Source organism: Akkermansia sp. 54_46, from assembly GCF_001917295.1.
Taxonomy (GTDB): domain Bacteria; phylum Verrucomicrobiota; class Verrucomicrobiia; order Verrucomicrobiales; family Akkermansiaceae; genus Akkermansia; species Akkermansia muciniphila.
Genome location: NZ_MNUD01000022.1, coordinates 1 through 57,671, shown reverse-complemented (window position 1 = coordinate 57,671; position 57,671 = coordinate 1). Strand labels below are relative to the sequence as shown.

At 55.3% G+C, this 57,671-nt stretch carries 51 protein-coding genes (1 of these 51 running past the window's edge); 32 read left to right on the top strand and 19 right to left on the bottom strand.

Translation table 11 applies throughout. The features are described 5' to 3' along the window. Positions 1-959, bottom strand: the 5' portion of a protein-coding gene (locus tag BHW66_RS03505; RefSeq protein ID WP_215833449.1) for an aminotransferase class I/II-fold pyridoxal phosphate-dependent enzyme. Its footprint begins 211 nt before the window's first position; only the first 959 of its 1,170 coding nucleotides appear in the window; its start codon is at positions 957-959; its stop codon lies beyond the left edge, outside the window. A gap of 27 nt (positions 960-986) precedes the next feature. Further along, the gene (locus BHW66_RS03500; RefSeq protein WP_046435560.1) at positions 987-1,472 is read right to left on the bottom strand and encodes an Lrp/AsnC family transcriptional regulator; all 486 of its coding nucleotides are present in this window, start codon (positions 1,470-1,472) and stop codon (positions 987-989) included. Between the two features lie 302 nt (positions 1,473-1,774). On the opposite strand from BHW66_RS03500, the gene BHW66_RS03495 reads away from it, so the two are divergent. After that, positions 1,775-5,290, top strand: a complete 3,516-nt coding sequence (locus tag BHW66_RS03495) for a DEAD/DEAH box helicase (RefSeq protein WP_215439998.1) — start codon at positions 1,775-1,777, stop codon at positions 5,288-5,290. Between the two features lie 404 nt (positions 5,291-5,694). On the opposite strand, the gene BHW66_RS03490 is transcribed toward BHW66_RS03495, so the two are convergent. The 4 genes from BHW66_RS03490 to BHW66_RS03475 form a co-directional block, all read right to left on the bottom strand. Beyond that, entirely contained in the window at positions 5,695-6,993 is a 1,299-nt protein-coding gene (locus BHW66_RS03490; RefSeq protein WP_046435562.1) for an McrC family protein, read from the bottom strand. 1 nt (position 6,994) lies between these two features. Beyond that, on the bottom strand, positions 6,995-10,003 hold the full coding sequence (locus BHW66_RS03485; RefSeq protein ID WP_202976311.1) for an AAA family ATPase: 3,009 nt from the start codon (positions 10,001-10,003) through the stop codon (positions 6,995-6,997). Between the two features lie 588 nt (positions 10,004-10,591). After that, a complete protein-coding gene (locus tag BHW66_RS03480) occupies positions 10,592-10,969 on the bottom strand; it encodes an ApaG domain (RefSeq protein ID WP_161994053.1) in 378 nt (125 codons plus the stop codon). Positions 10,970-10,993: 24 nt separating this feature from the next. Then, on the bottom strand, positions 10,994-11,884 hold the full coding sequence (locus BHW66_RS03475; RefSeq protein ID WP_128157630.1) for a hypothetical protein: 891 nt from the start codon (positions 11,882-11,884) through the stop codon (positions 10,994-10,996). A 134-nt stretch (positions 11,885-12,018) separates the two neighbouring features. Here BHW66_RS03475 and BHW66_RS03470 point away from each other — a divergent pair, with 134 nt between their 5' ends. The 5 genes from BHW66_RS03470 to BHW66_RS03450 all read left to right on the top strand — a co-directional run bounded on the left by BHW66_RS03470 (position 12,019) and on the right by BHW66_RS03450 (position 17,536). After that, on the top strand, positions 12,019-13,536 hold the full coding sequence (locus BHW66_RS03470) for a cellulose synthase family protein (protein ID WP_046435568.1): 1,518 nt from the start codon (positions 12,019-12,021) through the stop codon (positions 13,534-13,536). Positions 13,537-13,546: 10 nt separating this feature from the next. Beyond that, positions 13,547-14,404: a L,D-transpeptidase gene (locus tag BHW66_RS03465; RefSeq protein WP_102758601.1), complete on the top strand. Its 858-nt coding sequence runs from the start codon at positions 13,547-13,549 to the stop codon at positions 14,402-14,404. A 114-nt stretch (positions 14,405-14,518) separates the two neighbouring features. Further along, the gene (locus BHW66_RS03460; RefSeq protein ID WP_157738278.1) at positions 14,519-15,076 is read left to right on the top strand and encodes a YqgE/AlgH family protein; all 558 of its coding nucleotides are present in this window, start codon (positions 14,519-14,521) and stop codon (positions 15,074-15,076) included. 10 nt (positions 15,077-15,086) lie between these two features. Then, complete coding sequence (locus BHW66_RS03455; protein WP_046435571.1) at positions 15,087-15,782, top strand: YggS family pyridoxal phosphate-dependent enzyme; 696 nt, start codon at positions 15,087-15,089, stop codon at positions 15,780-15,782. Positions 15,783-15,868: 86 nt separating this feature from the next. Continuing rightward, positions 15,869-17,536 carry a GTPase domain-containing protein gene (locus BHW66_RS03450; protein WP_102734576.1) on the top strand — a complete coding sequence of 556 codons (1,668 nt, stop codon included), beginning with the start codon at positions 15,869-15,871 and terminating at the stop codon, positions 17,534-17,536. Between the two features lie 24 nt (positions 17,537-17,560). Here the strand turns inward: BHW66_RS03450 and BHW66_RS03445 are convergent, their stop codons facing one another. The 3 genes from BHW66_RS03445 to BHW66_RS03435 are packed head-to-tail and all read right to left on the bottom strand — an operon-like array spanning position 17,561 to position 20,402. Further along, the gene (locus tag BHW66_RS03445; protein WP_102739492.1) at positions 17,561-18,151 is read right to left on the bottom strand and encodes a 5-formyltetrahydrofolate cyclo-ligase; all 591 of its coding nucleotides are present in this window, start codon (positions 18,149-18,151) and stop codon (positions 17,561-17,563) included. Beyond that, the gene (locus BHW66_RS03440) at positions 18,118-18,996 is read right to left on the bottom strand and encodes an ABC transporter ATP-binding protein (RefSeq protein ID WP_046435813.1); all 879 of its coding nucleotides are present in this window, start codon (positions 18,994-18,996) and stop codon (positions 18,118-18,120) included. The genes BHW66_RS03445 and BHW66_RS03440 overlap by 34 nt, the downstream gene beginning before the upstream one ends. Positions 18,997-19,004: 8 nt before the next feature. Then, positions 19,005-20,402 (bottom strand): dipeptidase, encoded by a 1,398-nt coding sequence (locus tag BHW66_RS03435; protein WP_084042710.1) that lies wholly within the window; start codon positions 20,400-20,402, stop codon positions 19,005-19,007. 98 nt (positions 20,403-20,500) lie between these two features. On the opposite strand from BHW66_RS03435, the gene hprK reads away from it, so the two are divergent. The 7 genes from hprK (at position 20,501) to BHW66_RS03400 (ending at position 27,324) form a co-directional block, all read left to right on the top strand. Then, entirely contained in the window at positions 20,501-21,463 is a 963-nt protein-coding gene (hprK, locus tag BHW66_RS03430) for an HPr(Ser) kinase/phosphatase (RefSeq protein ID WP_012420790.1), read from the top strand. Positions 21,464-21,547: 84 nt separating this feature from the next. After that, complete coding sequence (locus tag BHW66_RS03425; RefSeq protein ID WP_022197994.1) at positions 21,548-21,814, top strand: HPr family phosphocarrier protein; 267 nt, start codon at positions 21,548-21,550, stop codon at positions 21,812-21,814. Positions 21,815-21,860: 46 nt separating this feature from the next. Beyond that, positions 21,861-23,639 (top strand): phosphoenolpyruvate--protein phosphotransferase, encoded by a 1,779-nt coding sequence (gene ptsP, locus BHW66_RS03420; protein WP_046435575.1) that lies wholly within the window; start codon positions 21,861-21,863, stop codon positions 23,637-23,639. 96 nt (positions 23,640-23,735) lie between these two features. Next, a complete protein-coding gene (locus BHW66_RS03415) occupies positions 23,736-25,457 on the top strand; it encodes a sulfatase (protein WP_237970385.1) in 1,722 nt (573 codons plus the stop codon). 102 nt (positions 25,458-25,559) lie between these two features. After that, a complete protein-coding gene (argF, locus tag BHW66_RS03410) occupies positions 25,560-26,477 on the top strand; it encodes an ornithine carbamoyltransferase (protein WP_012420786.1) in 918 nt (305 codons plus the stop codon). 33 nt (positions 26,478-26,510) lie between these two features. Beyond that, complete coding sequence (locus BHW66_RS03405; protein ID WP_094139119.1) at positions 26,511-26,930, top strand: SufE family protein; 420 nt, start codon at positions 26,511-26,513, stop codon at positions 26,928-26,930. 13 nt (positions 26,931-26,943) lie between these two features. Continuing rightward, positions 26,944-27,324 carry a PEGA domain-containing protein gene (locus BHW66_RS03400; protein WP_102735523.1) on the top strand — a complete coding sequence of 127 codons (381 nt, stop codon included), beginning with the start codon at positions 26,944-26,946 and terminating at the stop codon, positions 27,322-27,324. A gap of 127 nt (positions 27,325-27,451) precedes the next feature. Here BHW66_RS03400 and BHW66_RS03395 read toward each other — a convergent pair whose 3' ends face one another. Both BHW66_RS03395 and BHW66_RS03390 read right to left on the bottom strand, forming a co-directional pair. Beyond that, positions 27,452-29,488 carry an alpha amylase C-terminal domain-containing protein gene (locus BHW66_RS03395; protein ID WP_286688905.1) on the bottom strand — a complete coding sequence of 679 codons (2,037 nt, stop codon included), beginning with the start codon at positions 29,486-29,488 and terminating at the stop codon, positions 27,452-27,454. 86 nt (positions 29,489-29,574) lie between these two features. Next, the gene (locus BHW66_RS03390; RefSeq protein WP_286012128.1) at positions 29,575-30,594 is read right to left on the bottom strand and encodes a LicD family protein; all 1,020 of its coding nucleotides are present in this window, start codon (positions 30,592-30,594) and stop codon (positions 29,575-29,577) included. A gap of 8 nt (positions 30,595-30,602) precedes the next feature. Between BHW66_RS03390 and BHW66_RS03385 the strand changes: the two genes are divergently transcribed. The 3 genes from BHW66_RS03385 to BHW66_RS03375 all read left to right on the top strand — a co-directional run bounded on the left by BHW66_RS03385 (position 30,603) and on the right by BHW66_RS03375 (position 33,503). Continuing rightward, positions 30,603-30,899 carry a hypothetical protein gene (locus BHW66_RS03385; RefSeq protein WP_215444521.1) on the top strand — a complete coding sequence of 99 codons (297 nt, stop codon included), beginning with the start codon at positions 30,603-30,605 and terminating at the stop codon, positions 30,897-30,899. A gap of 73 nt (positions 30,900-30,972) precedes the next feature. After that, complete coding sequence (locus BHW66_RS03380; RefSeq protein ID WP_253822383.1) at positions 30,973-32,451, top strand: aminotransferase class I/II-fold pyridoxal phosphate-dependent enzyme; 1,479 nt, start codon at positions 30,973-30,975, stop codon at positions 32,449-32,451. Then, positions 32,451-33,503 (top strand): NAD/NADP-dependent octopine/nopaline dehydrogenase family protein, encoded by a 1,053-nt coding sequence (locus BHW66_RS03375; RefSeq protein ID WP_253822382.1) that lies wholly within the window; start codon positions 32,451-32,453, stop codon positions 33,501-33,503. Before BHW66_RS03380 ends, BHW66_RS03375 begins: the two co-directional genes overlap by 1 nt. 95 nt (positions 33,504-33,598) lie before the next feature. Here BHW66_RS03375 and BHW66_RS03370 read toward each other — a convergent pair whose 3' ends face one another. Together BHW66_RS03370 and BHW66_RS03360 are read right to left on the bottom strand one after the other, a co-directional pair. Beyond that, on the bottom strand, positions 33,599-34,954 hold the full coding sequence (locus tag BHW66_RS03370) for a Gfo/Idh/MocA family oxidoreductase (RefSeq protein WP_343124355.1): 1,356 nt from the start codon (positions 34,952-34,954) through the stop codon (positions 33,599-33,601). Then, positions 34,951-35,892 (bottom strand): LicD family protein, encoded by a 942-nt coding sequence (locus tag BHW66_RS03360; protein WP_286688904.1) that lies wholly within the window; start codon positions 35,890-35,892, stop codon positions 34,951-34,953. The genes BHW66_RS03370 and BHW66_RS03360 overlap by 4 nt, the downstream gene beginning before the upstream one ends. 281 nt (positions 35,893-36,173) lie before the next feature. Here BHW66_RS03360 and BHW66_RS03355 point away from each other — a divergent pair, with 281 nt between their 5' ends. Genes BHW66_RS03355 through BHW66_RS03345 form a run of 3 tightly spaced genes read left to right on the top strand, consistent with a single transcriptional unit; the run spans position 36,174 to position 38,261 of the window. Continuing rightward, the gene (locus BHW66_RS03355) at positions 36,174-36,959 is read left to right on the top strand and encodes a glycosyltransferase (RefSeq protein WP_253822380.1); all 786 of its coding nucleotides are present in this window, start codon (positions 36,174-36,176) and stop codon (positions 36,957-36,959) included. A gap of 46 nt (positions 36,960-37,005) precedes the next feature. After that, positions 37,006-37,395, top strand: coding sequence for a glycerol-3-phosphate cytidylyltransferase (tagD, locus tag BHW66_RS03350; protein WP_046435594.1), 390 nt, complete (start codon positions 37,006-37,008; stop codon positions 37,393-37,395). Then, positions 37,392-38,261 carry a LicD family protein gene (locus tag BHW66_RS03345; protein ID WP_253822379.1) on the top strand — a complete coding sequence of 290 codons (870 nt, stop codon included), beginning with the start codon at positions 37,392-37,394 and terminating at the stop codon, positions 38,259-38,261. Before tagD ends, BHW66_RS03345 begins: the two co-directional genes overlap by 4 nt. On the opposite strand, the gene BHW66_RS03340 is transcribed toward BHW66_RS03345, so the two are convergent. Beyond that, a complete protein-coding gene (locus BHW66_RS03340) occupies positions 38,231-38,821 on the bottom strand; it encodes a tetratricopeptide repeat protein (protein ID WP_253822378.1) in 591 nt (196 codons plus the stop codon). The genes BHW66_RS03345 and BHW66_RS03340 overlap by 31 nt on opposite strands. A 99-nt stretch (positions 38,822-38,920) precedes the next feature. Beyond that, positions 38,921-39,769 (bottom strand): hypothetical protein, encoded by an 849-nt coding sequence (locus tag BHW66_RS03335; RefSeq protein WP_102732453.1) that lies wholly within the window; start codon positions 39,767-39,769, stop codon positions 38,921-38,923. Positions 39,770-39,925: 156 nt separating this feature from the next. Here BHW66_RS03335 and BHW66_RS03330 point away from each other — a divergent pair, with 156 nt between their 5' ends. The 4 genes from BHW66_RS03330 (at position 39,926) to BHW66_RS03315 (ending at position 43,043) form a co-directional block, all read left to right on the top strand. Further along, a complete protein-coding gene (locus BHW66_RS03330) occupies positions 39,926-40,669 on the top strand; it encodes a class I SAM-dependent methyltransferase (RefSeq protein WP_253821760.1) in 744 nt (247 codons plus the stop codon). Between the two features lie 98 nt (positions 40,670-40,767). Continuing rightward, positions 40,768-42,153 (top strand): UTP--glucose-1-phosphate uridylyltransferase, encoded by a 1,386-nt coding sequence (locus tag BHW66_RS03325; RefSeq protein ID WP_253822377.1) that lies wholly within the window; start codon positions 40,768-40,770, stop codon positions 42,151-42,153. Beyond that, positions 42,140-42,694 carry a hypothetical protein gene (locus tag BHW66_RS03320; protein WP_253821762.1) on the top strand — a complete coding sequence of 185 codons (555 nt, stop codon included), beginning with the start codon at positions 42,140-42,142 and terminating at the stop codon, positions 42,692-42,694. Before BHW66_RS03325 ends, BHW66_RS03320 begins: the two co-directional genes overlap by 14 nt. Next, a complete protein-coding gene (locus BHW66_RS03315; protein ID WP_253821763.1) occupies positions 42,681-43,043 on the top strand; it encodes a peptide chain release factor-like protein in 363 nt (120 codons plus the stop codon). Before BHW66_RS03320 ends, BHW66_RS03315 begins: the two co-directional genes overlap by 14 nt. Before the next feature lie 24 nt (positions 43,044-43,067). Here the strand turns inward: BHW66_RS03315 and coaD are convergent, their stop codons facing one another. After that, the gene (gene coaD / locus BHW66_RS03310; protein WP_022197972.1) at positions 43,068-43,577 is read right to left on the bottom strand and encodes a pantetheine-phosphate adenylyltransferase; all 510 of its coding nucleotides are present in this window, start codon (positions 43,575-43,577) and stop codon (positions 43,068-43,070) included. A gap of 288 nt (positions 43,578-43,865) precedes the next feature. On the opposite strand from coaD, the gene BHW66_RS03305 reads away from it, so the two are divergent. Together BHW66_RS03305 and BHW66_RS03300 are read left to right on the top strand one after the other, a co-directional pair. Then, positions 43,866-45,041 (top strand): 1-deoxy-D-xylulose-5-phosphate reductoisomerase, encoded by a 1,176-nt coding sequence (locus BHW66_RS03305; protein ID WP_102739501.1) that lies wholly within the window; start codon positions 43,866-43,868, stop codon positions 45,039-45,041. Positions 45,042-45,045: 4 nt separating this feature from the next. Next, entirely contained in the window at positions 45,046-46,278 is a 1,233-nt protein-coding gene (locus BHW66_RS03300; protein WP_046435617.1) for a DUF418 domain-containing protein, read from the top strand. Between the two features lie 125 nt (positions 46,279-46,403). On the opposite strand, the gene BHW66_RS03295 is transcribed toward BHW66_RS03300, so the two are convergent. From BHW66_RS03295 to thrS, 3 genes are all read right to left on the bottom strand, one after another. Next, entirely contained in the window at positions 46,404-46,622 is a 219-nt protein-coding gene (locus BHW66_RS03295) for a GNAT family N-acetyltransferase (protein WP_233465481.1), read from the bottom strand. A 113-nt stretch (positions 46,623-46,735) separates the two neighbouring features. Further along, entirely contained in the window at positions 46,736-47,374 is a 639-nt protein-coding gene (gene infC / locus BHW66_RS03290; RefSeq protein WP_012420765.1) for a translation initiation factor IF-3, read from the bottom strand. A gap of 39 nt (positions 47,375-47,413) precedes the next feature. Further along, on the bottom strand, positions 47,414-49,306 hold the full coding sequence (gene thrS, locus BHW66_RS03285) for a threonine--tRNA ligase (RefSeq protein WP_102732460.1): 1,893 nt from the start codon (positions 49,304-49,306) through the stop codon (positions 47,414-47,416). A gap of 259 nt (positions 49,307-49,565) precedes the next feature. Here thrS and BHW66_RS03280 point away from each other — a divergent pair, with 259 nt between their 5' ends. From BHW66_RS03280 to BHW66_RS03250, 7 genes are all read left to right on the top strand, one after another. After that, complete coding sequence (locus BHW66_RS03280) at positions 49,566-51,188, top strand: hypothetical protein (RefSeq protein WP_102739502.1); 1,623 nt, start codon at positions 49,566-49,568, stop codon at positions 51,186-51,188. A gap of 57 nt (positions 51,189-51,245) precedes the next feature. Further along, on the top strand, positions 51,246-52,238 hold the full coding sequence (gene hemB, locus BHW66_RS03275; RefSeq protein WP_031931218.1) for a porphobilinogen synthase: 993 nt from the start codon (positions 51,246-51,248) through the stop codon (positions 52,236-52,238). Beyond that, complete coding sequence (locus BHW66_RS03270) at positions 52,220-52,666, top strand: hypothetical protein (RefSeq protein WP_128252726.1); 447 nt, start codon at positions 52,220-52,222, stop codon at positions 52,664-52,666. The genes hemB and BHW66_RS03270 overlap by 19 nt, the downstream gene beginning before the upstream one ends. A gap of 99 nt (positions 52,667-52,765) precedes the next feature. After that, a complete protein-coding gene (locus BHW66_RS03265; RefSeq protein WP_102737560.1) occupies positions 52,766-53,470 on the top strand; it encodes a response regulator transcription factor in 705 nt (234 codons plus the stop codon). 3 nt (positions 53,471-53,473) lie between these two features. Beyond that, complete coding sequence (locus tag BHW66_RS03260; RefSeq protein WP_102737561.1) at positions 53,474-55,111, top strand: HAMP domain-containing sensor histidine kinase; 1,638 nt, start codon at positions 53,474-53,476, stop codon at positions 55,109-55,111. Positions 55,112-55,351: 240 nt separating this feature from the next. Continuing rightward, the gene (locus BHW66_RS03255) at positions 55,352-56,284 is read left to right on the top strand and encodes a UDP-glucuronic acid decarboxylase family protein (RefSeq protein WP_046435825.1); all 933 of its coding nucleotides are present in this window, start codon (positions 55,352-55,354) and stop codon (positions 56,282-56,284) included. A 179-nt stretch (positions 56,285-56,463) separates the two neighbouring features. Further along, positions 56,464-57,213, top strand: a complete 750-nt coding sequence (locus BHW66_RS03250) for an acyl-ACP thioesterase domain-containing protein (protein ID WP_046435629.1) — start codon at positions 56,464-56,466, stop codon at positions 57,211-57,213. The last annotated feature ends 458 nt before the right edge of the window (positions 57,214-57,671 follow it).

Below are 57,671 nucleotides of genomic sequence, written 5' to 3'. Positions count from 1 at the left end.
GCACCGCCGGGCAGGTGGCAGTCCATGCCGATTTCATTAAGGCGCTTCACCAGGTAATCCCGGCGCTGGCGGTAGCTTTCCCGCATTTTCAACATGGCGGATGTCCCGTTTTCCAACGCTTCAATGGCCGCCTCCTGGGAAGTAATGGGGGCGCAGAGCATGGAATACTGATGAATTTTCATCATGGCGGAAATGAGCGGCTCCGGACCGCAGGCATAACCCAGGCGGAACCCCGTCATGGCGAATGCCTTGGAGAAGCCGTGCAGCAGAAGCGTGCGTTCCTTCATCCCCGGCAGAGAAGCTATGGAAACATGCGGCTTGCCGTCATAACGCAGTTCGCTGTAAATTTCATCCGTCAGCACCATGAGATCGTGCTTGATGCAGATGCGGGCAATTTCCTGAAGGGTTTCCACCGGGGCCACCGCTCCGGTAGGATTAGTCGGGAAGTTGAGCATCAGCACTTTGGTCCGCGGGGTAATGGCCGCTTCCAGCACCTCCGGGTTAAGGGCGAAAAGATCCCTCTTGCTCGTAGGAACGGCGGTAGCTACGCCGTAGGCCATATTGACGCTGGGGGCATAGGAAACATAACAGGGTTCGTGGTAAAGAACCTCATCCCCCGGATTCAGAATGGCACGGAGAGCGAGATCTATGGCCTCGCTTACGCCTACGGTCACCAGCACTTCACGCAGGGGATCGTAGTTGACGTAGAAAAATCCGTCCACGTATTTGACGATGGAACGGCGCAGGGATTCCAACCCGTAATTGGATGTATAGGAGGTATGACCCTTTTCCAGGGAGTAAATGGCCGCTTCCCGTATGTTCCACGGCGTCACGAAGTCCGGCTCCCCTACGCCCAGGGAAATAATATCCGTCCGCCCCGTAACCAGGTCAAAGAATTCCCGGATGCCGGAACGGGGTATGGAGCTTACCTGCTCCGCTATTTTATTCTGCCAGTTCATAATGATTCCTTTCGTAACGGCAGAGGATTACGGAGCGACGGCCAGGCGTTCGGTCTGTACGGGATCTTCGAACACACAACCGTTTTTCTTGTAGGTTTTCAGATGAAAGTGTGTGGAAGTGGACAACACCCCTTCCTGCGTAGAAAGTTTTTCCGCCACAAACCGGGCAATCTCCCGCATGCTTTTTCCTTCCACCAGCACCAGCAGGTCAAAACCTCCGCTTGCCAGATAACAGGAGGACACTTCGTCAAACCGTGAGATGCGCATGGCCAGGCGATCAAAACCGCCGTCGCGTTCAGGCGTCATTTTCACTTCAATGAAAGCAGCCACCTTGCTGTCATGCTCATATTCCTCATTCACTACAGCCTGGTATCCGAGGATGACGCCTTCCTGCTCCCACTGCTCCCGCTGGGCCCGCACGGCTTCTTCAGTCATGTCAAGACGTTCGGCCAATTCGCCATCGCTCAAGCGGGCTTGAGTCGCCAGTAACTGTAGAAGTGATGCAGAGGACATAAAATTTCAGGCATAAAAGACGCTTTTACGACGAACCTGTCAAGAATCATGTTACGCAAGACTGACATCTTTTCTTTCCAAGATGATAAAATATGTTCGTTTTCTTCCAAAATCGACCTTCTTCACATAAACATAACAATTTGTCATCCAATAATAAACACATCACCACAAACAACCTCCGGAATTATTTTCAGAGAATAGTTGCTCTAATCCGCTTTTTGTGCCATAGTAAAGTGCATAGACCTGTGGCGTCCCCTGACCGGGTACGCTTGTTTCCAATTTTTATATGACAGTTTGATATTATGAGCATGGCACTTAACCCGGACAGGGCTACTCTGAACTTTCTCAATGCCTTTCCGGAAGAAATCCGGCTGCGGGGAGAGAAACTCCAGAAAGATGGCGCAGTCACGCAAATTTTCGGCAATCATTTATATATTCAGGGCCGCGTGGAAGACGCATACGGCGTGCACCGCGTAAATCTGCGCCTTCAGGGCAACAGGTGGTTCGGAGCATGCTCCACGGAAGACGAGGACCTCGCCGGAGCGGCCATGTATGCCGCCATGCTGGAGCGCATGTACCGCGGCCAGGACCTTCCGGAGTCCCCGAACGAACTGAATGATGTTCCCCTTCTGGATATTCTGGAAGAGAAACTGGGCCGCGAACTGGACGACAAGGAAGCGGACTACGTCAGCAAACTGGAGAAGCGCTACCGCCGTTTCGCCATTGAACAGGAGATTCACGACCATGATATGGTGCGCCTGAATCCCCGATGGGAAATCGTCAGCTATGACCCGCTGGAATTGTGGCCCGTGCCTCCCACGAACATCCTCGAATTCTGGAATTACATTGCTTACGCCTTCAACAAGAAACGCCTGCCCTATCCGGAATTCATGGAATCCATTACGGATCTGGAAAAGGTACAGCGCAAGATTCATGAATGGGAGCGCTCCCGTGAAGTCGGCACCTGGTATGACCGCATCCAATCCGTGAATGAACGCCCCCCGCAGCCGCCCCGCGGAGAACTGTTCATGAGGCTTGTTTCCACTATTAACGAGGGGCATTTCGAATACCGTCATTCCCTGAAGCAGGACTGGATTCCCGTCCGGGAAAAACAGGATCTGGAACATCTGGAAAATCTGCATGAACGGGCCGCCGTACGCATGGACGCCCAGACGGAAATCCTGCTCGTCTCCCTGTCCGACTACGCCCGTGCGGAAGACGCCCTGACGCTGGACCTGGACCAGGAAGCCGCATGCGCCCTGATGAACAAACTTTTCCACCAGCCCGCCCTGAAAGGCTACCTGGTGAACCTTGATGAAAACTATTTCAAAGTGGTGGACGAACCGCTCAAATGGATTTGCCTGGACGATCCCATTGAACCGGACTGCTACGCTCTTCAGCTTGCAACTTCCACCGGCATCAACGTCTCCCACTCCGTCCGGCAGCTTCCGGGGCAGCAGGAACTGTACCAGTCTGACGAAACCGTCTTTCCCGGCCCCCCCCGCTGGCTGGAAAGCACGGAAGTGGAACCCCGCTACTCCATTCCCAAACAGGTCATCGACAGCCTTGAAGGGGTGGAATTCCTCCGTAAAATAGGCGCTTCCCTGCCCCCCAGCATGGAAGACCGCGTGGTGGACATCGATCTGCGCGGCACCTTTGACATGAAAATCGTCCGCGGCCTCACCTCTGCGGAAACGGAACACGTGCTCTGCGAAGTAAGCGCCAGGGACGCTTCCGGCTACCGCACGGAAAAACTCGGCAAGGACGGCTGGGACGTATCCCATCAGGAACCCATGAAGAACAAAGTTCTGCTGCGTTTCATCCGGGAGCACCTTTATCCCATTCCCGGCCTGCTGGAAGAAATGGGCTTTTCCTATGATCCCCAGGTGGGCGCGTTCAAGGCCCGCGTCACCCGCCAGTTCCCCGAAAAATTCGCGGAATGGGCCAAACAGCTTCCGAAAGAGCTGACCGTCAATATGGACGACAAGCTCAAGACGCTGCTGGCGGATCCGGTGGCCGCCGCCGTGCGGTTTGAAGTAGTCAACCAGGAAATCGACTGGTTTGACCTCCGCATCGTCATTGATGTGGAAGGCGTCCAGCTCTCCAAGGAGCAAATCCGCGCCCTGGTCGCCGCCAGAGGCGGTTACGTCCGCATGGACGACGGAGGATGGATGCGCCTGGAAATTAAACTGGACAATGACCAGCGCGACGCCGTTACCCGCCTGGGCCTGGACCCCTTCGATCTTTCCGGAGAAACCCACCGCATGCACGCCATGCAGCTGGCGGACCCGAAAGCCGCAGAAGTGTTCGATCCAAAGGCCTGGAAACGTATCAAGGACCGTACCGCGGAAATCCAGATCGACGTCAAGCCGGATGTTCCCTCCCAGCTCCAGGCCACCCTGCGCCCGTATCAGGTGGAAGGGTTCCATTTCCTGGCTTACCTTGCCACGAACGGGTTCGGCGGCATTCTGGCGGATGACATGGGCCTGGGTAAAACGATCCAGTCCATCACTTACGTCCTCTGGCTGCGTGAAGAATTCGCCCGCAAAAACAAATCCAAGAAAAAAGTCGTCATCCCTCCGGTTCTTATCGTTTGCCCCAAATCCGTGCTGGACGTCTGGGCGGGAGAAACGGAAAAATTTGCGCCAGGCGTGCGCGTCCTCGTCATCCGCAGCAAAGACCAGGCCAATCTGGAAGACATCAAGAAGAATTACGACATGGTCGTGGTCAACTACGCCCAGCTCCGCGTCTGCGGGGAAACCCTGAACCAAATCAAATGGCTTACGGTTATTCTGGACGAAGGCCAGCAGATCAAAAACCCGGATTCCAAGGCAGCCAAGGCGGCACGGGAAATCGTTTCCTACAACCGTCTCGTTCTCTCCGGCACACCCATTGAAAACCGCCTGCTGGACATGTGGTCCCTCATGGCCTTCTCCATGCCCGGAGTCCTCGGTTCCCGCTCCTACTTCAAGAAGCGCTTTGACAAGCGCAAGGACCCGCAGAGCCAGAACCGCCTGGCCGCGCGCCTGAAACCATTCCTGCTGCGCCGCACCAAATCCCAGGTGGCAAAAGACCTGCCTCCCAGGACGGAAGAAGAAGTGTACGCCAAAATGGAAGGCATCCAGAGCCAGCTGTACAAGGCGGAACTCCGCCGCATACAGCAGGCCCTGCTCGGCCTGGATTCGGACGAATCCGTCAAAAAGAACAGTTTCGCCATTTTGCAGGGCCTGATGCGCCTGCGTCAGATCTGTTGCCACCCCGGCCTGGTGGATCCCAAATACGCCAAGGAAGACAGTGCCAAAATGACAGCCCTCTTCTACCTGCTGGACCAGCTCCGGGAAGAAGGGCACAAAGTGCTCGTCTTCTCCCAGTTCGTTTCCATGCTGGAAATCATCAAGAACAGGCTGGAAGCGGAAAACAGGCCGCTTAACTATCTTACCGGCCAGACCAAGGACCGCCGCGGAGAAATTGAAAAATTCCAGACGACCAAGGACCCTTCCGTCTTCCTGCTTTCCCTGAAAGCCGGCGGCGCCGGCCTCAACCTTACTTCCGCCTCCTATGTCGTTCTGTATGACCCGTGGTGGAACCCGGCCGTAGAAAGCCAGGCCATCGACCGTACGCACCGCATCGGCCAGAAAAACAAGGTGATTGCCTACCGCCTCCTGACGAAGGATTCCGTGGAAGAAAAAATCCGCATTCTCCAGCATCAGAAGAACCAGCTCGTCGCCAACGTGCTGGGAGATGAAGGCTTTACCTCCAGCCTGGGCATTGACGACCTGAACTTCATCCTCAACCACGGGGATGATGAAGAAGGTTAACCCGGAAGCATCTTGATGGATTTAACTCGGATTGATTCATTACATACAGCTCCATTCGGCAAGAAAGTTGTCTACACTTCATCGTCTAGATAAGGTTTTAGTCACATGAGAATGCTTTTGGGTACTTATAATATCTCGGCATGAAAACGGCAAGATCACCCGTTTCTGTAAAAATAGAGAAATAACAAGGTTCTGGGAAAACATTCCTCAACAAGGTCATCGTGAGCAAAATGAGTGAAGGATAAAATTTACTCTATTCCTTTATCTACACAACGTTCTCTTCATGCTATTCATCTTTCAAACTTAATCAGAAGTGAATGATTAATAAACCCGTTCGCTGATGACAAATTCACAATGATAGCTGCAAAACAGCGCAAAGAGAACACATCTTTGTTGCCAAATGATTAAACAGTTATTACCTCAAATTGTTGTATAATCTTTGTAATACTGTTTTTTACATTAAACAAATCAATAAATTGAACTCGAACAATTACATCATCATCTGATCTAAATTCGATATCATCTTCCAGAGGTCTCTTCTCTATTTCAGGATAAAGCAGCATAACGCATTCTGCTCCATATTTCTTCTGGTAGGCAAACATCTGGTACATATCAGCCTGAGCAATACCGTAATTCACTTTTCCAGCATCAAGAATCTTCCACTTGGTATCCAACACAAAAGAAACTCCGTCAGATTTACGTCTAACCACAATATCCGGTTTCATCAGAAATTTCTTACTAGGCTCATTGAATAGATGATAAGTTCTGTCCTGAACTGAAACTGTAAAGTCACTTCTGGAAAGTTTCTTTTTCAGTATAGCTGCGACATAATTTTCAAAAAGTGTTTCCATTGGGAATAGCAGCGCAAGTGCTATTTCCGATCCTGCAAAAGAAGTAAAACTCTTGCCCATCAGGAATACCCGACACCACATCAATGCAGTATTGTAATCCTTCATGTTTCGATCACTTATATACTTAGCAAAATCGCCTTTGTAGTCAGCAGAAGCCTCCACATTTGAAAATACACCCAGCAAACTTTTTATATCACTTCTATTTTTTGAAGATGTAGTCCTTTTGCAGAGATAAATCAATGTTGCTTTCAACAATTTATTTTCCGGACGGTTGGCTGTAAATGCGTCATATTCAACATAGTTGCGCTCTTTATGGAAACGGTTCAACTTGACCTGCTTTGAAAACAGTATCTTTCCCTTAAAAAATGTAGTGTTCTCTGCGATTGCTTCATAACTGCATTTGAGACCACGCTTGACAATGAAGAACACCTCGTTCACAAACATTCTAATAAATATTTCAAAAATATCCATTTTTTCAATATTCACAAAAGAATTTTTTAAAGATTTAAATGGTATTTCCCGTAGCGTTTTCAGCATATCGATCAACACCCGTTTGGTTCTGGTACCAAAATTGTCGTCCACACTTGCCGAGTAAATTTTGGGCAAGATTTCAATGGTTATCCCATCATTCAGTGTAATAATGCCGACATAATTTTTTGCCGTGATCACCTTTCCAATACCCTTTTTTGCAGAAAGTCCCATCAACTCCAGTGCATCGGTATCCTTGCTGCTATTAGTCAGAATAAAATCCTCAAGTTGATGGAAAATGGACTCAGGCAAAGTCTTATATCCAGCAATTTCTTTATCAGAAATAAACGAATCATATTCTTTGATTTGATAAAAAGAGTTCACTCTATACCTCGTTTTCCTTTACATTTAAAATGGAACGATAGGATTCAATGTCATCAAATGCAGCATAGTTGATCTCATAGCTGCACCCATCATCCAAATCGACATCTTCTTGACCAAACAAGTCATTCGAATTAACAGTATTAACAGCAATAAACTTGTTGCCAAGTATCAGCCGGATTTTTTCATAGTCCTCATAGAAATATTCTTGCAGGAGAGGAATAATGTTATTTGTAAAAATTTCAGCCAGTTTTTTAATCGTCGGATTTTTTTTCAGCGGCATAAAATATGCATGACCAATAGTATGCTCCCTGTCATACAAAACAGCAATCCGTTTATTCATGTGAGTAAGCAAATTACTGACAGACAGACCTTTTACACTTACATCTGCCAAGACATCAGGATTCGGTAACATTTCCTTGAAGAAGAATCGGCGGCGCAAAGCTGTATCAATGATTGAAATGGAACGATCCGCCGTATTCATGGTACCTATAATATATACATTTTTCGGTACACCAAAAGACTTTTGAGAATAGGGCAGCACAGCCTTCATACCTTCCGAATTTCCCCAGCGTTTTATCGGTTCAACCAAGGTAATTAGTTCACCGAAAATCTTTGAAATGTTACCACGATTGATTTCATCAATGATGAAAACATAATTGTTGTCATGACTATCGGTTACAGGTGAAAGTGGAACAGAATAATATTTCTCAATAATCTGATATACATCATTAACCGTCACATTTGACAGACGATAAACTGAAGCCAATGTCATGGGAGTTCCGCCATTAATGGAAAGTATATTCTCCTGAATATCTTTCACAATCCAGTTCACTTTTCGCAACCGTTTCAGGTTATCGTATTCATCATGCCATTCATATTCACCCATGACAACGCCGATGGCATCAATCGTAGTAGAGCTGTAACACGAAAACACAATATCACCGATCTGCATACGGTTCATAAAGGCATTCAGAACTACTCTACCACCATCATCAAAATCGGTTTCATCTGTAATGTCCTTCCCATAATCGTCCCATCCAATACGAATGTGGCCATTTTTCAAGCACTCCGAACGGACAGGGTTATTCCCGGTTCCCCATAAGGATACTTTCCAGATATTCGGGGATTCTCTAAAACAGAAGTTTTTCGTTTTTAATGTACTCGGATGCTGTGCTTTCTCGCAGAATTTTTTAAATATCCCAGGCTGCACACTATACTGAATATCGCCTGTTTCCCCATCAATACCATCTTCTGAAGTAAGAATAGGTTTAATACCCTCGATAAATTCCTCATATCCATAAGATTGATGGAAAGTCGTGAATTCAATTCTTCCCTCTGCCTTATATCTACTGTAGCGCTCCAACACATCAGAGTAATTTTCCTTCTCTATCTCAATCCATTTCTTATTTTCAATGATTGCAACGGAGTAAATAACCGTGTGATAAGTTTTGCCTGTTCCAGGAGGACCGTAAAAGATAGTGTTCAAACCAACATCGGTTACGTTTTTTTCCTCCAGAGAAACCTCTGTAATATCCATGTTCATAAGTGCCTCTTTCAATTCATCACGCAATTTCCAAGAATAACGTTTGTTTCCGTTTTCGGTGACATAACGACCAACAAAAGGAATCACCCATACTTGATTTCGTTCAGTTCTATCATCTTCTCGATCAACACAATCGGGACAGTTGTACTTCTTTTTCACCTTTTCGCCGAAACTGGTTACCAGCCTGTTATAGTATCCATAAGTATTTCCGTATACTTCAGCTAAATGAGCGCAGGTACTTTCTCCGCCCAGTTCCAGCATTTTTCGAAACATATCCATATTTTTGGGAGAGGTGACAGTATCATCATCTAAGACTGAGGCCCACATATCCGCGGTAATTCCGGGATTGTATTCGTCCAAAGCAGGCCAGTAACTCAATGCAGCAGTTTCCTGACTATTGTTCTTAAAATCAGATTCGGACATATACATCCCTCCAAAAAAAACAATATCCATTGTGAGCAAGTGGTACGCTTCATCCTGATAGCAGCTATCATCCAAACGATTTTTGCTCATTTGGATAAGTTCCGAATCCTTTTGAACTTCATCTAAAATCAGTTGACACATCTGAGTATAAATTTCTACTTTCCAGACGGAAGATTGCTGTTTTGTTTTTTCCACTGCATATCCAACACGTTTTCGGAAAATAGAGAATATTTTCATCTTAAAAATAAAATACTTTTCAGGGTATTCAAACGACAAATATACTGAAATAGCATGAAGATCTTGATAATGTTTTTTACCCAACGGCTTAGCATAGCCTTCAAACCCTTCACGAAAAGCTGCATAACGCTCTGCAAGTGGAATATTTTCATTGTAAAGCATTCGAAAGAGTTTCCGAACAGCTTCGGGGTTCGCTTCCGCAAATTCCACCATCATATCATAAGGCCAATACATATTCGCTGAAAGCAGATTGCCTGCTTTCTCAAAGGCAGATGCCAGCATCATTGAAAAATCAACTGCATCTATGTCCCATTGTTGTTTATACCAGCCAATAGCTTTCCATTTGTAGCGTTCACGACTATCTATCGTTAAAAAATCAGACTTATATTTATCGATAATAAAATGAATTATATCACAGTCTAAGCTGGAAGAACAATTTTGAACAGAGGGAACAATCCGGGTAATTTCTGTCCTGAATGCAATATACCGTTTCAAATGGGATGCCCAGTCACTTCTCTTCTTCCGCTCTTTTGGCTCCAAATCTGTCCTCTTTTTATCATGTTTTATTCGATCAAGAAGTGTAGAACATTCATCTTTGCTAAATTCAGCATCGACATTAACCTTGTAGATTTCTTCAATTTTGCTTAACCCACTGACGTAACTAGCGCCACTTTTTTCACCCACATATACCATGAAATTTTTACGTTCGAACATCTTTATTTCTCTATTTGGATTAGCATTGTATTTTACAGGTTTTTCAATATATCTTCTGCTCTTAATTATTTTTGTCAACAGATTTATTTGCATCTTCCGATATCTGACCAATCCATCTCATGCTCCTCACTTTACAGATTCGTTCTTCCTCGCACAAGATTTGACTACTCTCTGTATCGCCAAAATACAATTCATCATAAGTGTTGTTTTGGTGTGTTTAACATAGAATTTTCATGAAAATAAAATAAATAACAAATTCAAACAATTTCGAAATTTTACTCATTTTTGACATTTTAGCCTATCTAAACTGCGATATCTCTCATACTCACCCGCCATACTCCTGCTAATAATTCCATAGGGTGGAATCATAAAGCAAAATCACTGAAGTAATGTTTTCAATCTCCAAAAATGTCCTGATGTCAAGATACATTGCAGTAATTAATAGTTTGCGATAAGAATCGTAATAAAAGAAAGGGACGTATTTTACTATATAAATCAATTCTTCTTTTTACTTTTTTATGATATATGGCTTATTAAATCTGCCAAAACAACTGATATCCAGCTTCAAATATCATATAATGCTATTCTCTTGTTATTCGATCCTGTATGATAAATGAAATAATTGTAATTTTTCAAATTACTTGCTTATGAGACCCCGTAGGATTTGAGAAGCTCTTTATTTCACCATTTAAGGCTGACGGGATCCGTATGATAGAGGATTCCCGCCTCGTCCCGGACAAGAAGGGTCAGCTGGATGCGCGCCGGCAGCCGCAGCATCTGAAGGCCGTTGAACGCAAAAATCTGCCCTTGGCACAACAGGGGGCGTGAACCGAACAGTTCATCCCCTTCAATTATCTGCGTTCCGTCTCCATGTGAACGGACGGTCCACTTTTTGCCGATGATACGCACGGCGCCGTCCCCCGTATTGAAAATGCTTACGTTGTAAGGCACGGGAACGCGGCCATCATCCCGGACCATCCGTTTCAGTTTTTCATCCCGCAGGTACAGGCCGCGCGGAGTAAGACGCACTTCCAGACTGGTTAAAAGGGGAAGAACCATATGCGGCATGCCTCCGGAGAGGAATTATGATTCCACAGGGGCCAGAGCCGCCTTGATCAACTCCAGCGTCGTTTTGCGGATGGCTTCCACGCCCTCCTTGGCGGGCCTGGCGTCCGGAGCCAGCGTCATCTGCTCCTGCAAGATCGTCAGAAGGTTCATGATTTTGGCAATGTCGCGGCGTTCTTTCATTTCCGGCTCTACCCCGTCCAGAATATAGTGAAAATATTCCGGGACATCCGGCTGGAAGATGACCTTCGCCTTGTCCTCCGCAAATTTGTTATCCAGAGCCGCGGTAGCGGCATCCAGGGCGCGTATCCACCCCCCCAGGCCGATCAGGTTCGCCATATCGGAATCCCGCAGGGAGGCAAGCTCCTGTTCCACATCGGATTGAATAAGGGCCAGGTTGTTTTTGAAACTGCTCAAATCCCCGTCTTCCGCATTTTTCAGCAGGCTGGCGGCGTGGCGGTTCACCCTTTCTCCGGCTCCAATGGCCTTTGCATAGCTGGAAAGATCCAGGGCAATGGGTTTCACCTCGTTCATCTTGCCGCACTGCACGATTACGAAGCCGTCCGCCATCATGCCGCCCAACTGGAGAGCCAGGGAACAGCGGTCCATGGGAGGCCGCTCCGGGCGTGCGCGCAGGGCCACCTTTTCCGGTATTTCAGGAAGCCCCTCCAAATCTTCAAAAATCTTGCGGATGGACGGCGCGGTAAATTCGTTGATGCCCAGCTCCTCATTCATGTGGGAGTCGTCCAGCAGGCGTTCCGGAATGGCCGGCTGGTCCTGCTTGCCGGACGGCGGCGTTTGCACATCCAGTACTGCCGCCTCCTTCTCCGGGGCATCTTCTTGTGGAGCGGAAAACGCCATTCCCCCCGTGACGGATACAGCTGCGGCCAGCAGATACAATCTCTTCATAACAACACTCAAAAAGGTTAAGCAAAACGGAATATGTCTTGACTCTCGCCCTATGGTGTCCTATACGGGCGTCACGTCAAGGAAATCCCCCTTCCCTGACGCAAAAAGATACCAACCCCCTTTGTAACCCCTGCATGTCTTTAAATTACAATTTTATCTGGCTTTTGTGCTATCTTCTGGTCCTCGTCGGCCTGGCAGGATATGGCTTCCACCGCCTGAGCATCGTTTACCTGTACTGGAAGAACCGTAATAACAAGCCCCAGCCCAAAGCACGCTTCCAGGAACTGCCCGTCGTGACGGTCCAGCTCCCCATGTTCAATGAGAAGTTCGTCGTGGACCGCCTTCTGGAATCCGTAGCCGCTCTGGATTATCCGCAGGATAAGCTGGAAATCCAGATTCTGGACGATTCTACAGACGACACCACGGAACAATGCTACCGCAAGGTGGAGGAATTAAAGTCCCGCGGCTTTGACGCCGTCTGCATCCACCGCACGGACCGCACTGGCTTCAAGGCAGGCGCGCTGGAAGCGGCTACCAAAGTAGCGAAGGGGGAATTCCTGCTGATTCTGGATGCTGACTTCGTTCCGGAACCGGATCTCCTGCAAAAAACCATCCATTTCTTCACGGATGAAAACGTGGGCCTCGTTCAAACCCGCTGGGGCCACATCAACCGTGAATACAATCTCCTCACCCGCATCCAGGGGATGTACCTGGATGGCCATTTTGCCATGGAACAGACGGCTCGCAACCGTTCCGGCCGCTTCTTCACTTTCAACGGCACTGCCGGCATATGGCGCAAATGCGTGATTGGCGACGCGGGCGGCTGGTCCCATGACACCCTGACGGAAGACATGGACCTTTCCTACCGTGTCCAGCTCAAGGGCTGGCGCTTCATCTACCTGAACGACGTCGTTACCCCGGCGGAACTTCCCGTGGACATGGACGGGTTCAAGTCCCAGCAGCACCGGTGGACCAAGGGTTCCATTCAGGTCTGCCAGAAAATCCTGCTGGACATCTGGCGCTCCAATGCCCCCCTTAAAGCCAAGGTAGAAGCCACCACCCACCTCACCTGTAATTATTCCTATCTGCTCCTGGCATTGCTCTGCTTCCTGGTGTACCCCATCTGCACGCAGCGCATTCCGGAAAATGAAACGGTCTTCATGTGGTTTGTGAATGTGGCCCTGTTTTTCATGACCAGCGTGGCCGTCTGCATCTTTTACATGAGTGCCCAAATCGTGGTGCGTCCCAAATCCTGGTGGAAGGAACTGCCGTACCTCCCCCTCCTTCTCACACTGAGCGTGGGCATGGCGGTCAACAACGCCAAGGCTGTTCTGGAAGCCATCTTCGGCCATCAGTCCGCCTTCGTCCGCACGCCCAAATACGGCGTGGACCGGAAGGAAGACCGCCGGCACGTCTCCCAGCTCAAACGCAACGGGTACCGGGCTATTAAATCCGTCGTCATTCCTGTTCTGGAAATCGCCTGCGGAACTTTCTTCCTGAACCTGATCATCATCATGATCCGCCAGGGCCATTACCTTTCCCCCATCCTGATGATTCCTTTCCTGGGTTTCTATTACACAGGATTCTGTTCCCTGGGCCGCATGATTTCCAACCTGTTGCCCGCCAAGCAAACTGCCAAAGCCAAGAACTGACGCCTTTCCCATGCCTGCGCCTCTCTCGCAAGCAGCACGCCTGATTCAACTCGCCGGCGCAGCTTTCGCTGTGTTCGGAGTCCTGGCATCCTGTTCCCGTCCGGATTATGAGCCCACCGCCATCGTGAAAGACGGCGCGGTCGTCAGCGTCAGGGACCAGAAAATGGCCGTCATGCGCAATGGCCGGGTGGTGAAAACCTACCCTGTCAGCACTTCCAAATTCGGCCTGGGAGACAGAAAGGGAAGCTGCCGCACTCCGCTGGGCGCCCATCGCATCGCTTCCAAAATCGGCAGCGGACAGCCCAAGGGCATGGTGTTTAAAAGCCGCAAGCCCACCGGGGAATGCGTCGCGCCCAATTCTCCGGGCCGGGACCCCATCGTCACGCGCATCATGTGGCTGGAAGGTCTGGAACCCCGTAACCGGAACGCTCACTCGCGCCTGATTTATATCCACGGTACGGCGGAGGAACGCACCATCGGCACCCCCGCCTCCTACGGCTGCGTCCGGATGAAGAGCAATGACGTATATGAGGCCTTCAACCTGCTCCGTACCGGAGACCCGGTCGTAATCGAACGCTGTTCCATTGACGCCTCCCTGAAAGCCCTGGCCCAGGCGGAAAAAATGCAGGATTCTTCCCTGCTGGTCATGGCTTCCGCTCCAGACCGCATGGAGAACGCCAATACGGCCTCCGTCATTTCCCACCGCCGCAGGGCTTCCCGCCCCCCCGCCGTTGCCCTTTCCCGCAAGCAAACGGCCTCAACCGGGAAGAAATCCGTTCCCGCCAGGAGGGCGGTCGCCCGCAGGACGTCCGGAAATTCCAGAACCGCCGTCCGTTCCTCCGGAGGGACCCGCTATACACTCGGGTAAAAGCTCCTCTTCCCTCCTGTTTTTCCGGTGTTCCGTTTTCGCCGCCTCCTGACATGGCCGTTTGAACGCATGGTTGCCTGCATCCGTCACATTTGGTAACGTAGATTTATGGCCATGATGGAACACGAAGATATCAGCAATGAAAACCTGGCGGGGCACCTTCTGGTCGCCGCCCCCTACCTGGATGGCGCCGGATTCCATCATTCCGTCATCTTCCTGAGCCGGGCGGAGAAGGAATTTGTCATCGGCCATATTTTGAATCATCCGTCCGGCATGAATGTGGGGGACGTAGCCCGCCATACGGAAATACCGGAATCCCTTTACGCCGTGCCCATCTTCAAGGGAGGGCCCGTAGAACGCAACCAGCTCATCTTCGCCGCTTTCATCCGCACGGAGGATAAATTGCGCGTCCAGTTTCATCTGCAAGAGGAACAGGCCCTGGAATACCTGGAAGATCCCCGCGCCATCCTGCGCGCCTACGTAGGCCATAGCGGGTGGACGCCGCCCCAGCTGCGCCGGGAACTGAATGACCGTGCCTGGTATGTTTCCCCCATGGTGCCGGACATCTGCCTGGAAACGGATTCTTCCAAGGTCTGGGCCATGGCCATGCGGCGGCTCTCTCCCCTGCACCATATCATGAGCCACGCGTCCGCACAGCCATCCCTGAACTGAACCATCCATCATGAGCATCCAACAAAATCTGGAACATATTCTCTCCCGCATACGCGCAGCGGAACTCCGCGCCGGACGTCCGGCGGGTTCCGTCCGCCTCGTCGCCGTCAGCAAAACTTTTCCCGCAGAGGATGTGAAAGCGTGCCATGATGCGGGCCAGCGCATTTTCGGTGAAAACAAGGTCCAGGAGGGACTGGCAAAAATCCCTTCCCTTCCTCCGGATACGGAATGGCATCTCATTGGCCCCCTCCAGCGCAACAAGGTGCGCAAGGCCCTGGAATATTTCACGCTGATCCATGCCGTGGACTCCCTGCGCCTGGCCCGGTTCATGGATACCGTGGCTCAGGAAACGGGAAAACGGCCCCGCATTTTGCTGGAAGTGAACGTAGGCAATGAAGACAGCAAGTTCGGATTCTTCCCGGAAACCCTGGAAAAGGAATGGCCGGAGCTGTCCTCCCTGAACCATCTTGAAATCGCCGGCCTTATGTGCATTCCCCCCCCGGTGGAAAATCCGGAGGAGGCGCGGCCCTATTTCCGCCGTCTCCGGGAGCTGAAGGGAGTCCTGTCCGGCAGCGGGGGAGCCACGCTGACGGAACTGTCCATGGGCATGAGCCACGACTTTGAAACGGCAATAGAGGAAGGAGCCACGCTCGTCCGCGTAGGGACGGCCATTTTCGGCGGCCGCTCGTACGCTCCCGCTTCGTGATTTTAGTTGGACAGAAGGAAAAGCGGCGTGTAGGTTTGTTCCGGAAAACCGGAACAGCCCGGACGGAGACCTGATTTCATCACCCCATGCTGACAGGAGGAAAAAACGTGATTCCGCATGCGGTGCGGGACGTAGCGGATGCCGCCGCGGCGTTTTCCGCCCGGATTGGTCCCGACCGTCATTTCGATTCCCAGGAAAAGGTGGAGGAAGCCCTGGCCGAATGCTGCTCTCCGCAGAATGTCACCGTCATCGGCATGACAGGGTCCGGCAAATCCTCTACGCTGGACGCCCTGGCCGGGGAACGGTTCTGTTCCCGCGTGTCCAGTGAAGCCACACTGGTCCGCTGGCAGTACAGGCCTCATCCCGCCCCACACACCCATGAATGGGTTCTGGACCTTTTTTACCCGTCGGACGCCCTGCTCAACCTGGAGTTCTGGGATACCATCGGCCTGGAACAGGAGGATGCCCCCAGAAAGCTGAAGCACATCGTTCCCAAATCGGATGCCATCCTTGTGGTTATTTCCGCCAGTGACGGCAACCATTCCGTCCTGTGGGACTATCTCCAGACGCTGGAGGAACGTCTCCATTCCCGCATGGTTCTCGTCATCACCCATGCGGAGCTGCTCTCTTTTGAGAGGCTTCAATCCTTGAAAGAGGAGCTTCGCTCCACCTCCCGGGAACGCCTGGGCGTGCAGCTGCCCCTGTACCCTGTCACGACCGCCGGAGAGCATGCAGGAGAAGGAGTGGAAGCCCTGACGGCGTGCGTTCAGGAAGTGCTGAAACGCAGCCCGCTGACGGACAAGCGCGTGGAACGCCTTCTGCTGGCTACGGACAGCCTTCTGGAAGAACAGGGGAAGGTGCTTGATGAACTGAGCCGCCTTTCCAAGATGGATTCCGGCTTCCTGACGTCCATTGACCGGGAAATCGACCGCATCCAGCTCCAGATGGAGGATGAAATGCCGGCACGCCTCAAGGCATACGCGCAATACGTGCAGGACTGCGTGCCGCGTCTGGGGAAAAAGTCGGCACGCCAGATGGGGCGTTTCCTATCCATCCGGCGCACGATGATCCTGCACAAGCTTCCTCCCGTCATTGACGAATGGTTTTATGAGCTGGTCAAATCCGGCATTGAGGAACGGCACGCGTATTACAACAAGGAATTCCTGAACATCTGCCAGACGCACTGGAACCATGTGCGCCCACGCGTGAAGGAACAGTGGGACTGCGACATAGGGGACTTTCCGGCCGCAAAGCTCCAGACGGATCTGGAAGTGTACAAAGAGAGGCTGGGGCGTTCCATTTACATGCCCCTGAAGGACTTCGGCATCAAGCCGTGCCTCAGCAAGCTGTTTCTGGACCAGGAGGATGTGATGAGGACGGAAATCAAGCTGATGCTCCTTCTGGTGATTCTGGGAGCCCTGCTGGGCTGTTTCGGAGAGCACGCAGCAGGGTTCGCCTGCGTAGGCGCGGCCCTGGCCGTCTGGGTGGGCGGCAACCTGGGGCTGGCCTGGATGCAGTTCCGCCTGTCCCGCCAGATCGTGGCCGCAGCGGCGGAAATGCACATTGCCGTGGAATGCGGGTTGCGCACCCCCCTGTATGAAGCCATGATCAGCGGACTTTCCGACTACCGAAAACTGTATGCGGACATCCGCGGCCAGGTAGCCGGAGGGGTGGAATACCTCCAGCCCCTGCTCAACGCCCGCTACGACCTGTTTTATAAACTGACCGTGCAGAAACACCGGTTCCGTATCTAGCCTCTTTCCCTTTCTCCGGAGAGGTCACTCCCCTTCTGGCGCAATCACCATGTCCACATGCCTGTCATGGGCTTCCATGGGCAGGTCGTCCAGAAGCTGGCAGGGGAAGCAGACTCCCGCCAGCGGCACCCCAGCAGCCGGGCCGGCCAGCAGCGTATCATAAAATCCGCCGCCATACCCCAGCCGCTTGCCGTCCCTGGTAAATGCGGCCCCAGGCAGCACTATCAAATCCATTTCCCCCGCATGCAGTTCCGGGCATCCCGGACCGGGTTCGCGTATGCCCCAGCTGCCCGCCACCAATTCCCCGTGATGGCATACACGGTGAAAACTCAGCCTTCTCCCCTCATGCACCAGCGGGAAGTACCATTCCCGGTCCGGAAGCAAATCCAGCAGGGAAAGCAAATCCACCTCTCCCGGCCTGGCGGCAAAAACAGCCACGCGCCGGAAATTCTTCTCCCGCACCAGAGACGACACACGGCGGCAGATGGAACGGGACATGGCCTCCCGGGCGGCGGCATCCAATCCGCCCACCCTTTCACGTATCATGCGGCGCACTTCCCGTTTGGCAGCCGCCGGACCGCTTACGATTCCGGATTGGGATGCTTTTCCTTCCATTCCAACAAACTTTTTAGAAATACGCTTTCCAGGGAGTTGCGCGGATGCCCATCCTCCAGCCAAACGGCACGGCCGTCTTCCTTCACCATCTCCTTCAGCCGTTCCATCAATTCCGGGGAAGCATGTTCCAGAAGTATTTCCTGCTTGTCGGAATCCCGCGTCAGCTCATTCACAGACCCTTCCGCAATGAGCAGCCCTTTAAAAATGACGCCCACCCGGTCGCAAACCTCCTGCACCTGTTCCAGCAGGTGGGAACACAGGAATACGGTCATCCCCCGCCCTTTCAGGTTTTCGATAATGTTCCGGATATCCCTCGACCCCAGAGGATCCACACCGGCGGTCGGTTCGTCCAGAACCAGCAGGCGGGGGGACTGAACCAGGGCCTGCGCCATGCCGATGCGCTGGAGCATCCCCTTGGAATAGCCGCCCAGCCGCCTGTCCGCCGCATCAGCCAATCCCACCAGCTCCAGCAGCTCCCTGACTTTCGCTTTCAGGGATTTTCCGCTCAGGCCGCACAGTCTGCCGTAAAAGGAAACAGTTTCCGCCCCCGTCAGGAATTTGTAAAAGTAGGGGTTTTCCGGAAGAAAGCCCACTTCCTCCTTGCTGTCCGGAGCCAGGCTGGACCTGCCGAAAATGGAACAGGAACCTTCCGTAGGCCTCACCAGCCCCAGCAGGGCCTTCATCAGGGTGGACTTGCCGGAGCCGTTCGGGCCAATGAGGCCATATACCTCCCCTTGCCGGATATTCATGTCTATCCCCCGCACGGCATGCACCACGGGTTTGCCAAGACCTGTTTTAAAGGTCTTGTGCAGGTTGACTATTTCAGCGGCTACAGGCTGGTCCATAAAAAAGGTCAATGCTTGATCTGCCCCAGGCGGCGCAGAAGAATCTGGCTCATGTCAATGCCCTTGGAGAACAAATCCACGGGAAAGTTTTCATTGGGGGAATGGATGCGGGCATCCGGAAGGCACATGCCCAGCATCAGGGCATCCGCTCCCAGCACGCGCTTCATTTCCTCAATGATCGGGATGCTGCCTCCTTCCCTTACCAGCACGGGTTTGTGGCCAAAAGCCTCTTCCAGCGCCTGCTGGGCGGCAAGACCGAACTCGGAATTCGGATCGCACACGTAAGCATTCCCGCCATGGCCCCGCCTGAATTCCACCGTGACGCCCTTGGGGGAATGTTTCTTTACATGTTCTTCCAGCAGGGTTTCAATCCTTTCAGGCTGCTGTCCCGGCACCAGGCGGCATGAAATTTTGGCAAAGGCATGGCTGGGGATAATCGTCTTGCTTCCCTCACCCTGGTAACCTCCTCCGATACCGTTGATTTCCAGCGTCGGGCGGGCAAAAATACATTCCGCTCCGGTGAAACCGGCCTCCGTCACCACGGTTTCCACGCCCGTCAGCTGAGCCAGTTCCTCATTGCTCATGCCGGGCACCGTGGCCCACATACTGCGTTCCCATGTGGCGATAGGTTCCACGCCGTCGTAAAACCCTCTCACGGCCACACGCCCCTCTTCATCATGGAAGGAGGCGATTATTTCCGCAAGAGCGGCGATGGGATTGGCCACCGCTCCTCCGAACACGCCAGAATGAAGATCCGCGGAAGGGCCTTTGACGATAATTTCCGCCCCGGCCAGGCCGCGCAGCCCGTAGGAAAACGTAGGGGTGTCCGGAGCGGCCATGCCGGTATCGGAAACTACAATAACGTCGCAGGCCAGCTCTTCCCTGTGCTCCTTGATAAACTGGGAAAGACTGCCGCTGCCCACTTCTTCCTCCCCTTCCAGAAGGAAAATCACATTTACGGGAAGGTGGCCTCCGTTCTGGCGGAGCAATTCCTCCACGCCCAGAATATGGGCGAACAGCTGCCCCTTGTTGTCCGTAGCGCCGCGGGCGTAAATCTTCCCGTCCCTCACTTCCGGTTCAAACGGGTCGGATTCCCATAATTCCACAGGATCTACGGGCTGCACGTCGTAATGGCCGTAAATCAACACGGTGGGTTTCCCTTCCTCCCGCGGGCTGCGGGCCAGCACAATGGGATGGAGAGGCGTTTTACAGGCCTTTGCTTCCAATCCCATGCCGGACAATTTATCTACCAGCCAGTCCGCGCAATCACTCACGTCCCGGGCGTGTTCCTTCTGTGCGGAAATGCTTGGAAATCTCAACAAGGTGGCTAATTGATCCAGTCTGTTCATGCCTTCATCAGACCATGCCTGGGGCTTCAAATCAACCGGTAAAGTGTGGCATTCCATGCCGGAACGGGCCTTTTTTCAAAAAATGGAGCCCGCACATGGCGCCGGGAACAATATTTGATTGCTCTCGCGTGTGTTTTGTTCCTTTATATAGGATTATGTTCAGCAAATCCAAAGTGAAGAAAGTGGATTTCGTCACTCTGTCCAAATTTTACGGCAAGTACAAGGAAGCCCTTCAACTGGAACTTATCAACAGCCCCGCCGGCCTCAGCCGCCACATCTGCGAACCCGCCCTCAACCGCCCCGGGCTGGCGATCGCCGGCTTCTACTCCTACTTTGCCAACAAACGTATCCAGGTTTTCGGCTCCGCGGAGCTGGCCTATCTTCAAAAACTGCCGGAAGGCATGCGCAAATCTCGCATTCAGCGCATGTTCCGGTGCGAGGTGCCGGGCATCGTCTTCTCCCGTGACAAAATTCCCCCCCGGGAAATCGTGGAGCTGGCGGATGAAGCCGGCGTCTGCGTCTTCCGCACGAGCCTGGTGACCATGAAATTCGTCAACTCCGCCACCATCATTCTGGAAAACGAATTCGCGGAAAGCGTCACCCTGCACGGCTGCATGGTGGACGTGCGCGGAGTGGGCGTCCTCATCCGCGGCAAGAGCGGCGTGGGGAAGAGTGAAACGGCCCTGGGCCTGATTGAACGCGGCGCGGCCCTCGTAGCGGACGACATGGTGTATGTACGCAACGTGGGCGGAGAACTGGTGGCCAGCGCCCCGGAAATGAGCCGCGGCTTTATGGAAGTGCGCGGCCTGGGCATCGTCAACATCACCACCCTTTTCGGCCTGAAATCCATCCGCCACAACAAGCGTCTGGATCTCATCGTCACCCTCATTCCCGCCAAGGACCAGGAAGAGCTGGACAGACTTGGTCTGGAGAGGGAGGGGCTGGACGTCCTGGGGGAAAAAGTGCTCCATGTTCAGCTTTCCGTGGCTCCCGGCAGGGATATTGCCAGGCTGGTGGAAGTAGCCGCCATGGACTATCATCTTAAGGACATGGGCATCGACATGGCCGGGGAGTTCAACCGCCGCCTCATGTCAAACTTCCAATCCTCCGAAAACTAGGACTGACAAAAAACTCTTGGAAAAAAACTTTAATTAGTGTACTTACCGTTGTAGCAACCGTTATCACCCCTTACTTCAAATTCCATGGTCACCAAGGAACTCACCATCATCAATAAACTCGGCATTCACGCACGCCCGGCTGCTCAATTCGTCAAACTGGCCAGCAAATTTGATGCAGACATTGTCGTGGAGAAGGATGGCGAGGAAGTTGACGGCAAGAGCATTCTGGGTTTGATGATGCTGGCGGTAGGCCACGGCTCCAAGATCACCATCACGGCGGAAGGGAAGGACGAACAGGAAGCGCTGAATGCGCTGGAAGACCTGATTTCCCGCAAGTTTGAAGAAGATTGAACACTCCGGCTCACGGCCATATGAGACCGGGCCATTAAGCCCGCAGATGATTCAGGAACCCATTTCAACGGAAGAAACCTGGCTTCAGGGCATTCCCGTTTCCCCCGGCATTGCCCTGGGCAAAATTAAAATTCAAATCAGCGGTTCCAAGGAACCCGTAGCGTACGATATTTCCCCGGAAGAAGTGGATTCTGAGCTGGTGCGCTTCCACCGGGCGCTGCAAACCACTGCGGACCAGATCAGGACGCTGCGGGAACGCATGATCCAGATATCCGGAGAGAAAGATGCCTCCATCTTCGACGCCCACATCCTTCTCCTTCAGGACAAAATTATCCTCCAGCAGGTTCAGACGGAACTGCTCAAGCGCCTCCAGAACGTGGAGCACATCTTTTATGTGGTCATGCAGAACTACATGGAAGTTCTGCGCCGTGTGGACGACCCCTACCTGCGCGCTAAAACGGCGGATATGGAGGATGTCATGCAGCGGGTCATCAACAACCTCCGCAGCACAGAACCTCCTGAAGACGAGGAAGAAACGGAAAAAGACCAGGTTCTGGTGGCTTACGACCTGACTCCTTCCGACACGGCAGCCATGGATGCCAGCCTGATTCACGGCTTTGCCACGGAAATAGGCTCTTCCGTTTCCCACACAGCCATTCTCGCCCGCTCCATGGGCATCCCCGCCGTCGTGGGGCTTGACCAGGCCCTTCTGAGAGTGGAAAGCCACTCACCCGCCATTCTGGACGGCTACAAGGGCGTGCTCATCCTGAAACCCACGAAAGAAACGGAGGAATACTACCACCGCCTCCAAGTGGAAAAGGAAAAGGCCTACAAGGCGCTGGAAGCGCTGCGCGACCTGCCCACCATCACCAGGGACGGACGCAACATCCGCCTGTCCGTCAACGTGGAGTTCCCCCATGAATATTCCGGCATCAAGGAGGTAGGAGCGGAAGGGGTAGGCCTGTTCCGCACGGAATTCTTTCTGCTGAGCAACCCATCCGGCATGCCGGATGAAGAAGAACAAACGCGCTACTACAGAAAGCTGGCGGAAGGTTGCTCCCCCCACGGCGTCATCTTCCGCACCCTGGACTCCGGCGGCGACAAGCTGCCGTGCGAACAGCTCCGCACTCCGGAACCGAACCCCTTCCTTGGCTGGCGAGGCATCCGTGTCTCCCTCAGCCGCCCGGAGCTGTTCAAGCAGCAGCTTCGGGCCATTCTACGTGCCTGCGCGGACACGCCCGGCTGCGGCATCATGTTCCCCATGGTCTCCGGCTATACGGAAGTGGTCACAGCCAAGCACATCCTCCAGGAATGCCGGGAAGAACTGGAAAGGAAGAACATCCCCTATGCGCGGGACTTGAAAGTGGGCATCATGATTGAAGTGCCCAGCGCCGCCATCATGACGGACGTGCTGGCGCGCGAGGTGGATTTCTTCTCCATAGGCACGAATGACCTCACCCAGTACACTATTGCCGTGGACCGGGTCAACAACCGCGTCGCCAACATGTTCCGCCCCACGCATCCTGCCGTGATACGCATCATGGATATGACGATCACCGCCGGAGAACGGGAAAACATTCCCACGGCCATCTGTGGGGAAATGGCGGGGGACATTACCCTGCTTCCCCTGCTGATCGGCCTGGGGGCCACCTCCATGTCCGTGGGCGTCCACCTTGTCCCCATCATCCGGTATGCCATCCGCAATCTGGACTACGGCCAGTGCCGGGACATGGCCCAAAAGGCGCTCCAGGCCCCCAACAGCAGGGCTATCGTGGACTTGAGCACGGCCCTGGCCCGGAAATCCTATCCGGCCCTGTTTGAATAAGGCTCTTCCATCCCGGTACACGCCGCACCGGAAAAACAGGACGTTCCCGAACAAACTGCCGCGGGAATACGAATCCTTGACAGAAACGTCCGTCTCATGCGTTATTATAAGTACTGGTCATTTTTAGTAATGAACATTTCCCGCATCGCAGCCTTTCTCATCCCGTTCCTGCTGGGAAGCGCCTGCTCCGCTTCCGCAGCTTCCGTAAAATCATCCCGCGCGGCAGAACCGAAACGCCCCAACATCATCCTCTTTCTGGTGGACGACATGGGCTGGCAGGATACATCCCTGCCCTTTTGGCGGGAAGAGGACGGCACTCCCAAACCTACTTTCCTGAACAAGCGCTACCGCACGCCCAACATGGAGGCTCTGGGCAAACAGGGCATGGTATTCACGAATGCCTACGCGCAGCCTATCTGTTCCCCCAGCCGGTGCAGCCTCATGTCCGGCATGAACTCCGCCCGCCACCGCGTCACGAACTGGACGCTCCTGCGTGACCAAACCACGGACGCAGGCCATCAAGCGCTCAAGGCTCCCTCAGACTGGAGCGTCAACGGCATCCAGCCGACAGGAACCAGGGCATCCGGAACCACCCATCTTCCCCTGACGGAAGAAAAAATCCAGTACAGGATGGAAAAACCCTTCACCCAGGTGCTTGGGCTGCCCGCCCTGCTCAAAAAACAGGGTTATACCACCATCCACTGCGGAAAAGCCCATTTCGGCTCCAAAAATACGCCCGGAGCCAATCCCAGGCTCTTCGGCTTTGACTACAATATCGCCGGCACGGAAATAGGCGGCCCGGCGGACTACCGGGGTTCCCGGAAATACGGCACGGGGAATTTCCATGTCCGCGGACTGGATGAAAATAATTACTATGAAAACGACACATTCCTGACGGAAGCCCTGACGCAAGAGGCGCTGAAACGCCTGGACGCCATTCGGAAAAACCCCAGGGAGGCGGACAAGCCTTTCTACCTGTACATGTCCCATTATGCCATCCATGCCCCCTTCGACATGCGCGGCTATGACAAGAGATTTGCGGAAGAGTACTCCAACCCCAATGACGGCCATAAATGGTCCGACAACGAAAAACGCTATTCCGCCCTGATCCAGGGGATGGACAAGAGCCTGGGCGACATCCGGGAATACCTGAAAAAAAACAATCTGGATAAAAATACCGTCATCATCTTCATGGCAGACAACGGGGGCCTTGCCATCAGCGGACGCATGGGCAACAAGGAATCCAATTACCCGCTTAGTTTCGGCAAGGGTTCCAACCGGGAAGGCGGCATCCGGGAACCGATGATCGTCTACTGGCCCGGGGTCACAAAGGCGGAAAGCGTCTGCGCCACTCCCGTCATCATTGAAGACTTTTTCCCCACCATTCTGGAAATAGCGGGAGCAAAAAAAATTCAGGCGCCTCAGGTTGTGGACGGCAAAAGCTTTGTTGCCCTGCTGAAAGGCGGCAGCATGAATCCCAACCGCCCCCTGCTCTTCCACACGCCCAACGTATGGGGGGAAGGGAACGGAAACAACTCCCGTTATTCCCCCAGCACGGCCATGCGCCAGGGGGACTGGAAGCTTATCTACTGGCACCCTGACCAGAAGTTCGAACTCTTCAACCTCAAGGAGGACATCAGCGAGGAGCACAACCTGGCGGAACAGCAGCCGGAACGCGTTAAGGCCATGGCCAGGACCATGACCGCCCTGCTCAAGGAGCGCAAGGCCCAAATGCCCACCTACAAAAAGAATAATCCCGCCGGAGCCCGTGAAGGCGCTCCCGTACCGTGGCCGGACCAGGCGGCGGCCAGGCTGTAAAGGCATCTCCATCCCTCCCTGGAAAGCCGCATTATTCCCTTTTCTTTTAAGAAAACAGGGAGTATGGTGCGGCTTTCCCGTTTTTATTCCCTTTCAAAAACCATGAACAACCTCCTTTCCATCGAACAGCTTACCGGAGACGAAATCCGGGACCTGCTCGCCCTGGGCCACCGGCTTAAGGCGGAACGCGGCCATCACGAACGCCTTCCCCTGAAGGGGCAGACCTGGGCGCTCATCTTTTCCAAATCCTCCACCCGCACCCGCGTTTCCTTTGAAGTGGGCATCAGTGAACTGGGGGGCCGTCCCATGTTCCTTTCCGTCCATGACATCCAGCTCGGGCGTGGAGAGCCCATCAAGGATACGGCCCGCGTGCTGGGACGTATGATTCACGGCGCCGCCATCCGGACTTACGGACAGCAGGAGGTGGAGGAATTCGCCAGCTTTTCCGGCATTCCCACCATCAATGCCCTGACGGACGAGGAGCACCCCTGCCAGATCCTGGCGGACCTGCTTACCATTGAGGAAATCTACGGCCCCGGTTCCTGGAAGGATATGAAAATCGCCTTCGTGGGGGACGGGGACAACAACATGTCCCGCTCCTGGATGTGGGCGGCCAAGAGGCTGGGCTTTACGCTCGCCATCGGAGCCCCTACCAATTACCTTCCCCTGGAAGACTTCCGCAGGCATCTGGACTGCGAGAACGTCATCTTCACCACGGATCCCGTGGAAGCTGTCAAGGGAGCTTCCGTCATCAACACGGACGTCTGGCTTTCCATGGGCCAGGAATCGGAAGGACTGTCCAAGGAAAAACACTTCTATCCCTACCAGGTGAACAGGGAGCTGCTGGAACATGCCGCCTCCGGCCACTCCGTTTTCCACTGCCTGCCCGCCTACCGCGGCAAGGAAATCACGGAAGACGTGCTGGAACATTTTGCTCCCGTTATCTTCCGGGAAGCGGAAAACAGGGTGCATGCCCAGAAAGCCGTGCTCGCCACGCTTGCAGACGCCCGCCGGGGATAACCCGCCCGGCTCATCCTACCCAATCTCCGAGCCATGAACTACGAAGAACGCCTGCAAGACCTGCTGGATGAACTGGATTTGTTCCAGGACTGGACGGAACGCTACGAATACATCATCAGCCTGGGTAAAAAATTGCCCAGGCTGGATGAAGCCTACAAAACGGAGGACTCCCTCATCAAGGGATGCCAATCCCGCGTATGGCTGCACACGGAACCGGACAATGGCGTACTGAAATTGTACGCAGACAGCGATTCCCTCATCACCAAGGGCCTCATTGCCGTCTTCATCCGGCTGCTTTCCGGCCTGCCTCCGGAAGAAATCCTGAAGGCGGACATGTCCAAGCTGGACAAAACCGGCCTGAAAGACCACCTGGCGCCCACCAGGGCGAACGCCCTCAACTCCATGGCGGCCCAGATCAAGCAGGCCGCCATAAAAATGGCGGAACACCATTGATTTTTCCAAAGCAATGACTCACGGCCTTTTCCCGCATCTTCTCCTGCTCTCCGCATTCTGCGGCGCAAGCCTCTCATGCAGCAGCTCTTCCCGGGACATCACCATCCGCAGCATTCCTTCCGGAGCCAGCCTGCGCGTGAACGGAGACTACGCCGGCCAGGCCCCCGTCACGCTCTCCCTGAACAGGCACAAGCCCGTGCACGTTGCGGCGGATAAACCGGGCTTCCTTTCCACGGAAAAAACGTTTCATCCGGAAATGACCACGCAAGGAGCCATTTTGTGGGGCCGCAATAACGAGAAGTCCAAGGACTTCAAAACGGACACCCTGACCATCCGGCTGAAAAAGGCGGACTCAGGAGCTCCCCCTCTGCGGGAACTTCCCGCGCAGTGGTAACAGCCTGCCGGACACACGTTCCGGCAGGGGAAGCGCCTATTCATCCCGCGCCCGGTACGCAGGCCCGTACCGCACGCCTTTTTCATGGACGGATCAATAAACCCGCCAGTTTTTTTGAGGCCGCACGCTAATCCTCCCGCCCCAGGCGGCGGGCCATGACGGCGGAACCTACCCTTTTCAGGACCAGGGCCGTACGCGGCAGCAGGTACAGGGAAAGGTTCCCGTCCCCATCCGTAAAATGCGGCATGGAAACATCCTGCCTCCCGAAACCGCCGAAACGGGCGTTGTCCGTATCCAGCACGACCCGCCATTCCCCCTTCTGGGGAACAGGCAGCATGTAATCCATGATAGCCCTGTCTCCGGACCAGTTGAACACAAATACCAGGCCGCCGCGGTGGAATGCCATGACATGGTTGGTCTCGTCAATATTAAGCGGGAAAGGCGGCGGATTATTCAGCAGCCGGGCTTCCTGCGCCAGGCGGACCATCGCCTGGTCAAAGGCATTCAGGAACTTGAACCTGAGGGAAGGATTGTCCACCAGGGACCACTGGCGGCGGCAGTATTCGTAAGACCAGTCGTTGCCTTCGCGCGGAAAATCAATCCATTCCGGATGCCCGAATTCGTTGCCCATGAAATTCAGCCAGCCTTCCCCCCCGGTAGCCAGCGTCACCAGGCGGATCATCTTGTGCAGCGCCATGCCGCGGTCAATAATGAGGCTCTGCTGGTCCACGGCCATTTTCCAGTACATTTCCGCATCCATCAGGCGGAACGCCAGAGTCTTGTCCCCCACCAGGGCCTGGTCATGGCTCTCGCAATAGGCCACATGCGGCTCTCCGTAGCGCCTGTTGGTCAGCGTGTACCACATGTCCCCCATGCTCCATTCCTCATCCTTTTTCTCCTTGAGCAACTTAATCCAGTAATCGGGAATGCCCATGGCCAGACGGTGGGAAAAGCCAATCCCCCCTTCGTCCACCGGGCGGCACAACCCCGGCATGCCGGACATGTCCTCCGCAATCGCTATGGCGCCCGGCTTCACCCGCTGAATCAGCGTGGCGGCCAGCTGCAAATAGGCCACGGCATCCAGATCCACGGAAGAGCCGAAGTAGGCACCCAAATCCCCGAACGGCTCATGCCCACGGTGGAAATACAGCATGGAAGTCACGCCGTCAAAACGGAACCCGTCAAAACGGAACTCTTCCAGCCACCAGCGGACATTGGACAGGAGGAACTCGAGCACCTCGTCCCGGCCATAATCAAAACAACAGGAATCCCAGTCCGGATGGCGGCCGCGCTCCCCGGGCAGGAAATACATGCCTCCGGAACCGTCAAAATTGTTCAGACCTTCCGCCTCATTCTTCACGGCGTGGGAATGCACCACGTCCAGCAGCACGGCGATGCCCAGGCCGTGAGCCTGGTCTATCAGGTATTTCAGGTCCTCCGGCTCGCCGAAACGGGAGGAAGGGGCGAAAAAGGAGGAAACATGGTAGCCGAAGGAACCGTAATAGGGGTGCTCCTGGACCGCCATCAGCTGGACGGTATTGTAACCCAGACTGGAGATCCGGGGAAGAACCTCGTCCGCAAACTCGCGGTACGTATGCACGCGCCCTTCTTCCCCGCCCATGCCTACATGCGCTTCATACACGAACGGAACTTCCACCCGGGAAGGATCAAAACCGTTATTCCGCCATTCATAGGGGCGCTCCGGCATCCAGATCTCCCCGGCAAAATCATAGGTGGTCGGATCCTGGACGGTCCTGGTAATCCACGCGGGAATGCGATCTCTGCCCGTGCCGTCCGCACCGACCACGTGCACCTTCACCTTCTGCCCGTGAGCCAGCGCATCAGGCGGCAGCGTAATCTCCCACACGCCGCGCTCATTCCGCTCCAGCGGGTGGCTCTCCCGGTTCCAGCCGTTAAAATCTCCAATCAGGAACACCCTGCGGGCGGCGGGAGCCCATTCCCGGTACGTCCACGCCCCCGTCTCCGCGTCCCTGTTGAAACCGTAATAGCGGTAGCCACGCGCGTATTCCTCCAGAGAACCGGCGCGCTGGTTGATCCTCTTCATTTTCAGGTCAAACAGACGCTGGCGGTCGCTTATCTGGCGGGAATACGGCTGGAGCCATCCGTCCGCCATCACCAAGCCGGGTATCGGGGGTCTTCTCATTATCCGATGATACCCCGCCTCAATCAGAAGGGTCAAGGAAGAAAGAAGGGCTGCTCCCGGAGGGGAAGGAAAACAGGCGCGCCCCTTTACCCTCGTTCGGGAAGGCGCCCCGTATCACGCATGTACATCATCCTGGCCAGAACCTCCTTGGAAATATGGTTCAAATCAAAATGCACAGGGGGAGAATCCGGCAGAGCTCCCCAGTCCCCGTACTGGCCGTACAACACCATTTCAGGCAACCGCGGGGCAGGGAACTCCCTTCCCTCAAACCGGACGCGGGAAAGCGGAAACAGCCATTCATGGCGGAAGGAATGGCGGCACGGGCCGGCAAAAGGAATCTCAAAACCCAGGAAAATGTTTCCTCCATCCGCCGGCCGCCGTCCTCCCATCACCACACGGTCCCGGATCGCCATCTTTTCCTCATAAGAACACCGCGTCCGGTAGCGGCAGGAGGAATCCACCTCATAATCAAGCATTCCGGATGCCTTGTAACCGCGCAGCAGCCACTCCCCTTCCTCAGGGGCATCCGGAGACCACGCGGCAGGGGCCGTGTCATACGGGAAAATGTCCACATTGCACAACGTGCCCGGCAACCCGATCTGGATGAACGGATCCATACTGACGGAGAAACCGCGCGAACCGAAAAGCCCGGCGGCGTTCTCCCTCAACCTCTCATAATCTTCACGCAGCATGGAAATATCCAGGTCGTCATCCCAAGGGATAAAGCCCCGGTGCCGCACCGCGCCCAGCAGGGTCCCGAAATCCAGCCAGTACTGATAACCGCCCTCTTCAAGAATGCCGGCCACCTCATTCAAAAAACAGGTCATGGCCTGCTGCACAATCCTCAGCACTCCGGATGCCTGGGGCATTTCCTCGGCCCGGACGGTAGCTTTAACCAGTTTGCCCAACTGGGAAAATTCACTTTCCCGGCCCACCTTGAACCGCCCGTACGGAATGCCGAAAAGACGGACGAAACGCTTCTTCCTGTCCGTGCAGGAAGAAAGCACGTTCAGGCCGCAGCACCGGACTTCCGTCACCCACCAATGCTTTCCCCTTACTAATTTCCCGGTTCTTCCGGCGGTAATGAATGATGGCAGCTTCATCATAGGTAAATTTGGTCAAAAAACACGCGGGCTATGCTTCATTTTTCCAGAAAAGCACATCCGGCAGATTCAGAATCTTTATCTCCCACTTCTTACAAGTCAATGAAAAACAAGCCGTTCTTTTCGGAGAAAAACACCCGTTCCATCATCGTAAAACTGCTTTTTCCAAAATGGCGGACAAACCTTATCCGACCCTTTCCACTATATTGGCGACAAGCGGATTGAGCATCCGCCGTCAAAGTAAAAATTTCTGTAAGAATATGTTAATGGAATATTACACGGGTAAAAAGAAAAGACCTGATTTTTGAAGACTCCGTTATTGACGCCCTGCTCCGCCACCCCTATCCCAGCCTTGCTCTCGTCGCCAAATTTGAAAGCTGGATGGACGGCACGGTCGTCACTCTGGATGAAGACGACAACATCAGGCAATTCATTCCCGGCAGCAAATTCTCCTACAAGAAAAAGACGGAATATTTTAAAACAGTCAATATTTACAAATTCAGCAGGGAATTCTCCCGGACCCATTACGTCCCCTTTCTTACAGCCTACAGCAAAGCCCTGGGCAATAATGAATATTACGAACAGGTGCTGCGGGTCATCGCCCTGCTGGACAAGCCGGAAATCAAGGCGCTGCGCCTCGGAGGCGAAGCATGGTATGAAATAGACGACATCCAGGACCTGGACATCGCAGCCTCCATATTCACCCCGGACAGGGAAGAACACCTGCGCCTGATGGAATCCCGGTACGGAGGCTACTGGCGCTATCCCCGCATCAGGGATTTCTGTTACCTGGTCAATCCCTATTTCCCCAACAAACGCCTCATGTCCGAACTCAAGGCGAATTTTGAACGCCTGGTGAGGGAATACCCGTCCGGAATGAGAGTCAACAGCCTGCTGGCGGCAAAATACTTCGGCATCAGCCAGGAATACATCTGCATCGGCAACGGCGCGGCGGAACTCATTAAGGCGCTCATGTCCCGCCTGGAAGGGAAAATGGGGGTCATCTACCCTACCTTTGAAGAATACCCCAACCGGGTGAAACCGGATATGGTGGTTCCCTTCCATACCGCTTCCCGGAATTTCACTTATACGGCGGACGACCTGATGGAATTCTTTTCCGGGAAAGACATCGGTACCCTGCTCCTCGTCAATCCGGGAAACCCTTCCGGATTCTTCCTGCCGAAAGGCGATGTGCTGCGCCTCTGCCTGTGGACAAAAACCCGCGGCATCCGCCTGATCGTGGATGAATCCTTTGTAGACTTCTCCTGCGGAATGCCGGACAATACGCTGCTGAAAGACGGCATCCTGGAAGAATATCCCCACCTGGCCGTGGTAAAAAGCATTTCCAAATCCTACGGCGTTCCGGGCCTCCGCCTGGGTATTCTGGCCTCCGCGGACAGGGAACTGGCGGCATGGATAAAAAAAGATGTTTCCATCTGGAACATCAATTCCATCGCGGAATTCTACATGCAAATCTTCGGGAAATACGAGCAATCCTACGTGCGCGCGTGCAACCGTTTCATGAAGGAACGGGACCGCTTCATGCAGGAACTCTCCCGCGTGCCTTTCCTGAACGTTTTCCCCTCCCAGGCAAACTATTTCATGTGCGAGGTCAAGCCCCCCATGAAAGCCCGCTCCCTGACCGGCCTTCTGCTGAAAAACCACTCCATCCTTGTTAAGGACTGCAGCCGGAAAAAAGGATTTGAAGGCAGAGAATTCATCCGTATCGCCGTCAGAGACGCAACCGACAATGATGCCCTGGTCCGGGCCATGCATGCAGAAACCGGCTCGGAACCGTCTTCTACTTGTCCCACTAACGGAGAATCCCCTTTTTCATCCTGTTCCACTTCAGCCTCCTGATGAATACAATTTCCGCTCCTGTCATAGGCATTTGCGGCGGCGGCAACCTGGCCCATGCCATGGCGGGATGGCTGGGTACACGCGGCCTGCATGTCAATATCCTAACCCGAAACCCTAATCAATGGGGAAAAAGCCTCTCCGCTATCTTTCCAAACGGTACTACGCACCATGCTCCCCTAGGGCATATCAGCAACCATCCGGAAATATTGAAAGACTGCAACCTTGTGCTGGTGGCGGTTCCCCGCTTTGGCATTCGGGAGGTATGCCACCGCATTAAACCCTATCTGCATCGAGAGCAGGGGCTCGCTATTGTACCCGGTACTCCGGAGGTCATGGAGATGGCAGAAGATCCCTCTTGGACTTCCACCGTCAGCCTGATGGGAATATACAAGGTTCCCCTGATTTGTCGGACGCAGGAATATGGACATTCCGTCTCCATTCTCGGAAGCCGCCCTCTTAACAGGATATGGGTAGCCCCAGGAAATAATGCCGAACATTGGTCCGCCATGTTGGAAACCTTATTTGACACTCCTCTGACTCATCTTTCTTCTCCCTGGCCCTTTCTGTTGACCAACTCCAATCCCCTTCTCCACCCTTCCCGCTGCATGAGTCTGTTTCGCCACTACAGGGAAGGAATGTTTTATGACAAGCAGTTTCTTTTTTATGAAGAATGGACAGAGGAGGCCAGTGAGTTGTACATCCAGGCAGATAGAGAACTTCTGACCCTCTGTTCCTGTTGTCCCGGCATGGAAATAGGAAAGGACATCATTCCCGTCCTAGATTATTATGAATCCAGAAATGCTGTAGAGTTGACTAAAAAGATTCAATCTATTCCGGCATTCCATGGGGTTAAAGCTCCCATGACCCGCCGGAAACAAGGATGGATTCCCGATTTTTCTTCCCGTTACTTTACGGAAGATGTTCCTCTGGGCACCAAACCCATTTGCTGTCTGGCGGAGCAATTAAACATTCCGGTTCCTACACTCCAGACCTTTGTGGAATGGAACACCTCCATACTAAACAGATTCTCCCCATTTCAAAAGAAACAATAGGATGGCTTCCATTCATGCGAAACAAAACGGTTCCAAGAAAAAAGTTCCATCGGCACTACCCCAGAATTCCACAGGTGTAAGAAGGACTCTTCTTTTCAACTGATCTCTTCCACGCAATACCCTCTCCTGAAACGGGAGGCAACATCAGCCATGAACATGGAATCCTCACGGGTCAAAAGACGGTTGCCGTGCTGGCAGCCATGAATCAGGCGCAAAAACGCGCCAAGTTCATAACGCAGCCCATCCCCTTCAAAATTGGCAAAATATTTCCTGTTGAGCCGGGTATCCTCAAACCGCACTTCAAACATCTCCGTCTTCCACCACGGCGCCGGCACATAAATATACCCCTCCGTTCCGGTAATGCACAAGTCCCCTTCCTGCTTGGCTCCTATGGCTGCCGTAGCGGTGGCTACTGCATTGGAATAAAGAAATTCCGCGCGCGTGAACACGTCCACGCCCGTATGAGACTTTCTGCAAGTAACAAAACGAATCCTGCGGGGATCGGTTCCCAGAAGCTTCCCAATGACAAAGGCGGGATAGGAACCCAGTTCCGTCCAGGCGCCTCCGGCCTGCATGGGGTCATACTCCCTGGCAGCCTCATCCTCTATCAGCTTGGTAAATGTGGCGTCTACTGCCTTGATGGAACCAATAATGCCGCTCCCCGCCAAACTGGTCAATTGCTGGAAAGCTGGACAAAACGCAGTTTTAAGGGCTTCCAGCAAAACGACTCCTTTCTCCTCGGCCAGCCGGAACAGCTCTTCCGCCTCCTTCCGGGCAAGGGCAAGAGGCTTCTCGCACAATACGTGCTTCCCCCTCAACAGGGCCTTCCTGGCCATTTCATAATGGAGATGATGGGGGACGGCAATATAAACGGCATGAACCCGGTCCAGAAACTGTTCGTATTCCGTATCATATTCCAGCAGAGCGTGGGACTCTGCAAAACGGCGGACTTTCTCCTCATTCCTTCCGAAAACGGCTGTTATTTCAATATTGCTGACATATTTGGACTCCCGGAGAAAACGGCCCGCTATGCGCCCGTGACCTGCAATTCCCATATATACAATGGGATTCCGGGCGGAACGGAGGTCTGTTGAAGAAACGCCCTTGGTGCGTTCCAGGTAAACCACCTCGCAATAATCACGAAGATAGTCAAATTTCCCCGACCAGTCGGAGCCAATCACAAAAACATCCGCTCCGTACTTCCGTATGTCATGAATCTTCTGCCCTTCCAGTTCTTCCTTAATAATGAGATCCGCCAGACCGGTTTTCCGCACATTTTCCATGCGTTCCTCCAGGCTCTCCATGACATTCAGCTTGCCGCGGCTCTGGTCGTAACTGTCCGTAGTCACGCCGACGATGAGCCGGTCCCCCAGTTCCCGGGCTCTCCTCAGCAGATTCACGTGCCCCGTGTGCAGCAAATCAAAGGTTCCGTAAGTAATAACCGTTTTCATGGCATGGGCGCATCAATCAGCTTTCCGTAAACATCAATGAAACGGTTGACCGCCGCCTCAAAGGGAACCTTCTCCACCATGGCCTTCACGGAAGGATGCTTGAACTGGATGCGTTCCGGATAAGACAGATAGTCGCCGTAAAAAAATTGCAAGTACTGACGGGCATGGTTGGGCACGGAAAATATCATCCCCTCAAATTCCGCGGAGCCAAGAGGGAAGAACGTTTCATAGGAAAGGTGCGTGTTTTTTGTAAACGTAATGGCAGGAGAAAGAAAAATCCCGGGGGCTTCTTCTTCCCCGGCAGCATCCCTTCCTTCCAGAATATCCCGGCGGATTTTCTCCTGCACCTGTTCATCGGACAGGTTCATCCTGGAACCTACCAGCACCACGTCTTTCTTAAATCCGCTCATAAGCCTGTCCAGCTTCTCATGCCGTTCCGGTGATGAAAGACTCTCTGAATAAAAATGATAGGGATACACATCAAGGTTGAGGGGGGTGCCCTCATACCCTATTTGCAGAAAGGCGTGCCTGTTCCAGGTGAATCCTTCCTCACGGGGGAAAAGTACGGGAAGCAGTTCCAGCAGGCGGTCGAACTCCGGCCTCATCATGCTCACATCCAGATCATCATCCCACGGAATAAAGCCCCTGTGCCTTACCGCCCCCAGCAGCGTCCCGTAATCCAGCCAGTACCGCAGCCCGTTTTCCTGACATTTGCGCGCAAAAAGGGCCAGCAAAACCGTATTGCCGTCCTGAAGAAGCCTCAACTTCCCCGTCGCTGGGGGAACTGAGGAAATAGGGTGGTTATAAATAAGCAAATTGCGAATATCCGCCAGCTTCGCATCAAGGGACCGGTCTCTCCTTCTCCTGCATTTCTTCGCGACCCGTCCGGCAATTTTCCGCAAACGGTAGGGAAGATTGCAAAGCACCATGTATTTCATACGCCCCAGTCCTGCCATATTCAGTCTGTAAAAAACTCCGCTTTTGAAACTCTACTACCCTCTGTTTCTTTGCCTTGCCGCTGGATAGCAGATTGCCTATCCGCTGTCATGCTCCGAATAGTTGAATTCCAAGATTGTCAAATGGTTATTATCTCCTACCCCTTTTTATTTTTCCGTTTTTTCCACAATCAAAATTCTCCTATCATGTTTTCATTCAGATTTTTCTGTTGACTTCTGATAGGCAATCCGCAGAGTGAAAGGAAAATAAGTTTCTCAATCACGTGATCAGAAAGCTCCATTATTGCTGGTTTGGCGGCCCTGTTCCCAACGCCGTTTTGGACAATGTGCAAAGATGGAAAGACCTCAACCCGGAGTTTGAACTGATTGAATGGAACGAAAACAATATTGATGTATCCGCTTTTGAGTTTGGCAGAAGATGTCTGGAACAAAAAAAATGGGGGTTTTTAGGAGACGTCGTACGCCTTCAGGCTTTAACGGAGCACGGAGGCTTTTATTTGGACTGCGATATAGAACTAGTTAAGCCTTTATCTCTTCTTCCTGTAAATCATCGTTTTTCATTGGGATACATTTATAATTGCGCTCTCGGCACCGCTTTTCTCTATGCCCCGCCTCATCACCCGGTCTGCATGAATCTGCTTGATTTATATGATCAAATTAAACCGGATTGCTGGCCTGTCTCCAACACCGTCTATACAGATTATTTCATTAACGAAATTCCCGGTTTTTTATTAAACGGAAAAACCTGGAGCAATGACCTGGTGACCATTTATCCCAAGGAATTTTTTGAACAGCCGGCCTTGATACGCTCCCGTGGCTTTTCCATTCACCACTGCTGCGGTTCCTGGAAACCGGACAACGGCTCTTATTTTGCCCTGAACATGAGGAGCAGCCACCAAATTAAGTGGCTTAAGCGGAAAATCAACACAGCCATTGCATTACGCAAAAATGAATTTTATGCCTACTATCAAGCGGCCCTCAAAGGCATATCCCTGAAAAAGGAATACGAGTGGCGCCGGGAAAAGGCGCCCAGTCCACTATCGGCGTAAGCACTCTTGCTCAAACCAACCCTGCTATGGATCAAAACAAATAATTATGAAAAAAGTGATTACCTACGGCACATTCGACATGTTGCATTACGGCCATATCAACTTGCTTCGGCGGGCCAGAGCCTTGGGGGATTATCTGATTGTCGCCCTCTCTTCGGATTCATTCAATGCCATCAAAAACAAGCAATCTTTTTTCCATTACGAACACCGCAGGCAAATGCTGGAAGCCATCCGGTACGTGGACCTGATCATTCCGGAAAATGATTGGGAACAGAAGCGGGAAGACATCATCAAGCACAACGTCAACATCTTTGTCATGGGAAATGACTGGGAAGGAAAATTCGATTTTCTAAAAGACATATGTGAAGTCGTCTACCTGGAACGGACTCCGGAAATTTCCACGACCCGGATAAAAAATCATCTGAAAATCCGATGAAAGAAATCTCCGCACCCCAGGCGAAACGGATTCTGGTTGAGATCTTACAGGAATTTCATCAATTCTGCCACAGAGAAAATTTACGTTATTCCCTATACGCGGGAAGCCTGATCGGGGCATTGCGCCATCAGGGTTTCATTCCGTGGGATGATGACATTGACGTACTTATGCCCCGGGAAGATTATGAACGGCTGTTTCATCTTTACCACACTTCTCCGCATCCGGCTCATCTGGAATTAAATGATTCCCGCACCAGGCCGGATTACTTCTACCCGTTCATGAAACTGGAAGACACCCGCACCATCATGGTTGGAAAGGGAAAAGAGAGAGTCCGCATAGGACTACACATTGACATTTTCCCTCTTGACGGCATGCCGAAATCCCTCATTGCCGCCAACGCCTATCTATACCTTCACAGACTGTTCCGCCATGCCACCACACTGGCCAGCCTTCATCTGCGGGTAAAAGGCAGGAGCCTTCCGAAACAGTTGTTTCTGTTCATGTTTAAAACGCTCACCTTGGGAGCGACGTCCGCCCGCTGGAACAAAATAAGTCATTGGATCGCCAGACGCTATTCATGGGAAAAATCCCGTTGGGCCGGCAATGTCATCTGGGGATATGGCACAAAAGAAAAAGTTCCCGGCGCGTATTATCAAGGAAATCAAGCCGTGCCTTTTGAAGGATTCCAATTTGACGCCATGGGAAACGCCGATGGCTACTTGCGTTGCGTGTACGGAAATTACATGACTCCGCCGCCTCCGGAAAAAAGAATCCCCACGCACATAACGCCGGGCGAAATTTATATCAAAAACCTTTGCTCCGTTCCCGATTCCGGTCAGAGTTTGTCCAGGGCGGAGCGGCCATAGGCCGTATCGGGATATTTATCCGCAGCTTCCTCCCAATATTTCCGGGCCCTGTCCGGGTCATGGAGCTGGGAATCGTAAATGGCACCTATCTTGTACAGGAACAGAGCCCGGTCCTCCTTGCGCCATCCTCCGTATTCCAGTCCTTTCTGAAGGACGTTGACGGAATCTGCGTACCGGCGCATATCGTTCAGCAGGCTGGATTCCATGAGCCAGGAACGCACCAGCCCCGGATTCTCCTTCCGGTAGCGTTCCAGCAATTCCAGAGCGCCCTGGGGATCCCCGGAATTCAGCATGCGCCTGGAAGCCTCCACCAGCACTTCCTCATCCGTAGTAATATTGGAGGAATACAGCGTCTTGGTCACCAGCTCCCCCATGACGGGCAGCAGATGCCTGATGACGAGCCACACTTCAAAGGCAATCACCGGAACCAGAACCAGCAGGGATTGCAGCGGGGAAAGGGGAATGGCCTGCGCCAGGAACATAAACAGGCCCAGCGGAAGCAGCACCAGCAACAGCCGTATAAACATGCGCCGGGCCAGCAGAAAAATCATTTTCAACATGGCAGGGGATTCAAGGGAAGCCGGGGAGGGGGCATGCGCCCCCGGAAAGGGGGAACGCTTCCGCGGCCCTTCCCGGTGAAAGGGCCGCGGAGCATCCGCTTAAAAACGGTAAACGGCTTCCACGCCCACACGGATGCGGAAGTCCTCAATCGCGTTCATGCCGGCGTAGCGGCGGATTTCGGAACGGGTGTTTCCCGCCCAGTCAAGCTGGATGAAGGGAATAATCCGGAACCCGCGGCTGGAATCCACACCCGTTACGCGCACGGGAGCCGCCAGCTTGATGTTAACCTGGTCAAACCCGGCTACGCCGGGCCCCCAGTAACTGGAAGAATAACCTGTTCCGGCGCTCAGCTCCAAATCCACCTTTTCATGAATCAGGCCGCACCAGCGCTTGCCCGCGTTCAAGTCAATGCGCCAGCCGATCATGCCGTAAAAGCCGTACTGCACATCCAGGGAACCAAAATAGCCGTGGCCCGGATCGTCATACGCCAGCCCCGCCGTGACGGACTGGGCAAGGGAATGGGGAGCCTTCCCCATGTGCTTGCTCAAATACCCCGGGAGTCCGCCGTAATTCAACTCATACCCGCCCCGGAAGGAAAGATTGGGGAACAGCTCTTTGACAGCCTTCCAGCTGGCGTCAAAGGCGTCCTTGTCGCTCAGCAGCCCGTCGCAGAAAGCCATGTATTCCGCGCCGATTTCCTGCTTCCAGTCTCTGACCAGGTTGAGGTTCAGCTCGCCGCCGATGTTAAACACGCCGCTGCGGTTCAGCACGGAGGAAGCCACCACGTCTTTATAGGCATACCGGGAATCATAGCCGATGTGGGCCGCTCCGCTGATGGTATTGTTATAGGAACTCGCGGGCCGGGGGTCATAACCGTATCCGTCATAGGCGCCGGCAGAAACCGCGGCCAGGGCGGAAGCCGCCAGGAACAGGGCTGTTGCTTTCATAGTAAGCTTATCTTAATCATTTCCCGCCCGCCAACGCAAGGAAGAATCCCGGCACGGCGCGGAGAAATGGACAAAGCGCCTCCGGGAGAAATGCCATGAAAACAAGACAGAGTCTTTCTTGAAAAAAATCCCTTTTTTCCCTACGATGGAGAGGTCATGGACTGGAATGCTGAATGGTATGAAAACAAACACGGTTTTGTCGCGGAATACGGCAGGGAGCTGCTCTCCTGCGTACCGGAAAATCCAGAACAGTCCATTCTGGACCTGGGCTGCGGAACCGGTACGCTGACGCACGCTCTGCTGGAAAAATCGGCTTCCGTCACCGGCCTGGATTCCTCTCCGGAAATGATAGCAACAGCCCGCCGGTTCTATCCCGGCATGGACTTCCGCGTGCTGGACGCCCGCCTCATGCCCTGGCGCAACAGGTTTGACATCGTTTTCTCCAATGCAGCCTTCCATTGGATACCGGACCATGGGACTCTCTTAAATGCCGTTTACCGCGTCCTGAAACCGCAGGGGAAATTGGTCTGCGAATTCGGAGCCCGCTTCAATATTCTCCGCATCAGGGAAGCATTCCGGACAGCCCTGGAACGCAGGAGCCTCCCGTACACAACGCGTTTTTACTTTCCCGCCGCGGAAGAATACGGCAGCGTGCTGGAACAAGCCGGGTTCCGCCCGGAAACAATGAAGGAATTTGACCGCCCCACGCCGCTGAAAGACGGTCCTGACGGCCTGCGCAACTGGACCGACCAATTCTTCCGGGAAGACTTGAAAAACCTCCAAGAAGAACAGCTCACCCAGATTTTCAAGGAAATGGAGGATTCCCTGAAAGATGAGTTATGGGACGGTTCCCAATGGGTGGCGGACTACCGGCGGATCCGGGTGACGGCAGCCAGATAATCCGGAGCAGCCCCCACAGGAAAAAGAAAACGCGCGGGCATTCCGGATACGCTGATAATGCTTGAGCCGCCTCCGGGCATTTTGTACAAAAGCCGTTAATGAGTACGTTCACTCCTTTTGCGGAAAAGATGGAGTCCGCCGGCGTTTCAGCCGCGGCCGTCAACGCTTTCTCCCGTTGTTACGAAGCCCTTGTTTCCAACCACTCCGGCATGATTCCGGAAACGGACATCCTGCCCGCCGACCAGGTGGAAGACTGGCAGGACATCACGACCTCCACCCCCGCGGCGGACAAGGACCTGATTTCCCGTTGCGTATGCATCAAGCTCAACGGCGGCCTCGGCACGAGCATGGGCCTCCAGAAGGCGAAAAGCCTGCTGAAAGTAAAAGGAGAGGATACGTTCCTGGATTTGATCGTCAGGCAGGTGAAGCATCTGCGCTCCATCTCCGGCACGCCGGTGCGCCTTCTGCTGATGAATTCTTTCTCCACCAGCGCGGACACGCTGGCCTACCTGGAAAAATACGCGGCGGACGGCTTTGCAGACCCGGCCCAGGTGGAACTGATGCAGAACCGCGTGCCTAAAATTCTGGCGGACGGCCTCTCCCCGGCCAGCTGCCCGGAGCAGCCGGAGCTGGAATGGTGCCCGCCAGGCCATGGGGACCTGTATCCGGCCCTGCTGGGGTCCGGCTGGCTGGACCGCCTGCTGGCGGATGGCGTTAAATACGCCTTTGTCTCCAATTCCGACAATCTGGGCGCCCAGCTTGACATGAACTTCCTCCGCTGGTTTGCGGAAAGCGGCGCTCCCTTCGTCATGGAAGTCACCCGCCGCACGGAGGCGGACAGGAAAGGCGGCCACCTGGCGGTCAGGAAGTCGGACGGCCAGCTGATTCTGCGGGAAGTGGCTCAGTGCCCGGATGAGGACATTCCCGAATTCCAGAATATCTCCAGGCACCGCTACTTCAACACCAATACGCTCTGGATACGCCTGGACGCCCTCAAGGAAATTCTGGACGCCAACGGCGGCGTGCTCCCGCTGCCCATGATCCGCAATAAAAAAACGCTCAACCCCCGCGATCCGGAATCCGCCCCGGTGTACCAGCTGGAAACGGCCATGGGCGCGGGCATCGAATGTTTCCCGGGAGCCAGGGCCGTCAATGTCCCGCGTTCCCGTTTCTTCCCCGTCAAGACCACTTCCGACCTGTTCCTGCTCCGTTCGGACGCCATCGTTGTGGATGAACACGGCAACGTGGCCCTGGCGCCGGAACGGCAGGGCAACACCCCGGTGGTGGACCTGGATTCCAAATTGTACAAGCTGGTGGATTCCCTGGACGGGCTGGGCCTGCCCTCCCTGACAGGCATGGACAAGCTGACCCTGCGCGGCCGCTTCCACTTCCAGGACGGAGCCGTTCTCCGGGGCACCCTGCTGATGGAAAACGATTCCGACGAAACGAAGGAAATCCTCCCGGGCGTCTATGCCGGAGCCTGAACGCCATACTCCCGTTTCCGCGCCCCGTCCGGTCCAGGCCGGGCTGGGCGTGGAAGACATCCGCCACATTCCCGTCCAAAAGAGGGAACTGCGCTTCACCCGGAACCGGGCAGGCGCCATCCTGACGGCGGCGGGGGTCCTTCTGGCAGCCACCGCCGCATTCCTCCAGCTCACGGGATATGATACAATTACCCCGTACCTGCCCGCCCCCCTGTGGGCCATGCAGGCCGCGGCGCTTGTTCCCGCCGTCCTCTGCCTGGCCGCGGGGTGCCGCTGCCTGAAACACGCGGCCGTCATCGTCACCCCGGTGGGAGTGGAAATCCTGCCCTTTCTGCGGGCGCGGCGCGCCATGCAATGGTTCTTCTGGCAGCAGATTCGCTCTGCGGACCGGGAAGGCGGACGGCTAAACCTCCGCCTGGCTGACGGCTCAACCGCTGCCATCAGCCTCCGCCCCATGACGGCCGCCAGCCGGGACATGCTGGCCCATGCGGTCAGCCAGCGCGTCAACACCCTGCAATCTTCCGGCTATGGTCAGGCCTGAAAAACTGGCAGCTCTCCGGGAACGGATGGAGGCCCTGGGCATCCGTGAACAGGATCTGGAGGAAAGCTTTGTCCGCGGAAGCGGGCGAGGCGGCCAGAAAGTAAATAAAACCAACAACTGCGTTTACCTCAGACACACGCCCACGGGCATCGCCGTCAAATGCCATGCGGACAGATCCAGGGAACTCAACCGCTTTCTGGCGCGCAGGGAACTGTGCGATGCTGTGGAACAAATGCAAACGGGCCGATGCGCCGCAAGAGCCCGCGTCATCCAGCGCATGAGAAAGCAGAAAGACAGAAGGAGGCGCAGGCGTTCCGCCCCTGCCCTCTCTCCACCGGACAGCGAATAACGGAACGGAAATCCGGAATCTCCGCTAGGAACGCGGAAAAACCTCACGGTACTTCTCCTTCAACATGGCGAATACATTGTGGGGGACATAGCGGCTCACCTGGCTCTCCCAGCCTTCCGGCCCAATCAACCCTTTCACCATGCTGGAGGACAACTCCGCCGTATCCCGGGGAGGCATCAGGAACACCGTACAGACCTTGGGGGCCATATCCGCATTGATATGGCGCATCACGCGTTCATACTCGTAATCCTGCGTGGAACGGATGCCGCGCAGCATGAACGTAGCCCCGTGTTCATTGGCGAAATCCACCAGAAAGCGGTTGTGGAACTCGGCAATGCGCACATCCGGCATATCGGAAAGAGCCACCCGCAGCATATCCATGCGTTCCTCATGGGAAAACGTATAACGCTTGTCCGGATTGTCGCCCATGGCCACAATCAGCTCATCAAACATCCTCGCGCCCTGCCTGATCATCCATAAATGACCATTGGTCAGAGGGTCGAAACTACCGGCATACACGGCGATGCGCTTCATTCGTGCCATCCTATACGCCCTCCGGAGGAAAATACAACCCTTTTCCATGCGGCGGAACATTCCTTCACGTTCCAGGCCCGCTCTTTTCCCGCCCTCCCTGCTTGACAAGCCAGCAGGAACGCAGCAACCCACGGCACAAACCGCCTGCGGCACGAACGCGTGGCGGCCTTTCCCCGGCCCGCCGGAATAAAACCGGGCTGACGGGAAAACGGCCCATGCGGCACGGGGAAAATTTTCATCCCCCCGGCTTGTCAAGGGACCGTATTTTTTGCATGATGCTTCTCCGTTATGCAGAAACGACGCGTCGTCATCCTGGGCTCCACCGGTTCCATCGGAACCAGCGCTCTGAAAGTCGCCCGGGATATTCCGGACAGAATGGAAATCGTGGGGCTGGCCGCAGGAACCAGCGTGGAGGCGCTGGCCCGCCAGGCGCGCGAATTCAACGTGCGCAGCGTATGCATCTTCGACTCGTCCGCAGCGGACGAGCTGGCGTGCGCTCTCCCCGGCGCGCAGGTGGAAACGGGAGAAGAAGGGCTGTGCCGCCTGGCGCAGCTCTCGGAGGCGGACATGGTGTTAATCTCCATCGTGGGAACCGCCGGTCTCAAGCCCGCGCTGGCCGCTATTGAAGCAGGCAAGGACCTGGCCATCGCCAGCAAGGAAATTCTGGTCATGGCCGGGCAAATCGTCATGGAAAAAGCCCGCCGGGCCGGTGTGCAGGTGCTTCCGGTGGACAGCGAACACAACGCCATTTTCCAGTGCCTGAACGGCAACCACGGCGGCCCGGAAGCCGTCTCCCGCCTGATTCTGACGGCCTCCGGCGGACCCTTCCGCACCTGGAACAGGGAAGACCTGGAACACGTTACGCTGGAACAGGCCCTCAAGCATCCCACCTGGAGCATGGGCCGCAAAATCACCATAGACTCCGCCACCCTGTTCAATAAAGGGCTGGAAATGATTGAGGCTCGCTGGCTCTTTGACGTTCCCATGGAAAAAGTGGACGTCATCGTCCACCCGCAGAGCATCGTGCACTCCATGGTGGAATACCGGGACGGCACGGTGCTGGCCCAGATGAGCAGCTCGGACATGTGCTTCCCCATCCAGTACGCCGTCACATGGCCGGACCGCGTTCCCAACTCCCTGAAGCAGCTCAATTTCGCGGAAATCGGCCGGCTGGTGTTTGAGGCCCCCCGCACGGATGTCTTCCCTGCCCTGGACCTGGCGCGCAGGGCCGGAAATGGCAACAGCACCCTGGCAGCCGTTTACAACGCCGCCAATGAAGCGGCGGTGAATGCTTTCATCCACGGCCAAATCTCTTTCCCCGGCATCTGGAAACTGGTGGAGGCCGTCATGGACGACCATACCCCGGCGGATCCCCGCGGGGAACTGGCCCCCATTCTGGAAGCGGACCAATGGGCCAGGAGGCGCGCGGCGGAACTTCTCCCATCCTTTTCCCGCCCCTGCTGACGCCATGACCGCCCGGACTCCCGCCGGAACGCCTCCCCCGGCCGCGCGCATCACCATTCTGGATATCCTCCGGGCTCTGGCCCTGCTGGGCATCGTCATCGTCCACACGCACGACCACTTCAACCTCTATCTCCCCATGCCCCCGGCGGAAGGATGGCAGGCTGCGGCCAACAGCGCGGCGGACTGGGCCTATGAACATCTCTTTGTCAGCAAATCCTTCCTGCTCTTCTCCTTCCTGTTCGGACTCAGCTTCTTCATCCAGCTGGACAGGCGGGAGCAACAGGGAATCGACTTCCGGAAACGCTTCATGTGGCGCCTGACGCTCCTGTTCCTGCTGGGTCTGGCGCATACCCTGTTCTATGACGGAGACATCCTCACCCTCTTCGGCACCCTGGGCTTTGCCCTGGTCATGCTCTACAAATGCGGGACTCCCCTGCTCATCACCCTCTGCGCCCTGTGCCTGATTCAGCCGGTCATGCTTATGGACCTGTTGAACCATGCCGGGCTGGCGGACTGGTGGCCCCACTCCTCCGGCTGGTTCCATACGGGCTCCCCGGCTGCGGGTCCCACGCGGGAATTCCTGTACGCCCACGGCAGCTGGGGTCAGGCGGCCCTGTGGAACCTGACGCAGGGCCAGGCGGGCAAATGGCAGTTCTTCCTGCTCAGCGGCCGCCTCTGGCAGACGCTGGGCCTCTTCATCCTGGGCATGCTGGCGGGCAGATGGCGCGCCTTTGAAGACGCGCCCAACAAACGCAGCCTGTTCCTGCGGACGCTGGGCGTGGCCGGGCTCCTGTTCCTGGCTTTGCTGGCAATGCGCCTGTACCTCATCCCGCAGCTGGGCGCCCCTCTGGAAGCGGATGCAGCCCGTCTCCTGCACCCATGGGAAAACCTCTTCTATACCGCGGCTTTCGTCTCCGCCGCCGTCCTGCTGTTCACCCATCCCGGCCTTCCCCTGCCCACCCGGCTGCTCAGCAGCGCCGGCAAATGCACGCTGACCTGCTACGTCACCCAGACGCTGGTCTTCACCTTCCTCTTCTTCGGGTGGGGGCTGGGCCTGGCCCAGGACATGGGACCGTGGCCATGCCTGTGCGCGGCCGTGGCCGTCTTCCTCCTCCAGGCATGGGCCTGCCGCCTCTGGCTAAGCCATTTCCTGTACGGCCCCCTGGAATGGCTCTGGCGCACCGCCACCATGTGCCGCATGCAGCCTTTCTGCAAACGGATGTCCAAAGAAAATTGAGATATTATTCACCTTCTTCCCGTTCCATCCCGATTTCTCCGAACGTAGGAGGAATAGAACGCATAGCCTCCTGCGTCCGGCCCGGAATAAAACCATTCCTGCCCTTCAGGAAGTGAGAACGATGCTTAAATACCCGGCAGCCACGAACCGACACCGTATCCCTGGTACCTAGGATACACCAGCAGGTAATGGACATAAGCCGTCATGGTTCCGTCATCCATGACGGCTACCAGCCCCGCCAGTCTGTTCTCATCCCAAGCGGAGAACACAGCCTCGTAATGGAGCAATACCTTCTCCAGGCGTTCCAGACGGTTTCCAGATTCCCATTGAACGGAAAGAAACAATTCCTCCAGTGCCTCCGGGAGAATTCCCCGGGTCTCTATAGAAAAGCATTCTCCCGTAAAAAAGGCTTTCCGCCTTATAAGGGCGGAAAGCCTGAAAAAGAAAAAATGCCGTTTTACTCGTCGTCTTCCGCGTCAAAGGCGGAGTCTTCGGAATCGAAGTCCTTATCCAGGTGGGCGGTGAATTTCTTCACGCGCTGCTGGGCGGGGAGCGGGGAAAGCACCATGTGCATGGTGTTGCCGGCCAGGCGCGGGGCCTGGTCCACCTGCGCCATGGTCTTCATGTCCGCGATGACTTTGTTGAAGACATCGTAGCCAAGCTCCTGGTGGGCGTTCTCACGACCGCGGAAACGGAGCTGGAAACGGACCTTGTGGCCATGATCCAGAAAGCTTTCCGTACGGGCCATTTTCACATTATAGTCATTGGTATCCGTACCGATGCGGAGCTTGATTTCCTTAAGCTTGACGGTTCGGCTCTTGTTGTTTTTCTGGAGTTTGGCCTGCTGGTATTTGTACTTGCCGTAATCAACCACGCGGCATACGGGCGGATCGGCATTGCCGGCCACTTCCACCAGGTCCAGACCAAGAGCCTTGGCTTTTTCCAGCGCGTCGCGCGTGTTCATGACGCCCAGCTGGTCGCCGTTGGCAGTCACTACCCGCACGCGGGGCGCACGAATCCGTTCATTGATCCGAGTCTGATCGCCGCGGTCACGGCGGCGATTTCCGTCATTATTCTTCGTTGGCTTGGTTGGCACGTCCGGATACTACTAAACTAAAAGGAATAACTTGGCAACTCAAATCACGGGAGAAATATGACGCTCCGCGATTTCCCGGGCCACGAGGTCCGCAAATTGCTCAAAGGGCATCGCCCCCAGATCCCCCTTGTCCCGGTGGCGGACGGAGACGGTGCCGTCTTCCGCCTCCCGCTGGCCGAGCACCAGCATGTAGGGAACGCGGTCCAGGCGGGCGTTGCGGATTTTGGCGCCGATTTTATCCGGCGTTTCGTCCACCGTGACGCGCACTCCCCTCGCGGACAGGGCGGCGCGATGCGCGGCGGCCACGTCCGTCACCTTGTCGGAGATGGGCAGCACGCGCACCTGTTCCGGAGAAAGCCAGGTGGGGAATTTCCCTTCAAAGTGTTCAATCAGAAGCCCCGTGAAGCGTTCCATGGAGCCGAAGGGAGCGCGGTGCACCATCACGGGCCGGTGCGGCTTGTTGTCCGCTCCGGTGTAATGGAGGTCAAAGCGTTCCGGCAGGTTGTAGTCCACCTGCACGGTGCCCAGCTGCCATTCGCGGCCGATGGCGTCGCGCACGATGAAGTCGATCTTGGGGCCGTAGAAGGCGGCTTCCCCAGCTTCCTCGCTGTAGTCCGCCCCCAGCCATTCCGCGGCTTCCCGCAGGGCCTGTTCCGCTTTGTCCCAGTTTTCCGGGGAACCCACGTATTTGTCGCTTTCCGGGTCGCGCATGGAAAGGCGCACGCGGTAGTCAGTCATGCCCAGCGTGCCGAAAATAGTTTTCACGATGCCCAGGCACTGGCGGATTTCCCCGGCCAGCTGGTCCGGCGTGCAGAAGATATGGGCGTCATCCTGCGTGAAACCGCGCACGCGCGTCATACCGCCCAGCTCTCCGCTCTGTTCCCAACGGTACACCGTGCCGAATTCCGCCAGCCGCACGGGAAGGTCCCGGTAGGAGTGGGCGTCATTCGCGTAAATCTTGATGTGGTGGGGGCAGTTCATCGGCTTGAGCATATAGCCCTCAATGGTGCCGGTGGCCAGGCCGTTGAACAGTTCCGCGCAGGAAGCCCCCTCCTGGCTGAGTTTTTCCATGGCGTCCCGTTCCGGGATAGGCGCGTACTGGCTTTCCTGGTAATACGGGAAGTGCCCGGATGTGCGGTACAGGTCCAGCTTGCCGATGTTGGGCGTGTACACCTGGGAGTAGCCCAGCTTGTCCAGCTCTTCCGTGATGAAGTCCTGCAGGGAACGGCGGATAAGAGCCCCCTTGGGCTTCCAGAGGATGAGCCCCTGCCCCACGGATTCGTCAATGCAGAACAGGCCCAGTTCGCGGCCCAGTTTGCGGTGGTCGCGGCGCCGCGCCTCTTCCAGCCGTTCCAGGTGTTCGTCAAGCTGGGTGCGGTTCGGGAAACAGGTGCCGTAAATGCGCTGGAGCATGGGGCGGTTTTTGTCCCCCTTGTAGAAGGCGCTCGCCACGCTCATGATTTTGAATGCCTTGCAGTTGCCCGTGCGGCCCACGTGAGGACCGGCGCACAGGTCCGTAAAATCCCCGTTTCGGTAGAGGGAAATCTCCTCGTCTTCCGGGATGTCGTTCAACAGGTCAATCTTGAAGCGGGAAGGCTCACTGCGGGGGCCCAGGGCGCCCAGCTCCCCGGATTCCGCCATTTTCATGGCATCCGCGCGGGAAATGACTTCCTTCTGGAAAACCTGGTTTTCCTTCACCACTTTTTTCATCTCCTCCTCAATGCGTTCAAAGTCCTCTGTGCTGATGCGGTGGTCCAGCTCCACGTCGTAATAAAAACCGTTATCCACGGCAGGCCCGCCGGCCAGCTGGGCATCCGGCCAGAGGCGGCAAATGGCCGTAGCCAGAACGTGCGCGCAGGAGTGGCGCAGCCGTTCCAAATCAGACATCTGTTGGCGTTCTTCAAGAGTCTTTCTTTCCTTGTGTTCGGACATACGCGCATCAGTAAACCTCTCTTAAACGCTGTTGGCAAATGCAAAAAGACCTTCTTCCCGAAAATTCAAGGCATGAACGCCGCGGAAAAGCCCTTTCCTCCGGCTTCCGGATTCTTCTTCCGGGACGCATCCTTCCCCCCTTTTCGTTCGCTTTTCCCCGGAGTTCAGGGTTGTCCGCCCTGCGGCAACAGCCGCGTCAACATTCCCAACGAATGATTTACACCCGCAGCCGTTTATGCCATAGTGGCGGCCAGCGGTCATGAACATCCTCCCCCTCTCCCTTTTCTGCCTCTGCCTCTGCTGCGGGTTTTCCCGGGGCGGCCAGCCGCCAGAGGGCGCTCCTGTCCGTTTCCGGATCAATATGGATCAGGCTGCGGAAAACAAGGCTCCGTCCACGGGCCCCGTTCCGGACCAGAGCACGCCGTTGAACGCGGCCAAACTGCTGCTCCGCGCCCTTCAGGAAAAAACGGACTGGAAACACGAGCCGTACAAGTCATTGCCCGCCACTTCCCCCTTTGTAAGCCAACTCAGGCTGAAAAGCATCCTTTCCCGCATGGAGGCGGTTCAAGGGTATGTCACCGGAGCGGCCCCGGAACGTCCGCCCTTTGTGGATGAAGACTCCATCATTGCCGAAGGCGACCTGGCAATGGCCTACATCCTGCTGCCGGACAAGGCCAACCCGTACGTTTATGCGGCCACCGCCGTGGCCCTGGTGAAAAAAGAAGGCCGGTGGCAGGCGTCCCTGACTCCCGGAAGCTTTGACAACACATTCCTTCCCTTTGACGACCGCATCCGGGGAGAAGCAGAAAAACTGTCCTCGGAGGCCAAGAAGAAAATTTTCGGCCTCGCCCACCAGTACTCCGTAGCCGCCGTTAAAGCCGCCCTGGAACATATCAAGCGTTTCCGCCAGGAAAACGTCAAGGGAACAACGGACGACGAACTCAAGAACCTGCTCATCCGGGCCGTGAAGGGGGATGACCCGGCCCTCATCGCCGCCCTGCTCGTTTCCCCGTATTATACGGAATCCGCCATTACCCAGAGCGCACGCCTCATTCCCGTGGTCAAGGCCATGCGCCTCCAGGACAGAAGGGAGGAAAACCGCTATATCCAGCCTACCCACCTCAGCTTCATGACCTTTCCGAATACCATCCTGGTTCCCCTGAGCCCCCATCCGGACGACCAGATGGCCCCGAACAGCCGTGAAGAAGACCAGCAGGAGGAAGCCAATAAAAACAACGCGAAGAAGAACGGCAAGGACATCCACAGCATCGGAGCCATGACCATCCTGCCGCCGCGCATGAGCATGCCGGACATAGACAAACCCGCTCTCATTTACCGCTATGCGCTGGAAAAAACCAAGGATCCCACAGACGGCCTTCCCGTCTTCAAGATGAACCTGACGGACGCTTTCGCTTCCTGGAATCTGAAACCGGACGAATCCACCACCGCCCGCATCATGGCGGATTTCCATCGGACGTATCCTCCGCTGTCCTTTCCCACGCCGGAAGAGGCCGTAACCGCCGCCGGCCGCGCCCTGGCGAACCGGGACAGCCTGGCCATGATGCGCATGCTGGCCCCGTCCAACTTCGCCTCCGTGAAGGAATTTGAAGACGCGCTCTCCCAATTGAAAACAGTCATGGGAAGGATTCCCACCCCGCACACCAGGGTAAGGGAAAAAGACGTTCCCGAAGTCAAAGCGGCGTATATTCCCGCCGCCAGAGACGGCTGCGCCGGAATCAAGGCCACCATCGGCGTGCGTACAGCAGTTGGAAATGAATTCTCCGTCAACAACCTGCACTTCATCCAAACAGACGGCGGCTGGATGCTCGCCGGGGCCGATGCGGAACAGCCGCTGGAACTGGAGGCCCCCAAGGCTCCCTGATCATATCCGTCCCGGAACGCCATGCCTTCCTAAAAACCTTTTCATTACCACACCATGATGAATCTACCGATACGGCCTCGCCGCAACAGAAAATCCGCCAACATCCGGGGTCTTATCCGGGAAACCTCCCTTTCCCCGGAACACCTCATCTATCCCGTCTTCGTCCATGAAGGGACCGGGAACCAGCCCATCCCCTCCCTGCCGGGCTGCACGCGCTGGAGCGTCAAGGGACTGGTGGAGGAAGCTAAGCGCCTGATGGATCTGGGCATCCGGACGCTGGATCTTTTTCCAGCCATTCCGGATGAGAAAAAAACGCCGGACGCCTGCGAAGCCTGCAACCCTGACGGCCTCATCCCGCGCACCATTTACGCGCTCAAAAGCGAAGTGCCGGGCATCACCGTCATGACGGACGTAGCCCTGGATCCCTACAATTCCGACGGCCATGACGGCCTAGTGGAATTCCGCTCCGACGGAACGATGGAAATCCTTAACGACGATTCCGTGGAGGTTCTCTGCCGCCAGGCATTGTGCCACGCGGATGCCGGGGCGGATATCGTCTCCCCCAGCGACATGATGGACGGCCGCGTGGCCGCCATCCGCGCCACCCTGGATTCCGAAGCCCTGGACGATGTCTCCATCATGGCCTATACCGCCAAGTACGCCAGCGCTCTGTACGGGCCGTTCCGCGGAGCTCTGGAGAGCGCGCCCAAGGAAGGGGATAAAAAAACCTACCAGATGGATCCCGGCAACATCCGGGAAGCCCTTAGGGAAGCGCAGCTGGATGAAGCGGAGGGTGCGGACATCCTGATGGTGAAACCCGCCACATTGTATCTGGACGTTATGGCCGCCATGCGGAAGCAGGTGACCCTTCCCATAGCCGCCTACCATGTCAGCGGGGAGTACCTGATGATCAAGTCCGCCGCAGCTTCTGGCTGGCTGGATGAACGGGAAACAGTTCTGGAGACTCTAATATCCATCCGGCGCGCCGGGGCCGATATGATCCTTACGTATTACGCCCCCCAGGCCGCCGAATGGCTTCAACAACGCTGACGCCGCACGGCCACCGTACCGGAGGTGGACGTACGGGTCAGAACACCGCCCTCCGCATGTCCACCTCCACGAAAATCATTGTCGGCATCGTGATCGTCGTCGTTATGGCGCTCACTTCCTTCTGGGGTGTTTACGCTCCTTCTTTTTCGGAAGCCTATATACTGCCCGTCCAGATGACGGCGGCTGACGGAACACCGCTTGGCGACTTCCAGTGCCGTCCTGTACCCGGGGAAAACGGAAAGACGCTCCTGGTCTTCCGGGATGCGGATTTCCTGCGCCAGACTACGGGCGGCATGGTGCATTCCAAAATCATCCTTTCCTACAAAGGTACGCCGTTCTTTGAAGGAATTGTCCCCGGTCCCATGGAGGCCATTGAAATTCCCTCCGGCAGCCTTCCTCCCCCCTTCCGGGAACTCCGGCATCACTAAGCCCCCCCCGGGAAGACGGCCTGTTATGGCATTGTTACTGAAAGGGCGCAGGTTTCTCTATACAACAGGGGAAATATTGTGGTTTTATAGAATCAAACGATGAGTGATTCAGCCTATACCATTCTGATTGCGGAGGACGACGACAGCATCAGGCATGCTCTGACGGATGTTCTGACCGCATCCGGCTACGAGGTGCTGGCGCTGGAAGAAGGACTGGCCGCCATCCACGCCGTGCGGGAACGCAATTTCGACCTCGCCCTGCTGGACGTGGCCATGCCGGGCGCCGACGGCTTCCACGTGCTGCAGGTCATGTCTAAGGAACGCCCCGGAACGCCTGTCATCATGCTCACGGCTCGCGGGGAGGAAGAAGACCGCGTGCAGGGGCTCAAGCTGGGGGCGGATGACTACATTGTCAAGCCGTTCAGCATCCGGGAACTGCTCGCCCGCATCGAAGCCGTGCTGCGCAGGTCTCCGGAACGGCCGCGCCAGCTCCGGGAAATCAGAATCCCCGGCGCCACCCTGGACAGCGCCAACCGCCTGATCACCTTTAAAGACGGGAGGGAAACCTCCCTGACCGCGCGGGAATTCGAATTCCTCACCTACATGGCCACCCACCCCAACCGCGTTATCACAAGGGACGAACTGCTCCGGCGCGTATGGGACGTGGACCCGCGCCTGACGGATACGCGCTCCGTGGAAATGACCGTCATGCGCCTCCGGGACAAGCTCGGCCCCGCCTCCGCCTCCCCTCTGGAGACGCTCAGAAGCCAGGGCTACCGCTGGAATTCATCTTTCGTTTCCTGATCCGTGAACCGGCGCATACGCATCATTCTGCTGGCAATCAGCCTGCTGCTGGTCATCGGCACGCTCGGATGGCTCACCCATGTTCTGCTGATGCAGGCGGAAGAAACGGGCCATTCCGAACAACGCATCAGGGTGGAAGCCCTGGCCCATGAAGCCAGGCTGGAAATGGACCGCCTGCTGACCGCCTTCATCACGTTCGAACAGGCCCGCGGCTATTTTGAATACCAGCCCGTTTACGCCTACAAGCGTCCCTATGACCTGAGGATGGGCGCCCCGGCCCCCGGAGAAGCAGCCCGTAGCTCCAACCTTGCCGCCTACCTGCCGGACTACGTTACAGCCTTCATTCAGATTTCCCCTGCCGGGCGCGTGACCGGCCCCGCTCTGCCCCCGGAGCTTGCCGCGTGGCTGAATGAACAGAAGGACCTTTACCAACGGCTGAACGGCAAGGTCTCCTCCCTTACCTCCGTGCCGTCCAGCGGTAACCTCTGGACAGATATACGGAATGAAATTCTGCATGAACCTCCGGAACCGGAGCCAACGGCATCCGGCGCTCCGGCGCAAGTGGAAACCGTCACTTCCTTCGTTCCCGTGGAAGACGGAGGGAACCTTTACATCCTGCGCCAGGTGCATACCAGCCGCGGTATTTATTTACAGGGAGCCCTGATGAACATGGACAACCTGAACAGACGCCTGCCCGGCCAGGTAAAGATGCTGCTTCCCCACAGCCGCCTGGCAACCTTCGACCCCTCCTCCCCGCCCCCGGAGGAAACCCGGCAGGCGGGCGCACTCCCCTTTGCCAACGCCCCCCTGGTTTTCCTTCCGGGAGACGCCGGAGCCGTTCCTCTCCAGGACCACAAAAAAATGCTGACCTGGACGCTCACCCTCATCTGGAGCATGGTGCTCCTGGGTGCGGCCGGGGTCATCTGGCTCATGCTGGGAACCTTCCGCCTGGAACAGCGCCGCGGGGACTTCGTCTCCGCCGTCACCCATGAACTCCGGACGCCCCTCACGTCCTTCTCCCTGTACACGGAAATGCTGGAAGACGGCATGGTGCCGGAACAGAAAAAGCCGGAATACTACGCCAACATGCAGCGGGAATGCCGCCGGCTGGAACATCTGATTGAAAACGTGCTCTCCTACTCCCGTCTTCAGCGGAACGCCATCCGACGTGCGCGGGACACGCTCACCTGCCAGGAGCTTTTTGAACCCATTGCGGAAAAAATAGAACGCCGCCTCCGGGAGGCGGACATCAGCTTCTCCTTTGCCCTGGCCCAGCCCATCCGCATCCTTCCTATTCATACGGATGCCGTTTCCGTAGAGCAGATTATGGACAACCTGACTTCCAACGCCATTAAATACGCCAAGGGGGAAAACGCCAAAGTCCAGCTCACCGTCCAGGCGGACCGCCACAACATCGTCATCCGCTTCCGCGACAACGGCCCAGGAATTTCCCCGAAAAACCGCAAGCTTGTCTTCAAGCCCTTCCGGCGCACAAAAGACGCTACCAACAGCCGGAAACCCGGCGTAGGCCTGGGGCTGGCGCTGGCAAGGGACACGGCACGTTCCCTGGGGGGAGACCTGAAACTGGAATTCGGCACCTTGGGGGGAGCCAGCTTTCTGCTGACGATTCCCAAATCCTGAACCTGCCAGCGGGACAGCCGGGAACCAACCGGAATTCGCCTCCCGGTCCGTACGGAAAAACCTTCCTGGTTCACCCCCTGCCTTTCCCGGACATCCCTGTAATATCCCGTCCGGGATGCTATGCGCTTGCCTTCCCGTGACGGATATGTGACATTGAACCGCAACGCATGGACTGGGGAAAACTTTCCGCTTGCTTCCCTTCCGGCGCGGCGGAACGAACAAACGCATGGACATGCCATCATGAGCAAAAGGATTTTGATTACCGGAGGCGCCGGCTTCATCGGCTCCCATCTCAGCGAACGGCTTCTCAGGGAAGGCCATGAAGTTATCTGCATGGACAACTTCTTCACGGGCAGCAAACAAAACATCCTCCACCTGACGGATTATCCCGGATTTGAAGTAATACGCCATGACGTTACCGTTCCTTATGTCATGGAAGTTGACCAAATCTACAACCTGGCCTGCCCCGCCTCTCCTCCCCATTATCAGTTTGACCCCATCCACACAATGAAAACCTCCGTGCTGGGAGCTCTGAATATGCTGGGCCTTGCCAAACGGTGCAAGGCCAGAATCCTCCAGGCCTCCACCAGCGAAGTATACGGTGATCCCATGGTCCATCCCCAGCCGGAAACCTACTGGGGAAACGTCAACCCCGTGGGCGTCCGCTCCTGCTATGACGAAGGCAAAAGATGCGCGGAGACCCTGTTCATGGACTACCGCCGCATGAACGGGGTGGACGTTCGCATCATCCGCATCTTCAACACTTACGGACCGCGAATGAACCCCAACGACGGAAGAGTTGTCTCCAACTTCATCGTTCAGGCGCTGAAGGGGGAAGACATCACCATTTACGGAACGGGCAAACAAACCCGGAGTTTCCAGTACGTGGACGACCTGGTGGAGGGAATGGTGCGCATGATGGATACGGAAGGTTTTTCCGGCCCGGTCAACCTGGGTAATCCAGAGGAATTCACCATGCTGGAACTGGCGGAAAAAGTCATTGAAATGACAGGATCTTCTTCCAAAACAGTATTCCGCCCTCTGCCCTTGGACGACCCGACCCAGCGCAAACCGGATATTCGGCTGGCAAAAGAAAAGCTGGGGTGGAAGCCTCATATTACGCTGGAAAAAGGGTTGGAAAAGACCATCGCCTATTTCCGGAGCACTCTCTAGAAATAAGGTAAGTCAACCTCAGCGGCTGCTGAAAGGATTTCCATTGCATGCCGCTCCCCAAGGCAGGCAGCCCGGAAATTACGGAGCCATTCATTTACCGGGGGGCGGCATGCCAAACAGCCGGATATTACCCGTTTTTGACTGGCTCAGAAAGAACGCCTCCGCTAACATAAGATGTTATGGAATATGCCAGCAACAAGGAAATCTATTCCGTTCAGGCAACCGTCCGCACTTACGAAAGCGGTGCGAATGGCCTGATGAAACCGGAAACGGTTCTGCACTGGTTTCAGGAAATAGCGGAAGCCCATGCCTCCTGCCTGGGTTTCGGCTATGATTTCGTAACGTCCCGCAGCCTGGCATGGGTGGAAGTGCGCCTGGATGCGGCCGTCAGCCGCCTTCCTCGGTGGAAGGAAACGGTGGAACTCCGAACCTGGACGGCCCAGGAAACGCCTCTGCTGGCGCGCCGCAACCTGGAAATCAGGGATGCCCAAGGCAACTGCATCGTTGCAGCAAGCTGTCTGTGGGCTGTCATTGATATACGCCGCAGGCGTCCTGTGCCATTAAACAGGCACATCAGCTCTTTCCCGGATACCCCATGCAAAGAAACGGTGGCTCCGGTATCCATGGACATTTCAGGACTTCTGCCGATGATAAGGGAATGGACGGCGGAACGCCGGGATACGGATTTCAACCGCCACATCAACAATGCCGCCTATCTGGTCTGGGCTCTGGACTCCCTTCCGGACTCCTGGCTAAAGAACCACCAACTGACGGGAATTCACCTGCATTTCAGAAAAGAAACCCATGCGGGAGATTCCATGAAATCCCTGCTGTTCTTCAGGGACTCCCTCACCTCCCACCACCTCATGCACGGAGATGAACTGCGGGCGGAAGCGGTATTGGAATGGAAAACCGCTGAAATCGCATAAAAAAGGCCCTATTGCTCGCGTTCCGTTCTTTTCCGGCTCCGGACAGCGGAGAGGGCTTCCGGAAACATTTGGCGCGTTTTTACAGATTTGAGGAGAGGATGAGGCGTTTCACGGGAGGGGACGAGGGGAAAAAGGGCCATTGCTTCCGTGGGGACGGCGTATTTTTTCCTTGCCGCTGTTTTGTTTTTGACCCATCCGGGCCGCCCCCAGGGGTTTTCCTCAGGCAACAGAGCCGTTCCGGAGTTGTTCCGGAGCGGCTCTGGAGGGTCAGGAGGAAGGCCTTTCGGGGGTGGCCCCCCCTCCTTGTGTTTTCTTTCTTGTTAGAAGTCGTAGCGGTAGCCGACGCTTCCGTTCAGCGCGCTGGACCCGTCACGGATGTCCGCGTTCCCGTTCACGTAGATGGTTCCCTTCGTTCCCACCGGCACGCTTAACCCCGCTCCCAGCTGCAGCGCCGCCGT

Coding starts and splice junctions, on each gene's coding strand:
- tagD (WP_046435594.1), top strand. CDS start 37,006: ATGAAAAAAGTGATTACCTACGGCACATTCGACATGTTGCATTACGGC.
- BHW66_RS03460 (WP_157738278.1), top strand. CDS start 14,519: ATGATGGAACACGAAGATATCAGCAATGAAAACCTGGCGGGGCACCTT.
- BHW66_RS03425 (WP_022197994.1), top strand. CDS start 21,548: ATGGTCACCAAGGAACTCACCATCATCAATAAACTCGGCATTCACGCA.
- BHW66_RS03480 (WP_161994053.1), bottom strand. CDS start 10,969: ATGGTTCTTCCCCTTTTAACCAGTCTGGAAGTGCGTCTTACTCCGCGC.
- BHW66_RS03470 (WP_046435568.1), top strand. CDS start 12,019: ATGTCTTTAAATTACAATTTTATCTGGCTTTTGTGCTATCTTCTGGTC.
- hprK (WP_012420790.1), top strand. CDS start 20,501: ATGTTCAGCAAATCCAAAGTGAAGAAAGTGGATTTCGTCACTCTGTCC.
- BHW66_RS03440 (WP_046435813.1), bottom strand. CDS start 18,996: ATGGACCAGCCTGTAGCCGCTGAAATAGTCAACCTGCACAAGACCTTT.
- BHW66_RS03390 (WP_286012128.1), bottom strand. CDS start 30,594: ATGATGAAGCTGCCATCATTCATTACCGCCGGAAGAACCGGGAAATTA.
- BHW66_RS03360 (WP_286688904.1), bottom strand. CDS start 35,892: ATGAAATACATGGTGCTTTGCAATCTTCCCTACCGTTTGCGGAAAATT.
- BHW66_RS03465 (WP_102758601.1), top strand. CDS start 13,547: ATGCCTGCGCCTCTCTCGCAAGCAGCACGCCTGATTCAACTCGCCGGC.
- BHW66_RS03450 (WP_102734576.1), top strand. CDS start 15,869: ATGCTGACAGGAGGAAAAAACGTGATTCCGCATGCGGTGCGGGACGTA.
- BHW66_RS03270 (WP_128252726.1), top strand. CDS start 52,220: ATGGCTTCAACAACGCTGACGCCGCACGGCCACCGTACCGGAGGTGGA.
- BHW66_RS03255 (WP_046435825.1), top strand. CDS start 55,352: ATGAGCAAAAGGATTTTGATTACCGGAGGCGCCGGCTTCATCGGCTCC.
- BHW66_RS03300 (WP_046435617.1), top strand. CDS start 45,046: ATGACCGCCCGGACTCCCGCCGGAACGCCTCCCCCGGCCGCGCGCATC.
- BHW66_RS03340 (WP_253822378.1), bottom strand. CDS start 38,821: ATGTTGAAAATGATTTTTCTGCTGGCCCGGCGCATGTTTATACGGCTG.
- BHW66_RS03375 (WP_253822382.1), top strand. CDS start 32,451: ATGAATACAATTTCCGCTCCTGTCATAGGCATTTGCGGCGGCGGCAAC.
- ptsP (WP_046435575.1), top strand. CDS start 21,861: ATGATTCAGGAACCCATTTCAACGGAAGAAACCTGGCTTCAGGGCATT.
- BHW66_RS03405 (WP_094139119.1), top strand. CDS start 26,511: ATGAACTACGAAGAACGCCTGCAAGACCTGCTGGATGAACTGGATTTG.
- BHW66_RS03335 (WP_102732453.1), bottom strand. CDS start 39,769: ATGAAAGCAACAGCCCTGTTCCTGGCGGCTTCCGCCCTGGCCGCGGTT.
- BHW66_RS03325 (WP_253822377.1), top strand. CDS start 40,768: ATGAGTACGTTCACTCCTTTTGCGGAAAAGATGGAGTCCGCCGGCGTT.
- BHW66_RS03415 (WP_237970385.1), top strand. CDS start 23,736: ATGCGTTATTATAAGTACTGGTCATTTTTAGTAATGAACATTTCCCGC.
- thrS (WP_102732460.1), bottom strand. CDS start 49,306: ATGTCCGAACACAAGGAAAGAAAGACTCTTGAAGAACGCCAACAGATG.
- BHW66_RS03315 (WP_253821763.1), top strand. CDS start 42,681: ATGGTCAGGCCTGAAAAACTGGCAGCTCTCCGGGAACGGATGGAGGCC.
- argF (WP_012420786.1), top strand. CDS start 25,560: ATGAACAACCTCCTTTCCATCGAACAGCTTACCGGAGACGAAATCCGG.
- BHW66_RS03370 (WP_343124355.1), bottom strand. CDS start 34,954: ATGAAAACGGTTATTACTTACGGAACCTTTGATTTGCTGCACACGGGG.
- BHW66_RS03330 (WP_253821760.1), top strand. CDS start 39,926: ATGGACTGGAATGCTGAATGGTATGAAAACAAACACGGTTTTGTCGCG.
- BHW66_RS03280 (WP_102739502.1), top strand. CDS start 49,566: ATGAACATCCTCCCCCTCTCCCTTTTCTGCCTCTGCCTCTGCTGCGGG.
- BHW66_RS03445 (WP_102739492.1), bottom strand. CDS start 18,151: ATGGAAGGAAAAGCATCCCAATCCGGAATCGTAAGCGGTCCGGCGGCT.
- BHW66_RS03475 (WP_128157630.1), bottom strand. CDS start 11,884: ATGAAGAGATTGTATCTGCTGGCCGCAGCTGTATCCGTCACGGGGGGA.
- BHW66_RS03265 (WP_102737560.1), top strand. CDS start 52,766: ATGAGTGATTCAGCCTATACCATTCTGATTGCGGAGGACGACGACAGC.
- BHW66_RS03305 (WP_102739501.1), top strand. CDS start 43,866: ATGCAGAAACGACGCGTCGTCATCCTGGGCTCCACCGGTTCCATCGGA.
- BHW66_RS03320 (WP_253821762.1), top strand. CDS start 42,140: ATGCCGGAGCCTGAACGCCATACTCCCGTTTCCGCGCCCCGTCCGGTC.
- BHW66_RS03395 (WP_286688905.1), bottom strand. CDS start 29,488: ATGAGAAGACCCCCGATACCCGGCTTGGTGATGGCGGACGGATGGCTC.
- BHW66_RS03380 (WP_253822383.1), top strand. CDS start 30,973: ATGGACGGCACGGTCGTCACTCTGGATGAAGACGACAACATCAGGCAA.
- hemB (WP_031931218.1), top strand. CDS start 51,246: ATGAATCTACCGATACGGCCTCGCCGCAACAGAAAATCCGCCAACATC.
- BHW66_RS03345 (WP_253822379.1), top strand. CDS start 37,392: ATGAAAGAAATCTCCGCACCCCAGGCGAAACGGATTCTGGTTGAGATC.
- BHW66_RS03435 (WP_084042710.1), bottom strand. CDS start 20,402: ATGGAATGCCACACTTTACCGGTTGATTTGAAGCCCCAGGCATGGTCT.
- coaD (WP_022197972.1), bottom strand. CDS start 43,577: ATGAAGCGCATCGCCGTGTATGCCGGTAGTTTCGACCCTCTGACCAAT.
- BHW66_RS03400 (WP_102735523.1), top strand. CDS start 26,944: ATGACTCACGGCCTTTTCCCGCATCTTCTCCTGCTCTCCGCATTCTGC.
- BHW66_RS03485 (WP_202976311.1), bottom strand. CDS start 10,003: ATGCAAATAAATCTGTTGACAAAAATAATTAAGAGCAGAAGATATATT.
- BHW66_RS03455 (WP_046435571.1), top strand. CDS start 15,087: ATGAGCATCCAACAAAATCTGGAACATATTCTCTCCCGCATACGCGCA.
- BHW66_RS03500 (WP_046435560.1), bottom strand. CDS start 1,472: ATGTCCTCTGCATCACTTCTACAGTTACTGGCGACTCAAGCCCGCTTG.
- BHW66_RS03250 (WP_046435629.1), top strand. CDS start 56,464: ATGGAATATGCCAGCAACAAGGAAATCTATTCCGTTCAGGCAACCGTC.
- BHW66_RS03495 (WP_215439998.1), top strand. CDS start 1,775: ATGAGCATGGCACTTAACCCGGACAGGGCTACTCTGAACTTTCTCAAT.